33 protein-coding genes (1 of these 33 cut by a window edge) are annotated in these 42,155 nt (G+C 68.0%); 4 read left to right on the top strand and 29 right to left on the bottom strand.

Translation table 11 applies throughout. The features are described 5' to 3' along the window. Positions 1–89: 89 nt before the first annotated feature. The 6 genes from QRN67_RS10445 to QRN67_RS10420 all read right to left on the bottom strand — a co-directional run bounded on the left by QRN67_RS10445 (position 90) and on the right by QRN67_RS10420 (position 6,479). The gene (locus tag QRN67_RS10445) at positions 90–1,592 is read right to left on the bottom strand and encodes an FAD-linked oxidase C-terminal domain-containing protein (protein WP_285411690.1); all 1,503 of its coding nucleotides are present in this window, start codon (positions 1,590–1,592) and stop codon (positions 90–92) included. 119 nt (positions 1,593–1,711) lie between these two features. Beyond that, complete coding sequence (locus QRN67_RS10440; RefSeq protein ID WP_285411688.1) at positions 1,712–2,596, bottom strand: LysR substrate-binding domain-containing protein; 885 nt, start codon at positions 2,594–2,596, stop codon at positions 1,712–1,714. A gap of 26 nt (positions 2,597–2,622) precedes the next feature. Further along, positions 2,623–3,555 carry an SMP-30/gluconolactonase/LRE family protein gene (locus tag QRN67_RS10435; protein ID WP_285411687.1) on the bottom strand — a complete coding sequence of 311 codons (933 nt, stop codon included), beginning with the start codon at positions 3,553–3,555 and terminating at the stop codon, positions 2,623–2,625. 185 nt (positions 3,556–3,740) lie between these two features. Then, positions 3,741–5,177, bottom strand: coding sequence for an ammonium transporter (locus tag QRN67_RS10430; RefSeq protein ID WP_106936121.1), 1,437 nt, complete (start codon positions 5,175–5,177; stop codon positions 3,741–3,743). 29 nt (positions 5,178–5,206) lie between these two features. After that, complete coding sequence (gene glnK / locus QRN67_RS10425) at positions 5,207–5,545, bottom strand: P-II family nitrogen regulator (protein WP_007833403.1); 339 nt, start codon at positions 5,543–5,545, stop codon at positions 5,207–5,209. Positions 5,546–5,612: 67 nt separating this feature from the next. Next, on the bottom strand, positions 5,613–6,479 hold the full coding sequence (locus tag QRN67_RS10420; protein WP_081268199.1) for a TorF family putative porin: 867 nt from the start codon (positions 6,477–6,479) through the stop codon (positions 5,613–5,615). 216 nt (positions 6,480–6,695) lie between these two features. On the opposite strand from QRN67_RS10420, the gene QRN67_RS10415 reads away from it, so the two are divergent. Continuing rightward, complete coding sequence (locus QRN67_RS10415; RefSeq protein WP_106936122.1) at positions 6,696–8,240, top strand: YifB family Mg chelatase-like AAA ATPase; 1,545 nt, start codon at positions 6,696–6,698, stop codon at positions 8,238–8,240. Between the two features lie 25 nt (positions 8,241–8,265). Here the strand turns inward: QRN67_RS10415 and QRN67_RS10410 are convergent, their stop codons facing one another. From QRN67_RS10410 to tssJ, 6 genes are all read right to left on the bottom strand, one after another. Next, the gene (locus tag QRN67_RS10410) at positions 8,266–10,224 is read right to left on the bottom strand and encodes a serine/threonine protein kinase (protein WP_285411686.1); all 1,959 of its coding nucleotides are present in this window, start codon (positions 10,222–10,224) and stop codon (positions 8,266–8,268) included. Positions 10,225–10,255: 31 nt separating this feature from the next. Further along, complete coding sequence (gene tagF, locus QRN67_RS10405) at positions 10,256–10,969, bottom strand: type VI secretion system-associated protein TagF (RefSeq protein WP_285411685.1); 714 nt, start codon at positions 10,967–10,969, stop codon at positions 10,256–10,258. Positions 10,970–11,099: 130 nt separating this feature from the next. Beyond that, positions 11,100–14,768: a type VI secretion system membrane subunit TssM gene (tssM, locus tag QRN67_RS10400; protein WP_285411684.1), complete on the bottom strand. Its 3,669-nt coding sequence runs from the start codon at positions 14,766–14,768 to the stop codon at positions 11,100–11,102. Then, positions 14,768–16,135 (bottom strand): DotU family type VI secretion system protein, encoded by a 1,368-nt coding sequence (locus QRN67_RS10395; RefSeq protein WP_285411683.1) that lies wholly within the window; start codon positions 16,133–16,135, stop codon positions 14,768–14,770. The genes tssM and QRN67_RS10395 overlap by 1 nt, the downstream gene beginning before the upstream one ends. Positions 16,136–16,143: 8 nt before the next feature. Then, the gene (gene tssK, locus QRN67_RS10390; protein WP_234382947.1) at positions 16,144–17,439 is read right to left on the bottom strand and encodes a type VI secretion system baseplate subunit TssK; all 1,296 of its coding nucleotides are present in this window, start codon (positions 17,437–17,439) and stop codon (positions 16,144–16,146) included. A gap of 244 nt (positions 17,440–17,683) precedes the next feature. Beyond that, entirely contained in the window at positions 17,684–18,199 is a 516-nt protein-coding gene (gene tssJ, locus QRN67_RS10385; RefSeq protein ID WP_081268126.1) for a type VI secretion system lipoprotein TssJ, read from the bottom strand. A gap of 130 nt (positions 18,200–18,329) precedes the next feature. Here tssJ and QRN67_RS10380 point away from each other — a divergent pair, with 130 nt between their 5' ends. The 3 genes from QRN67_RS10380 to QRN67_RS10370 all read left to right on the top strand — a co-directional run bounded on the left by QRN67_RS10380 (position 18,330) and on the right by QRN67_RS10370 (position 21,493). Continuing rightward, the gene (locus QRN67_RS10380) at positions 18,330–18,737 is read left to right on the top strand and encodes a TssQ family T6SS-associated lipoprotein (RefSeq protein ID WP_285411682.1); all 408 of its coding nucleotides are present in this window, start codon (positions 18,330–18,332) and stop codon (positions 18,735–18,737) included. 64 nt (positions 18,738–18,801) lie between these two features. Next, on the top strand, positions 18,802–20,697 hold the full coding sequence (gene tagH, locus QRN67_RS10375; protein ID WP_285411681.1) for a type VI secretion system-associated FHA domain protein TagH: 1,896 nt from the start codon (positions 18,802–18,804) through the stop codon (positions 20,695–20,697). Continuing rightward, on the top strand, positions 20,690–21,493 hold the full coding sequence (locus QRN67_RS10370) for a PP2C family protein-serine/threonine phosphatase (RefSeq protein ID WP_106936128.1): 804 nt from the start codon (positions 20,690–20,692) through the stop codon (positions 21,491–21,493). The genes tagH and QRN67_RS10370 overlap by 8 nt, the downstream gene beginning before the upstream one ends. Before the next feature lie 12 nt (positions 21,494–21,505). On the opposite strand, the gene QRN67_RS10365 is transcribed toward QRN67_RS10370, so the two are convergent. The 17 genes from QRN67_RS10365 to QRN67_RS10285 form a co-directional block, all read right to left on the bottom strand. Continuing rightward, on the bottom strand, positions 21,506–21,886 hold the full coding sequence (locus tag QRN67_RS10365; protein ID WP_106936129.1) for a DUF4150 domain-containing protein: 381 nt from the start codon (positions 21,884–21,886) through the stop codon (positions 21,506–21,508). A gap of 15 nt (positions 21,887–21,901) precedes the next feature. Continuing rightward, positions 21,902–22,546, bottom strand: a complete 645-nt coding sequence (locus QRN67_RS10360; RefSeq protein ID WP_285411680.1) for a DUF3540 domain-containing protein — start codon at positions 22,544–22,546, stop codon at positions 21,902–21,904. A 52-nt stretch (positions 22,547–22,598) separates the two neighbouring features. Then, a complete protein-coding gene (locus tag QRN67_RS10355; protein WP_285411679.1) occupies positions 22,599–23,648 on the bottom strand; it encodes a pentapeptide repeat-containing protein in 1,050 nt (349 codons plus the stop codon). Further along, positions 23,645–26,356 carry a DUF2169 family type VI secretion system accessory protein gene (locus QRN67_RS10350; RefSeq protein ID WP_285411678.1) on the bottom strand — a complete coding sequence of 904 codons (2,712 nt, stop codon included), beginning with the start codon at positions 26,354–26,356 and terminating at the stop codon, positions 23,645–23,647. The genes QRN67_RS10355 and QRN67_RS10350 overlap by 4 nt, the downstream gene beginning before the upstream one ends. Positions 26,357–26,374: 18 nt before the next feature. Next, entirely contained in the window at positions 26,375–26,806 is a 432-nt protein-coding gene (locus tag QRN67_RS10345; RefSeq protein WP_285411677.1) for a hypothetical protein, read from the bottom strand. An 11-nt stretch (positions 26,807–26,817) separates the two neighbouring features. Further along, entirely contained in the window at positions 26,818–29,187 is a 2,370-nt protein-coding gene (locus QRN67_RS10340) for a type VI secretion system Vgr family protein (RefSeq protein WP_106936134.1), read from the bottom strand. A gap of 20 nt (positions 29,188–29,207) precedes the next feature. Beyond that, positions 29,208–31,925 carry a type VI secretion system ATPase TssH gene (gene tssH, locus QRN67_RS10335; protein ID WP_285411676.1) on the bottom strand — a complete coding sequence of 906 codons (2,718 nt, stop codon included), beginning with the start codon at positions 31,923–31,925 and terminating at the stop codon, positions 29,208–29,210. After that, the gene (tssG, locus tag QRN67_RS10330) at positions 31,922–33,094 is read right to left on the bottom strand and encodes a type VI secretion system baseplate subunit TssG (RefSeq protein ID WP_285411675.1); all 1,173 of its coding nucleotides are present in this window, start codon (positions 33,092–33,094) and stop codon (positions 31,922–31,924) included. The genes tssH and tssG overlap by 4 nt, the downstream gene beginning before the upstream one ends. Further along, positions 33,091–34,962, bottom strand: a complete 1,872-nt coding sequence (gene tssF, locus QRN67_RS10325; RefSeq protein ID WP_081268114.1) for a type VI secretion system baseplate subunit TssF — start codon at positions 34,960–34,962, stop codon at positions 33,091–33,093. Before tssF ends, tssG begins: the two co-directional genes overlap by 4 nt. Positions 34,963–35,089: 127 nt before the next feature. Then, entirely contained in the window at positions 35,090–35,635 is a 546-nt protein-coding gene (tssE, locus tag QRN67_RS10320; protein ID WP_106936137.1) for a type VI secretion system baseplate subunit TssE, read from the bottom strand. Beyond that, positions 35,632–36,495 carry a type VI secretion system accessory protein TagJ gene (locus tag QRN67_RS10315; protein WP_106936138.1) on the bottom strand — a complete coding sequence of 288 codons (864 nt, stop codon included), beginning with the start codon at positions 36,493–36,495 and terminating at the stop codon, positions 35,632–35,634. The genes tssE and QRN67_RS10315 overlap by 4 nt, the downstream gene beginning before the upstream one ends. Positions 36,496–36,593: 98 nt before the next feature. Then, complete coding sequence (locus QRN67_RS10310) at positions 36,594–37,076, bottom strand: Hcp family type VI secretion system effector (protein ID WP_081268111.1); 483 nt, start codon at positions 37,074–37,076, stop codon at positions 36,594–36,596. 47 nt (positions 37,077–37,123) lie between these two features. Next, positions 37,124–38,632, bottom strand: coding sequence for a type VI secretion system contractile sheath large subunit (gene tssC, locus QRN67_RS10305; protein WP_081268110.1), 1,509 nt, complete (start codon positions 38,630–38,632; stop codon positions 37,124–37,126). Between the two features lie 26 nt (positions 38,633–38,658). Next, positions 38,659–39,234 (bottom strand): type VI secretion system contractile sheath small subunit, encoded by a 576-nt coding sequence (tssB, locus tag QRN67_RS10300; protein ID WP_081268109.1) that lies wholly within the window; start codon positions 39,232–39,234, stop codon positions 38,659–38,661. A gap of 87 nt (positions 39,235–39,321) precedes the next feature. After that, the gene (gene tssA, locus QRN67_RS10295; protein WP_503010888.1) at positions 39,322–40,413 is read right to left on the bottom strand and encodes a type VI secretion system protein TssA; all 1,092 of its coding nucleotides are present in this window, start codon (positions 40,411–40,413) and stop codon (positions 39,322–39,324) included. 132 nt (positions 40,414–40,545) lie between these two features. Beyond that, the gene (locus QRN67_RS10290) at positions 40,546–41,739 is read right to left on the bottom strand and encodes a fumarylacetoacetate hydrolase family protein (RefSeq protein WP_081268107.1); all 1,194 of its coding nucleotides are present in this window, start codon (positions 41,737–41,739) and stop codon (positions 40,546–40,548) included. Positions 41,740–41,813: 74 nt separating this feature from the next. Further along, positions 41,814–42,155, bottom strand: the end of a protein-coding gene (locus QRN67_RS10285) for a molybdopterin cofactor-binding domain-containing protein (RefSeq protein WP_285411673.1). It continues 3,429 nt past the right edge of the window; only the last 342 of its 3,771 coding nucleotides appear in the window; the start codon falls outside the window, past its right edge — the gene reads right to left on this strand; the stop codon is at positions 41,814–41,816.

The following is a 42,155-nucleotide window of genomic DNA, read 5'->3' as shown; positions in this document are numbered from 1 at the left end:
AGGCCGGGGGACATTCGCGGAGCAAGGTACCCCGTCGGCGTGAGCGCGCCCCGAACGAGCCCGACAACAAAAAACAAGACAACCCCTCATCAGAACCTCGGCAGATCCGGATGCGACAACTTCCCCCCTCGCACCACCTGCTTGCCGTACTCGGCACAGCGCTGCAGCGTAGGGATCACCTTGCCGGGGTTCAGCATCCCTTCGGGATCGAACGCGCGCTTCACCCCGAACATCTGCTCGTTCTCCGCCGCAGTGAACTGCACGCACATGCTGTTGAGCTTCTCCACGCCCACGCCATGCTCGCCCGACACCGTGCCGCCCATGGCTACGCTGGTCTCCAGGATGTCCGCGCCGAAGAGCTCGCAGCGGTGCAGCTCGTCGGGGTCATTGGCGTCGAACAGCACCAGCGGGTGCAGGTTGCCGTCGCCCGCGTGGAACACGTTGCAGCAACGCAGGTTGTATCTTTTCTCCATCTCCTGGATAGCCAGAAGGATGTCGGCGAGCCGCTTGCGCGGAATCGTCGAGTCGAGGCACATGTAGTCCGGGCTGATGCGGCCCGAGGCGGGAAACGCGTTCTTGCGCCCGCTCCAGAACTTCATGCGCTCTTCCTCGCTGTTGCTGCAGGCGATGGCGGTGGCGCCGCAGCCGCGCAGCACGGCGGTCATGCGGCCGATTTCTTCTTCCACCTCCTCGGGCGTGCCGTCCGATTCGCACAGCAGGATGGCGGCGGCATCGAGGTCGTAGCCCGCGCGCACGAAGTCTTCGACCGCGGCGGTCATGGGCTTGTCCATCATTTCAAGCCCCGCCGGGATGATGCCCGCCGCGATCACCGCGGCCACCGCGTCGCCGGCCTTTCGCACGTCGTCGAAGCTGGCCATGATGCAGCGCGCGAGCTGCGGCTTGGGCACCAGCTTGACGGTGACCTCGGTGGTCACGGCCAGCATGCCCTCGCTGCCGATGACCAGCGCTAGCAGGTCGAGCCCCGGCGCGTCGAGCGCGTCGCCGCCGAACTCGATGGGCTCGCCCTCGGCCGTGAAGCCGCGCACGCGCAGCACGTTGTGCAGCGTCAGGCCGTACTTGAGGCAGTGCACGCCGCCGGAGTTCTCGGCCACGTTGCCGCCGATGGTGCAGGCGATCTGGCTGGACGGATCGGGCGCGTAATAGAGGTTGAAGGGCGCGGCAGCTTCGCTGATGGCCAGGTTGCGCACGCCGCACTGCACCACCGCCGTGCGGCTCACCGGGTCGATCTTCAGGATGCGGTTGAACTTGGCGAGCGACATCGTCACGCCCATGGTGTGCGGCATGGCGCCGCCCGAGAGCCCGGTGCCCGCGCCGCGCGCCACCACGGGCACGCCGAGCTGGTGGCAGGTCTTGAGCACGGCGGCCACCTGCGCCTCGGTCTCGGGCAGGGCTACCACGAGCGGACGGGCGCGGTAGGCGGTGAGGCCGTCGCACTCGTAGGGCGTGGTGTCTTCGTCGTGCCAGATCAGCGCGTGGGCGGGCAGGTGCGCCTGCAGCGCGTGGACCACCTGGGACTGGCGCTCCGTTTTCTGTAGCGAATCGTGGTGCGTGGGGGTGAGCGGCGCGTTCATCGGCGGGCCTCTTTTCTTCTGTTCGCGGATGTCTCGGGTGTACCGCACTCTACGGACATTCCGGCAGCCCCGGGTTGATGGATTTTTGCCGGGTGCTTGAGAGAACTTTGCCGGCGGCGTCAGCGCAGGCTCTGTTCGAGCCAGTCGGCGAAGGCCGCGCACTCCCAGCGCTCCATCGTGCCCGGCTGCCAGCAGATGTAGTGCCGGTGCGGCGACGCCACCGCCCGGTCGGACAGCGCCACCAGCCGCCCCGACTCGAACCACGCCGCGCCCATCTTCTGGCGCACCAGCGCCACGCCGAACCCGCTGGCGGCGGCGTCGTACACCAGCCCCAGGTCGTTGAACTGCGAGCCGACGTGCGGCTCTGGCTGGTCGAGCCCGCAGCTCGCGAACCAGGTGCCCCAGGGCTCGAGCGGGCTGCGGATCAGCCGCGCGCTTGCGATCTCGGCCGCGCTGCGAAAGCCGTGGAACGGCCCGAACTCGTTGAGGTAGCTCGGGCTGCAGGCGGGCACCACCTGCTCCTCGAGCACGAGGCGGTGCTCGCAGTCGGCATAGCCGCCGGGGCCGTAGCGCACCTCCAGGTCGGCCTGCTCGGCCGTCACGTCGAGCAGCGGAATGGACACCTGCAGCACCAGTTCGATGTCGGGATAGATGTTGCGGAACAGCTCGAGCCGGGGCATGAGGAACTGCCGGCTGAAGGTCGGCGTGACGGCGATGCGAAGGCGCGTCGCGCGCTGGGCCGCGCCTGCGCCCAACGGCGTGGCCTGCAGCGCGGCAAGCCCGGTGCGCACGTTCGCAAGATAGGCCGCGCCGTCGGCCGTGAGGCTGAAGTCGCTGCGCCCGAACAGCTTGAAGCCCACGTGCGCCTCGAGCTGGCGGATGCGGTGGCTCACCGCGCTGGGCGTGACGCACAGCTCGTCGGCCGCGCGGCCCGCATGCCGCAGCCGTGCCACCGCCTCGAAGGTCAGCAGGCACTGGATCGGCGGAATGTGCTGCAGGGCCATGCGCGCCTGAGAACCCTCTTCGGCCTTCAGTCTTCGAAGAAGCTCACCGGCAGGCCCGGCGCGTCGACCCGCATCGCGATCACCATGCCCGAGGCCGGGCGCTGCGCGATCTCGTCGGCCGGCCGGCCCTTGCGGGCGCTGGTGACGAACAGCGTCTTCAGGTCGTCGCCGCCGAAACAGGGCATGGTCGGGCACTGCACCGGCACCGCGACGGAGGCCACGCGCTCGCCCGAGGGCGAAAATCGCAGCAGCTGCGCCCCTTCGAACATGGCCACCCAGTAGTGGCCCTGCGCATCGATGGTGGCGCCGTCGGGGCGGCCGTCGTAGTGCAGCGGCGACGCGGGCGTCCAGCCTTCGGGCTTGGCGCTGAACTGCTGGAACACGCGCGCATGCGAGAGCGAATTGGCCTCGGCGTCCCAGTCCCATGCATGCACCACGTGCGCCGCGGTGTCCGCCCAGTAGAGCGTGCGGGCGTCGGGCGAGAAGGCGAGGCCGTTGGCGGTGGTGGCCTGGTTGGCCATCTGCGTGATGGTGGGCGAGATGCCGGTGTCGCTGCGCGCGTCGAGGCAGTAGAGCGCGGCGTTGGGCCGGTCCTTGGCCTCGTTGAGCGAGCCGCCCCAGAAGCGGCCCAGCGCGTCGCACTTGCCGTCGTTGAAGCGCATGGTGCGCACGTCGTGCTCCACGCGCGCCATCGCGGCCAGCTCGCCGCCCCATTCGCGCGCGCGGTAGATGCCGTCGCGCAGCGCAATGACGAGGCCGCCGCGCCGCGCCGGCGCCATGCAGCCGGGCTCGGTGGGCAGGGCCCAGCGCTCGACCGTGGCACCCGGCGTGCCGATGTCGCCGCGCGTTCGCAGCACGGCGCGGCCGGGAATGTCGAGCCAGTAGAGCGATCGTTCCTGGGGGTGCCAGAACGGCGATTCGCCGAGCTCGCAGAGACTGTCTTCGATGGAGGTCCACATGGTGGGCCGATTGTGCTCCCGCCCATTGCGCAGGCGGGCAAAAAAAAGCCCGCCGGCGCCGGAGCGCTTGCGGGCTGAACATCCAAAGGAGACCTCGCTTGAAAAACTCGTTCTTCAATTCAAGACCACCGCGGAACCGGCTTCGCCGGGCCGCAGGTGCTGCCCCCCTGCAAGGGGGCTTCGGTTTACCTGTTGTATGCGGTTTCGCCGTGGGAAGAAATGTCGAGGCCTTCGCGCTCTTCTTCTTCCGACACACGCAGGCCGAGGGTCAGGTCGGCGATCTTGTAGGCGATGAAGGCCACCACGCCGGACCACACGACCGTGAGCGCCACGCTCTTGATCTGGATCCAGACTTGCGCGCCCATCGAGAAGGTGTCGGGCGTCGCGCCGCCGGTGCCGCCGAGGCCCTTGGCCGCGAACACGCCGGTCAGGATGGCACCCAGGATACCGCCCACGCCATGCACGCCGAACACGTCGAACGCGTCGTCCGCACCCAGCATGCGCTTCAGGCCGCCCACGCCCCACAGGCAGACCAGGCCGGCCAGCAGGCCCAGCACGATCGAACCCATCGGGCCGACGAAACCGGCGGCGGGCGTGACGGCCACGAGGCCGGCGACGGCACCGGATGCTGCACCCAGCATCGAGGCCTTGCCCTTGTGCAGGCTCTCGCCCAGGATCCACGACAGCGCGGCGGCAGCGGTGGCGAGCACCGTGTTGATGAAGGCCAGGCCGGCCAGGGCGTTGGCGGCACCAGCCGAGCCGGCGTTGAAGCCGAACCAGCCGACCCACAGCAGCGAAGCGCCGACCATGGTGAGCGTGAGCGAGTGAGGCGTGAACGCTTCCTTGCCGTAGCCGACGCGCTTGCCGACCATGTAGGCACCCACGAGACCGGCCACACCGGCGTTGATGTGCACCACGGTGCCGCCGGCGAAGTCCAGCGCGCCGTCCTTGCCCAGCAGGCCGCCGCCCCAAACGATGTGGGCGATCGGCACGTAGCTGAAGGTGAACCACAGCACCGAGAACAGCAGCACGGCCGAGAACTTGGCGCGCTCCGCGAAGGCGCCGACGATCAGCGCCACGGTGATGGCCGCGAACGTGCCCTGGAAGGCGACGAACACGTACTCGGGAATGGTGGTCAGCGCACCGAAGGTTTCCTGCGTGATGCCCTTCATGAAGATCTTGTCGAATCCTCCGAAGAAGTTGCCGTCACCCGAGAAGGCCAGGCTGTAGCCGTAGACGGCCCACAGGATGCTGATGAGCGAGAAGATCACGAAGACCTGCATCAGCACCGACAGCATGTTCTTCGAACGGCCCAGGCCGCCGTAGAACAGCGCGAGGCCGGGGATGGTCATCAGGATCACGAGGAGGGTCGAAGTCAGCATCCAGGCGGTGTCGCCGGAGTCGATCTTCGGAGCCGGGGCAGCGGCGGGTGCGGCCGCGGGCGCCGCTGCGGCGGGTGCCGCGGCTGCATCGGCCGGAGCCGCCGCGGCGGGCGCTGCCGCTGCGGGAGCCGTTGCGGCCGGTGCCTCGGCAGCAGGCGCTGCCGGGGTCTGTGCGAAGCCGGAAGTACCGGCGGCAAGCACGCTCAAGCCGAGCGCAAGAGAGACAAGCAGTTTTTTCATAATCGTTGTTCTTTCGGGCCAGGACTCGATCAGAGGGCTTCGCGGCCCGTTTCGCCGGTGCGGATGCGAACGACCTGCTCGAGGTTGTAGACAAAAATCTTGCCGTCGCCGATCTTGCCGGTACGGGCGGCGCCTTCGACGGCTTCGATCACGCGATCCACGAGGTCGTCGGAGACGGCCGCCTCGATCTTCACCTTGGGCAGGAAGTCGACCACGTACTCCGCGCCGCGGTAGAGCTCGGTGTGGCCCTTCTGGCGTCCGAAGCCCTTCACCTCGGTGACGGTGATCCCCTGCACGCCGATGGCCGACAGTGCTTCGCGCACCTCGTCGAGCTTGAACGGTTTGATGATGGCTGTGACCAGCTTCATGAGTTTTCTCCTTTGGATGGAAATGAAACGATGCGGCAGCTTGGGCCGCATCTCGTTGTTCTGCTGCTTACAGCGTCTTCGTCAGCGTGAGGATGAAGCGCGCCTTGTTCGGCGAGTAGGTGGTCTGGCCGATGGGGCCGAAGCCGAGGTCGATGCCCGGGTTGGACACCGCGAGGTACGAGCTCTTCTTGTTGGCGCCCTGCACCGAGCCGGTCAGCGACAGGCCGTTGCCGAAGTCGTAGCTCGCGCCCACGTTGTAGTCCACGTAGCTCTTGTAGCCCAGGCTGCGGATGTCGCTGGACATGTTGGTGTAGCCCACGGCCGCCTTCAGCGTGACCTTGGGCACGATTTCCTTGCTGTACGACAGGTTCAGGTAGCCGGTGTTGGTGCCCTTCAGGCCCGAGCCGGCCTTGTTGCCGGCGTAGCCGAAGTAGTCCTTCGACACGGTGTGCGAGTACTTGGCGGTGAACGAACCGAAGGTTTCGTTGGCATAGGTCGCGCCGACGTACAGCTCGGTGGTGTTGCCCGCCGAGTTGCCCGGGTAGATGTAGGTGAGCGCACCCACGTCCATGTCGAGCGGGCCGGCCTTGAACTTGTAGCCGCCGTAGATGTCGCTCTCGATGCTGTTGCCCTTCTGCCAGTTGACGCTGGAGTTCCAGTTGCCCACGTAGAAGCCGCTGCTGCCGAAGGCGTAGTCGAAGCCGCCCTGGATCGCGGGCTTGAAGCCCTTGGTCTTGGCGTAGTCGTTCTTGCCGATCATGTCCTGGTCCTGGCCGCGAAACTTGTAGTTCGTGGTCAGCGAGACGTTGCCCGTGAAATCCGGGGCGGGCGCGGCGGCCGGGGCATCGGTCGTCGCCTGGGCCAGGGCTGCGCCCGAAGCGGTCAATGCAGCGGCCAGAACGATCATCGCCTTGGCGGCGGTACGGTGCGTCATCGGGAAACTCCTCGCAAGTGTGTTGTTGGACCTGAGAGGCTCAAAGCAGGGAGCGTGCCAAACTGCACAAATACCTGTGCCCCATGCGACTCGCCCGCGTCGTGTTGTGAGCGAAATCGTTACAACGCTTGTTTCGAGCGGTTGCGGCTTTCAACAGGTTCGCACCACCGCGGACACACCACAGATGGACGCACCATCTTGGGGACAGGGAGAAAAATGAGTTTGTCTTTGGTGCAGGGGCGAGCCTTGCTGGGGCTGGAAGCGGCCAGTGTCACGGTCGAGGTGCATCTGGCCAACGGCCTGCCCAGCTTCACGCTGGTCGGCCTGGCGGAAACCGAGGTCAAGGAAGCCCGCGAACGCGTGCGCTCGGCCATCCAGAACGCGGGGCTCGAATACCCCAACAACAAGAAGATAGTGGTGAACCTGGCCCCCGCGGACCTGCCCAAGGACTCCGGGCGCTTCGACCTGCCCATCGCGCTGGGCATCCTCGCGGCCAGCGGGCAGATCGACGGCGCCAGGCTGGCCGGACACGAGTTCGCGGGCGAACTGTCGCTCTCGGGCGAGCTGAGGCCGGTGCGCGGCGCTCTGGCCATGGCGCTGGCCCTGCACACGCGCGGCGTGGCGACGCGGCTGGTGCTGCCCCTGGACAGTGCGCACGAGGCCGCTCTGGTGCCCGACGGCGAGGTCTATGGCGCACGGCATCTGCTGGATGTGGTGCGGCAGTTCGTGGTCGACACCGAGGCCGCCTCGCAATGGCCCGATCCGCCGCCCGACGGCTGGGCGCGGATCCGTGCGGCGCCCGGCGCCAGCGCACCGCGCTACGCCGACCTGGCCGACGTCAAGGGGCACGCGGGCGCCAAGCGCGCGCTGGAAATCGCCGCGGCCGGCGGCCACAGCCTGCTGATGATGGGCGAGCCGGGATCGGGCAAGTCGATGCTCGCGCAGCGCTTCGCGGGGCTGCTGCCGGCCATGAGCATCGAGGAGGCGCTGGAGAGCGCGGCGGTGGCCAGCCTGGGCGGCCGCTTCGCGACGGAGCGCTGGATGCTTCGGCCCACGTCTGCGCCGCATCACACCTCCAGCGCGGTGGCACTCGTAGGTGGCGGTTCTCCGCCCCGGCCCGGAGAGATCTCGCGCGCGCACCACGGCGTTCTCTTCCTGGACGAGTTTCCGGAATTCGCCCGCTCGGCGCTGGAGGCGCTGCGGGAGCCGCTGGAAACCGGCACCATCACCATTGCCCGCGCCGCCCGGAGTGCCGAATTCCCGGCCAGATTCCAGTTGATCGCCGCGATGAACCCCTGCCCTTGCGGCTACCTGGGTTCCGCCTCAAAAGCCTGCCGCTGCACGCCCGACCAGATCTCGCGCTACCAGGGCAAGCTCAGCGGCCCGCTGCTCGACCGCATCGACCTGCACATCGAGGTGCCCGCGGTATCGGCGCAGCAACTTCTAGACGCGCCCCCCGGCGAATCGACGGAGAGCATCCGCGGCCGGGTGATCGCCGCGCGCGAACGTGCAATGCAGCGCCAGGGGTACGCCAACCAGTCACTGCAGGGCAGCGCGATCGACCAGCACGCCGGCCTCGACGATGCGGCCCGCAAGTTCATGTTCAACGCGGCGGCCAAGCTGGGATGGTCCGCGCGCAGCACGCACCGCGCGCTGAAGGTGGCACGCACGATCGCGGACCTGGGGTCGGCGCAGGCGGTGCAGGTGGAGCATCTGGCGGAGGCGGTGCAGTACCGGCGGGCGCTGCGGGGCAGCGCCTGAAGAATCCGGAGGCAGCTGCAGCCCGCTACTTGAACTCGTGACTCACCACGGGCGCCGACTTGCTGTCCTGCACTGTCACCCGTTGCCGATACACCTCGAGGTCGCCGTTGCGCACCTCGATGTTGTAGATGCCGGGACGCAGCGGCAGCGACTTGAGCGGCGGGCTCACGCCGCGGTCGGCGCCGTCGACGAAGACCTGGCCCCAGGGGCGGATGTTGAGCACCACGCGGCCCATGCCCGGTGCGGCGGCGGTCGCGTCGGGCGCGGCCGGCACCGTGGGTGGAGACAGCCGGTTCAGCTCGGCAATGGCGTTGCGGGCGTCGCGGGCGTGCAGCCCTCGGCGGTAGCGGCGCAGGTAGGCCTCGTAGCCTTCGCGTGTGTTCTCGGCCTGGGCCAGGCTCCAGTCTTCCGCCTCGGCGGTCGCGAGGGCCGTATCGGCCGGTGTCGTGGTCGGCGGATTGACCGGCACGTTCTCGATCGGCGTCAGCGGTGCGCCGGCCGGCGTGGCAGGCGTTGCGGCCGGCGCACCGGCGACCGTGGTGCCGGCACTGCCGCCACCAGCGGCCGGGGCCGTCGCCGGGCCTCCATCGGTGACGGGCGGAGTGGCTGCTGCCGGCGTGCCCGATGCGGCACCGGCATCGGTGGCCGGCGGAGGCATCACCGCGGGCGGCGACGTGTTGCTCGACATCGGCGAAGCCGGCGGCGGCACCGGCACCATCGCGGTGGAGGTCTGCTGCGGCTTCATGCCGGAGGTCAGGCGCAGCCCGATCCAGCCACCCACGGCCACGAGCGCGAACACCAGCACACCCACCATGACCCAGGGCGGACGGCGCGACGACGCCGCTTTCTGCGTCCTGGTCTTCTTCACTGCCGGCGCCGGCGCCGGTGCCGGGGCCGGCGCCTCGACGGCAGCCACCGGCAAGGGCTCCAGCGGCACCGGCGCCGACATCGGCGAGAACTGCTGCGGCACGAGCGGCGGAGGCGGAGGTGTCGACGACACGGGCGCCGTGGGAATGATCACCGCCGGCACGCCCATGCCGCTCACATAGATGTCGCCCAGCTTGACCAGCCCCAGTTCCGCGGCGAAGGCGGCCACGGTCTGCGTGCGGTCCTTGCTGTGCACGGCCAGGGTGTGGTCGACCGCGGCGCAGAAGCCCGGGCTCAGGTCGTCGCGGCCCATCGAAGACAGCGGCACGTAGGCGTCCTGCACGCTGCGCACCACGGCCGAGGGCGGCGGATGGCCGGTCACGGCACGGTAGAGCACGGCGCCCAGCGCGTACAGGTCGGTCCAGGGGCCCTGCAGCAGGGTGTTGTCGTCGGCGTACTGCTCGATGGGCGAGTAGCCCGACTTCACCATCACCGCCACCTCGTCGACCAGGTCGGCGATGGACTTGCGCGCCGCGCCGAAATCGAGCAGCACCGGCAGGTCGTCGGGCTGGATGAAGATGTTGTCGGGCGCGATGTCGCGGTGGAAGCACTGGCTGCGGTGCAGCGTCTCCAGTGCCCCCAGCAGCGGCCCCAGCATGCCGAGCAACCAGGCCTCGTTGATTCGGCCGGGTTCGTCTTCGGCGAGGCGCCGCAGGGTGCGGCCCTTGTAGAGCTGGATCGCCATGTAGGCGGTCGAGTTGGCCTCCCAGAAGCGATGCACGCGCACGAGCGCGGGATGGCTGAACTGCGCGAGCGTGCGCGCCTCGTTGATGAAGCTGCGCAGCCCCGCCTGGAAGGTGGCCGCGAGGCGCTCGGAGCGCACGAGCACGCTGTCGTCGCCCACGCGGCGCGCGAGCATCGACGGCATGTATTCCTTGATGGCCACTTCGCGCTGCAGCGAGTGGTCGTACGCGCGGTAGACGATGCCGAAGCCGCCCTCGCCGATCACCTCGAGCAGTTCGAATTCATCGAGCCGGTGGCCCGTCTCCAGCGGATGCGGGCGTTCATCGGCCGGCGTATCGGCCGCCGCGCCTGCGCTGCCCTGCGTGGTGCTCATGCGTCTTCTCCTCCCCCGGGATGTCGGCTTTTCATGCCCATGGCACATGCCCCTGCGAAAACAACTTGGAAAATAGCGGTGTGTTGAGCCCGCCGCCATGGGCCGCGGTGCGCAACGGCGAACCGTCGGCCTGGTTGGTCCACCAGTAGCTGGTGCTGCCGAGCGGGTCGAAACACAGTGGAAGCTCCGGCCAGCCGAGCCGCTGCTGGGCGCTCGCGCCACCCGCTGTAGGCCCGAGGATCGAGAGAATGTCGTCCGAGCCGCCGCTGGCCGTGTGAAAGCCGGCGCGGCCCGCGGCCAGCACCTGGCCGTCGAACTGGTCCGGCGCCACGCCGTGGCGGATGGCCTGCAGCAGCGCGCTGCCGCATTGCCAGTACCACGCTGCCGAGCCCTCCAGCACCGACGGCCGGTAGTTGCGCGCGGCCACCTGCAGGGTGACGCACACCGGGTAGTAGCGGCCCACGCGGTCGCAGCTCGGCGCGAGGCAGCCGAACTGCACGGCCTCGACGCCCTGCGTGGCGGGAATCGCGAAGTTCCACACCGGCGCCACGGCGTAGTGCCGCGTCATGGCGTCGGGCCAGCGCTTGAAGCTGCCCAGGCCGTTCTGCATCCAGCGGTCCCACCACGCCTGCAGTTCGCGCGGCATGCGGCGGTAGAGAAAGTCGCCGGCGGCGGGCAGCTTGCCGTACCAGCCGATCTGTTCGTCGACGGGCACCCAGGCCTGCGGGGGAATGCTGCTGTTCATTGCGTATGCCTCCCGACAACCTCGCGGCATATGCCAGGAACACCGCGGAACCGGCTTTGCCGGGCCGCCGGTGTTGTCCCCTGCACGGAGGGAGGAGAAGCGACACGAAGTGCGCGAAGCCTGGGGGTGTTCATGATTTCCCGGGGCACGAGAAGCTGTTCATCTGCGCAAGGCGAAGCGGGTTGTAGACGCTGTTGGCCGTTACCGCCAGCACCACCTTCTTGCCCTGCAGGTCGAAGGTCGCGGTGAAGGATTCGGGGGATCTGCCCGACGAGATGGAGGCCTTGTCGAACAGGCGGTGCAGCGCCCACGGCCCCTCGGTCACGATGCCGCCGGCGGGCGTGCCGTTGGCGGTGGTCACCTGCAGGCGCACCTGGTTGCTGTTGCGCGGCCCGGGCCACTTGACGGTGCTGGGCGCCTGCGGGCCGTGCGCATAGCGCACCGTCTGGCCGTCGACGTCGAGCGTGAACTGCGTGAGCGCGGCGTCCATGTCCTCGGGACGGATGTCGAGCGTGAACGACGGCGTGCGCCCGCCCGCCATGCCCGAGAAGAACACGTCGCGGATCGCCTGCGCCTTCTGGAACGAATCGAGGTAGGCCGAGCGCCCCGCCGCGCTGCCGTCCACGCCGCGCTTGAAGGCCCACGGGTTGACCGAGGTGTCGACCTGGGTGATGAGGTTCTTCTGGAAGAAGTCGTCCATCATCCCGCCCGGCGCGAACAGCTGCGCGAAGTCGCCCGAGGCCACGTCGCGGCTGGAGCCGCGCGAGAACGGGTAGCGCCCCGCGATGGCCTGGTTGCAGAACGTGCCGATGCTGGCGGCCGCGCTCTGGCCGATGTTCTGCCGCGTCACCGCCGCCGCCTTCGACGACGCGGTGGCCGACAGGTCGTTCAGCATGCCCTGGAACGGCACCGGCAGGCGCCCCGCTTCCGCCTGCACCTTGGTGACGGCGTCGCTCGACGGCGGTATGTTGCCGCTGCGCAGCGCGGTGTCGGTGGCCGTGAGGAAGGTGTAGAGCTCGTTGATGAGCGCGGCAGTCGCGTCGATGGGCGCCTGCCCGCCCTGCTTGGGTGCCGTCACCATGCGGCGCAGCGGCTCGAAGTGGTTGTCGACCAGCGACTCGGGCCTGTCCACCTGCGCATTGCGGCGCTGGCTGCCATCGGGCTGGCCGATGAGCTGCTCGATGCGCTCGCGCGTGCTGGCCACGCGGTTCTGCGCCTGGTCGAGCAGGCTGCGCGCGGCCTCGTCGTGGTTGCGCAGCAGGTCGGTCTCGCGCGCGGCGCCGCGGATGATGCGCGACATCGGCGACTCCGAGGTCGAGAGCACGCGCGTCATCTGGATGCTCTGCAGCAGCGAGCGGCTGTCGGCCAGCCGGATGTCGGTGAGGTACTCGTCCCACACGCGGATGTAGTCGGTCAGATAGAGCCTGCGCACTTCGCGCAACAGCAGCTCGCGCGAGGTGATGTCGGCAATGCCCGGCGCGCGGATCTGCAGCACCCAGCGGTCTTCCTGCTCGAGCGACAGCGTGGTCTCGGCCATGCGCTTGTCGAAGATGTCCCAGTAGCCGCGGTAGGTGAAGAGCGTGGGAATGCCGTCGGTCAGCGGCTTGCCGCTCGCGCGGCGGATCACCAGCGCCGATTCGGCGCCGCCCGCCTCCGCGATGGTGAAGGCGTTGGGCGGGCTGGTCTGCAGCAGGATGCGCCGCAGCCGCGCATAGGAGCGCTGCGCCAGCGGCACGCCGGCCAGGCGCTCGCGCGTCTGGGTGATGAGGCGATCGTCCTTCGCGAAGGGCGAAGTCAGCACGCGGCCCGCGAACAGCGCCTTCAGGTGCGACTCGAGGTTGGTGCGCTGTTCGCGCGTGAGCGACGCGCCGATCTTGCGGTCCACGTCGCTCAGCAGCCAGGCCTGCAGGAAATCAGCGTCGTAGCGCTCGGCGTCGAACAGCATCAGGTAGGCCTTGAGCGCCTCGTAGCTGTATTCGGCGTCGTTCTTCGAGGCCTCGCGCAGCGACTGCTCCACGCGCTGCGCGGCCTGCGGCAGCAGCACGGTTTCCAGGGCACGCTGGTAGACGCCGTCGGTGGCGGCCTGCAGCTTCTCGCCCTGGTAGAGGCCGAAGCGGTACGACAGCGGCGGATCGCCGACGTCGAAGTGGCTCGACTTCGGCAGGTCGCGCAGCCGGTCGAGGATCAGCAGCGAACTCGCGATGTCGCCGCCCGAATCGACCACCGTCGGCAGCTCGCCGCGCGCCGCCGCCTTGTTGAAGGCCTTGGCGTTGCCGTCGACCTCGGCCACGTAGTCCTTGTTGTTGCGCCAGCTGTTCACGCACGCGCCCAGCAGCACCACCAGCAGCACGCCGATCAGGCTGTAGCCCGCGATGTCGATGGCGCGCTTGCGCCGGTACCAGCGAAGGTTGGTGCCGGCCACGCCCGCGTCGCGGAAGATCACCTGCTGCAGCAGTTCCTTCAGGAAGTAGCTCTTGCCCGGGCCCGGCGGCGGCGCGGGCGGCGCGTTGACCTGCAGGTAGCGCTTGATGGCGCCCATCACGCGGTCGAAGGCCGTGCCTTCCTGCGTGCCGCTGGTGAAGTACACGCCGCGCAGCATCGACGCGGCCTCGAACTTCGACGGATTGAACACGTCGGCCAGGAAGGTGCCGAGGATGTCCTCGAAGCTCGCGAACTGCTGCGGCAGCAGGTAGGCCTGCGCGCGCCGCATCGGGTCGGGCTCGGCCGCCAGCAGCTCGGGCAGGCGTTCGTCCAGGCGCTGGTGCAGCAGCCTGTATTCCTGGTGGAAGCGCTCGCGCAGGTCGCCGCCCTTCAGCGGGGCCGCGCCCTTGCCAGACTTCGCGTTCCTGTTGGCGGCATTGCCTTCGATGGGGAAGGTGAAGCCCCACACCTGCTGGCGCTCGGCGCGGCCCAGCGAGCCGAAGTATTCGTTGAAGCCCGCCAGCAGGTCGGTCTTGGTGACCAGAACGTACACCGGAAAGTCGATGCCCAGGTCGTTGCGCAGCTCCAGCAGCCGCTTGCGCAGTGCCATTGCGTGGCGCGCGCGCTGCGCGTCGTCGGCCAGCGGCAGGTCGGCGATGCTGATGGTGAGGATCGCACCGTTGATGGGCTGGCGCGGGCGGAACTTCTTGAGTAGCTCGAGGAAGCCCTTCCACTCGCTCTCGTCGGTCTCGCGGTTGCTTTCGTGCGTGGTGTAGCGCCCGGCGGTGTCGATGAGCACCGCCTCGTTGGTGAACCACCAGTCGCAGTTGCGCGTGCCGCCGATGCCGCGCACGGCCGCCTTGCCGAGCTGGTCGGCCAGCGGGAAGTCGAGGTCGGAGTTGACCAGCGCCGTGGTCTTGCCCGAGCCCGGCGCGCCGATGAAGATGTACCAGGGCAGCTGGTACAGGTACTGCCGGTCGAAAACAGAGAAGCGGCTGGCGGGCTTGCCGTCCGCCCCCTGCCCGAAGCGCATGTTCTTGAGGATGGCCGTGGCGTCAGTGAAGCCGCTCTGCAGCTCCTTGATCTCGGGCGCGTCCTCGGGCTTGGCCTCTTTCTCCTTCTTGGATGGCGTGCGCAGCTGGTTCAGCAGCTGCGCATTGAGGCGGTGCTCGCGCCACTTGCGGTAGACCAGCCGCGCGAGCCACACCACGAACATCAGCGCGATGACGGCGATGCGCACGATCTCGTCTTCGAGCGGGCGGTAGCGGCCCACCGCGATGGCTGGGCCGATGATCCAGATCAGGAACGCGAGCGCGACCAGCCCCAGGAACACCCAGAGGTCGCGGCTGATGAGAAAACGGAAGATGGCGCGCAGCATCAGCGGGCTCCTCCCGGCTGTTGTGCCGCAGGCGCGGGTACGCCTGCCACCGGCGCCACCAGCAGCGTGACCTCGACGCGGCGGTTGCGCGCGCGGTTGGCCGGCGAGTCGTTGGGCGCGATGGGGTCGGCGTCGCCGCGGCCTTCGGCGCGCAGGCGCTCGGGCTTCGAAAGGCGCGTGGCGATCATCTTCTTCACCGCGTCGGCGCGGGCCTGCGAGAGTTGCCAGTTCGACGGAAAGCGCACGCTGCGGATCGGCTGGTCGTCGCTGAAGCCGCTGATGAGCACATTGCCTTCGACGGCGTTGAGCGCATCGGCCACGCGCGCGAGCACCGGCGCATAGCGGTCGAGCACGCGGTCGGAGCCCGATGCGAACAGGCCGTCGCCGCGCAGCACCACCACGCTGCGGTCGGCCTCGTCGCGCACCGTGAGCAGGCCGTCGCGGATTTCGGGCTCCAGGAAGCGCTGCAGGCGCGGCGTGGGCGCGGGCATGACCACGGCGCGCGCGGTCTGCGGCAGCCGCACTGCGTTGACGGCCGCGAAGGCGCCGTCGGACGTGCCAGCCAGGTTGAACGTGAGCAGCGCGAACGCCACGAGCAGCAGCACCGCCGCCACCGCGCCCACGGCCCACACCGGCAGCCAGTTGCGCGCGCGGCGCACCGGCGCGCTCGCGTCCTGCCAGTGCGGCGACAGCGGCACCGCGATCTCGCCGCGCGTCTGCCGGATGATCTGCAGCAGGCGCTGCTTGAGCGTTTCGAGCTGCGAGCGACCGTTGTCGATGACGCGGAAGCGCCCCTCGAAGCCCAGCGCCAGGCAGAAGTAGATGAGCTCAATCAGGTGCAGGTGCTGCTGCGGGTTCTGCACCAGCCGCGACAGCAGCTGGAAGAATTTCTCGCCGCCCCAGGTCTCGTTGTGGAACATCACCAGCAGGCTCTGCGACGACCAGATGCTGCCGCCCCACGGTGTGAGCGCGGCGGCCTCGTCCACCGCCGTGCACAGGCAGTAGCGCGCGCCGATGATCACCTCGGGCGCGATGCCCGCCTGCTGCGCGCGCGTCTCGAAGCGGCGCACCTCGTCGACCAGGTGCTCGCGCAACTGCGCCGGCGCGGGGTGATGGCCGGTCGCGCGGATCTGCGGAATCAGGTCGAGCAATGGATTGGCGGCCGCCACCAGCGGGTTGTTGCCCGCGAGCGCCGTGTCACCCGCATGCGGACGCCGCGCGTCGTGCCATGCGGTGAATGACTCGGGCTGCGCGCCCATGCCGCGTTGCGCCGCGGGCATGCCGCCCGGGTCCGCAGCGCCGCCACCCCCTGGATTCGGCGGCACGAAACCTCCCGCGCCGACGGCCATGTCGTTCACACCGTTCATAGAGTCCCTCACGGACGGATGGCCCAGAACTCCATGGCCAGCCCGGGAAAGTCACCGGCCAGGTGCATGGCCACGCCGCCCGACTTCTCGAGCTGGCGCCACATGTCGCCGCTCTTGTCGAGTTCGAAGTAGTGGTAGCCCGCGTTGTACGGAATCTGCCTGGGCGCCACCGGCAGCGGGCGCACGGTCACGCCCGGCAGCTGCAGCTGCACGAGGTCGCGGATGCGCTCGACCGAGCCGATCTTCACCTGCGTGGGGAAGCGCTGCTGGATGGCGTCGGCCGGCAGGTCGGCATGCACCGCGAGCACGAAGCCCGCGTTGCGCACCAGCACCGGGTCGGGCATGCGGCCCACGCGCACGCCGTGGCTGCGCTCCTCGAGCTCGATGGCGATCGCGCTCTGCTCGAGCACGGCCGACAGCGAACGCCGCAGCTCTTCCATCAGCGGACGAATGCTTTCGTTGAGGTTGTCGTGGTCGTACACCGGCCACAGCACCGGGCGCCGCGTGGGCGAAGTGTGCGTCGCCAGGTGGCAGGCCAGCTTGAGCCAGTCGATGAACAGCTGCTCGGGGTGCACCTGCACCGCCTGCTGTGCATGCCACGTGAGCGCGAGATAGCGATTGACCAGCTCCAGCAGCAGGAAGTCGGACACCTCGCTCACGCCGCCGCGCCCGGGCTGTGACAGCCGCGAGGCCAGTGCCTCGGACCGTTGCGTGAGCAGGCCGTGCAGCTCCGCGATCATGCTGCGCAGCATGGTGTGCGCGGAAGCATCGAGCACAGGCGGAATGTAGTTGGCGTCGACCACCAGCTTGTGGTCGGTGCGGCGTTCGATCACGCGCACCGCGCCGATGGCCTGCCATTCGGCGGTGAGCGAAGACGCGCGCGCAAGGCGCAGGCGCGGCGCGGCAAGCTGCAGCACCGCCGGCCCCAGCGCGACCGCGTTGCCGTCGTTCACCTCGCGCTCGATCACGCCGAAGCGCGCGGCCGAACCTTCGTCCTCCGCGAAGATGATCTCTTCGCTGCCCGGCCTGCGCAGCGGCAGTGCGAGCACGATGAGCTCATCGGTCAGGTCGTTGGGCACTTCATAGGGCAGCGGTGCGTCTTCGGCACCGAAGGAGAACGGCGTGCCATCGGGCAGCACGCCCGCGCCGCCGAGCAGCGACACGCGGCCCAGCGCATAGGCATCGCGATCTATCTCGAGATGCAGCCAACCCCAATAAGCGCCTTGCAGGCCGGCGGTGCGACGCGTCACGTATTGCTCGACGTAACGCTCGAGCTGCTGGAAATGCTGCGGCCGCAGGTACATGCCCTCGGACCACACCACCCTATTCGCCAACGCCTGCGGATGAACGCCGTTTCTTCCAGCGCCCTGATTGCGAACTGTCACCAAAGAACCTCCTGGGAGTGCTCACATGGAAGCGGAAGGCGCATGCACGGACGCCCTCCCATCGAACGATTTTTTTGCTCCGATGCTACACGGCGCGTCTTACGATTTGCACCGCTTTTCAAGCGCGGATTTCTCGCACTTTCGTACTAGGGAGTGCAGAAAATTAACGACTTGGTAGCACCTCGATGCCACTCTTGCGCACCACGACCTGCACGGCCTGCTCGCTAGGCGAGAACTGCCAGACCTTGTACAGGTTCGTCTGCTTCGGCTCCTTGAGCGGCAGCACGATGCGCCAGCGCGCGGCTTCCAGCTTGCGGTAGCCCGCGATGATGCCGATGGCGCGCGAATCGAGACCCGCCTCGCGCTTGAAGACGCGCTCCTCGCCGCTGCGCATGATGGCCTGGTCGGCGTTCACGAGTTCCGTTGCCAGCGTCTCGCGGTCGCGGTCCTGTAGTGCAAAGTAGTCTGCCGTCTCGAAGTTGCCGGAAGATTTCAGCTCGAACACCTTCACCAGGATGGGCGCTGCCTGGCCGCGTCCGTCGGGGTTCACGCCGTCGTCGATGCGCACGGTGACGGCATACGGTGTGGGCAATGACTTTGCCGTGGAAGCGCACCCACTGAGGCCCGCCAACAACGGTGTGGATGCAAGTGCGCCTTGCAGCAGGCTTCGTCGATGCATTGATATCTCCCTGGCTGGTTCGCGGCCTATATTATCGAAGTCATGCGCATTCACCATGCGCATCAGCGTCGCTGTCGCAACACTGCGGCACACTGCCTCGAACATTGCTTTCGCAAAGTAGGAGAGAAGATTGAAGTCATGTCTGCCTGCTCTGGCGTTCACTCTTTGCGTGATCACGGGGTGCACGACCCCGCCGCCGCCCGAGCCCGCACCGCAACCCGAGCGCCTGAGCCAGCAGGTTGCGCGCACCACCCTCGAGCGCGCGCAACAGGCTTATGACGAAGGCGACTACGCCAGGGCCATCAGCACGCTCAAGAGCGGAGGCGTGTCGGTGTTCGACGGCGCGGAGCCGGCCACGCGCCTCGACGCGATGAAGCTCGAGGCCTTCAGCTACTGCGTGGCAAACCAGGTGCCCGAGTGCCGCGCGCAGTTCCGCAAGATCCTCGACGCCTTCCCGAACTTCGACCTCAACGTGGCCGAGCGCAAGCACCCCGTGTGGGGCCCGGCCTTCGAAGCCGCGAAGCGAATGAAGCGTTGACCGGCCACGCCGGTCCCCGCGCCCTGCGCAGCTTGCGCGGGCGCCACAAGAACATGGAGATGCCATGCGTTGGACGGTGATCGAACATGCCGGCAAGCCGGTGGCCTCGGGCCCCTCGGCGCTGCTGGCCGCACCCGGAGGAACGATCGGGCGCAGCCCCGACAACCACCTCGTGCTGCCCGACGAGCAGCGACAGATCTCGCGCCTGCAAGCCACGGTGCGCTTCGACGAAGACGGCTCGGCGGTGCTTCGCAACATGAGCGCGGTGCTGCCCATCAGCGTCAACGGGCAAACACTGGTGCACGAGCAGGAAGCCCGCGTGGCCGACGGCGACCGCGTGGCGATCGGCAGCTACGTCCTGGAGGCCGCGAGCGCGCAGCGCGCAGCCCCGGCCGTGGTGGCCGCGCCACCGCCGCCGCCGCCATCGCCACCGCCCTCTCTCCCTCCTCCTGCTTCGATGCCGGCGCCACAGCCGTTCGCGCCGGCGCCGGCTTCGTCCGCGCCCATCGACGCCTTGCTGCCGGCTTCTTCAGGCTCCGACGTGTTCTCCGACCTGTTCGGCGAAGGCGCCCTGCCCATCGGCGAAACGCAGCCCACCGTGGCAATGCCGCCGCCGATGCCGATGCCGCGCGCGCCGGTGCCGCCGCCTCCCTCGCCTGCCGTTCAGGTGCATGTGCCGGTACCGCCCCCGCCACCCATGCCCGCGCAGGTACCGCCGAAGTCGGCAGCCCCGGCCTCGTCGCAGATTCCTTCCGCCGAAGACTGGGACGCCATCCTCGCGAACGCGCCGCGCCGCATCGACACCACGCCCGCGCCCATGCCAGACCCGATGGCGCACGAGCCCTTCGAGCTGCCGTCGCAGGCGCGCCGCAACCCCATCGACCCGCTCGCGGAAATGAACCCGCAGGCGACCCAGGACATGTCCGACATCGCGCTCAGGCGCGGGGTCGATCCACTCTCTTTCTTCGCGGCCGACGACAGCGCGCATTCGCCGCTCTCCGACCCGCGCCCGACCGCGCTGACGCAACACGACGCAGGGCTGCCCGGCGACGTGCATCCCGCGCTCGACCTGCTGCAGAACAACAAGCCGGCCGTGCCGGGGTACAGCCATTCGAACCATGCGCGAGAGGTGACGGCGCAGTTCCGTCCGCCGTTGCCGGTGGCGCCCGCGCCCGTGCCTGCACCCCCTCCCGCGCCTGCGCCGGCACCTGTCGTCGCCGTGGAGACGATCGAGCAGGCACCTCCTCCTCCACCGCCGCCTCCTCCTCCACCGCCTCCCGCGCCACCGCCAGTGGTCGCCGCACCGGCCACGCCACCACCGCAGCCGCAACCCACTGCGCCCACTGCCGACTCTTCGTCCGAAGCCCTCTTCAAGGCTTTCCTCGAAGGCGCGGGCGTGCCCGAGATCGCCGGCCAGCAGCCGCTCGACATCGAGGCCATGCAGCGCCTGGGTCGCATCATGCGGGCCTTCACCGACGGCACCATCGAGCTGCTGTCATCGCGCGCCATGCTCAAGCGCGAGGTCCGCGCCGAGATCACGATGATCGTGGACGAGGAGAACAACCCGTTCAAGATCCTGCCCAACGGCCGCGCGGTGCTGATGCAGATGTTCGGCGCGCGCATGCCCGGCTTCCTGCCGCCCGAGGCCGCCGTGCACGACGCGCTCGGCGACCTGCAGTCGCACCAGCTCGGCATGGTCGCCGGCATGCGTGCCGCGCTGCTCACGCTGCTGCAGCGCTTCGATCCCGCGGCGCTCAGCCGCGACACGCCGCACGACGGCGGCATCGGCGAGAAGTTGCTGCCCGGCGGCCGCGAGGCGCGCCTGTGGCGCCAGCTGCAGGCGCTGCATGCCGAGACCACGTCGGCCGTGGAGGACGACTTCCAGGCCGTGTTCGGCCGCGCCTTCCAGCAGGCCTACGACAAGGAGATGGAACGGCTGAAGGAGGCGCGCCGTGGTTGAAGCCGCCCGCTCTTCCTCGTCGTCCTTCGCCGTGCCGATCTCGACCTCGCAGTTCTCCTGCGTGGGCGAGCGCAGCGGCAACCAGGACGCCATCGGCTACCACCTCGACGAGCGCAACGGCTGCTTCGTGGTGAGCGACGGCGTGGGCGGCAACGCGGGCGGCGAACTGGCCTCGCGCATTGCGGTCGACACCGCGCTCGACACCTTCGTCGACGACCCTTCTTTGGCCGCCGGCAACATCCAGCGCTGCGTGAAGGCGGCGAACGACGCCATCCTCGCGAAGCAGCGCGAACTTGCCGACCGCAGCCGCATGAGCGCGACCTTCGTTTCGCTGTTCGTCGACCGGGCGAGCAACCAGGCCTGCTGGGCCCACGTGGGCGACAGCCGCCTCTACTGGTTCCGCCGCGGCGCGCTGATGCAGCGCACCGAAGACCACAGCCTGTCGGAACGCTCGGGCGACGCCGCCGCGAGCCAGCACCACGGCGGCGAGCGACTGGTGAAGACCAATCTGCTGTACCGCGCGCTCGGCGCGCGCGCCGCGGCCGAGGCCACTATCACCGCGACGCAGCGCCTGGCCGACGGCGACGCGTTCCTGCTGTGCACCGACGGGCTCTGGCAGCTGATCTCCCAGCAGGTGATGGAGCGCTCGCTGCAACTGGCCGACAGCGCCGAAGAATGGCTCGCGCTGCTGCGCCGCGCGGCCGAGGCCAAGGCCGACGAGACGCAGGACAACTACTCCGCGCTGGCCGTGTGGGTGGGGTTTCCGCAGCAGGTGACGCTGGCGGGGCCGGTCTGAATCGATGCGCCTTCAGGGCGCCAGCATCAGCACCTTGAACTGGCTCGGCACGACGCGCATGCCGACGATGTTGCAACGGTTCTGCACCGTGATGCTGGTGACCCGCGTGGCCGGCGTACCCTTGAGAAGCACGGTGAATGCGCCCGTCACATGCCGCGATTGCTGCATGAACGTCTGGGACACGACCCCGCCCAGCACCCCGGGCTGGTCCCCCAGGGTGATCGGCGTGGTCGTCGCCATGTTGTGCGCCGGCATCGCCATGAAGAGGATGTTCCAGGCATTCGGAATGGCCATCGGCCCCAATGCCATGTTCGGGTATGGAATGGGCACCGGCGACTTGCAGACGTCGGGGAACGCCATGTCCATCCCCATGAGCTGACAGTTGGCAAACATCTGGTACCTCCTTGCCTAGCCCATGTGGATCTGCGCCGCGTCCACTTTCACCAGCTCCTGGCCGGTGACCACCGTGTGGTGGCCGTGGATGCGCACCGTTTCGCCGGCCTTGTAGTCCATGTGGCCGGCTCGCACCTGGTCGACTTCATCCGTCAGGCGCAGCGTCTGGCGCGCCATTTGCACGATGCGGTCGGCCACGGTCTCGAAGACCTTGCCGACCAGCCGGACGCTTCCGGCCGCCGCCTGCACGGAGCGCGTGACCAGCCGCAGTTCGCCGATTTCGCACTCGCCCTCTTCCGTCTTGAGCACGAAGCGTTTTTCCGAGCGAAGCCTGAGCTCCGAAGCGCTCGCGATGGTCACCCGGCCGTTGCCGCTGGGCGCGAAGGTGACATCGCCCGCCGCCTCGATGCAGCTCGATGACGCGTCGGCCTGCTCGATCACCGCGATCAGGTAGGCACGCGCGCTGTCGGGACCGGACACCAGCACGGTGTCGCCGCTGGCGGGCTTGAGCAGGCAGCTGGCCGCGCGACGGCAGATCCAGGCGGCACCGTCCTCGTCGTCGACGGTGACGCGCCCGTCCGGCAGCAATGCGGTGACCACCCCCTGGAAGTGCACCGGAGCCGTCAGCTTCGAGGCTTTGCGCAGTGAGACGACTGGCATGGAGATCTCCTTGTTTGATGGATGAACAGTGGAACGTGCAGGCTTGGCGACGTCAGCCCGGATGCCGGATCTCCTGGGCCTTGAACAGCTCCGGATCGTTTTCGACGATGCCGCCGCTGCCCGAAAAACGCGCACCCGTGCGCTCTGCGCGATGAAAGCGGGTGCGCAGAAAGCGCGCATCGCGCAGATCCGCGCCGTGCAGATCGGCATAGGAAAAATCGGCGTCATGCAGGTCCGCCTCGCGGAAGCCGGCATTGCCTGCCTTTGCGCGATGGAACACGCTCAGTGGCAGGCGCGAGCGGCTGAAATCGGCTCCCTCGAGCTTGGCGTCGGCCCAGATCGACTGATCGAAGACGGCGTCGCTGCAATTCGCTTCACGCAGATCGGCCTCGGGGAACATGGCCTGGGCGGCATCCGCGCCGCTGAAGTTCGCCCTGGTCAGCGTGGCGCCCTTGAAGTTGCTCTGCGTGAGCACTGCACCGCTGAAATCGACGGCTGCCATCGCGCTGTCGGTGAACTGGCAGCGCAGGAAGGCCGTGTGCTGCAGGCGCTGACCTTCGAGATTGCACTCCATCAGGATCGAAGCGTCGCATTGGGCCTGGGCGAACTGCACCGTGCGCAGATCCATGCGGAAGAACATCAGGTGCAACAGCCGTGCCCCACGGCAGTCGAGCTGGTCGACCGTTGATTCGGTGACGACGATCTGATCGCAGATGCTCGGCTTGAGCACAGCATGCCCTAGCTCGCACCGGGTGAAAGCCACGCGCTCCATTTGCGCGTTCCCGAAATCCGCGTGGCCCAGCGAGGATTCGAAGAAGTTGGTGTCCTGCATGAACACGCGCACGAGCTGCGCGGCCTCCAGCCGACACCGGAACACGCGCGCGCCCTTCAGGCTGGCGGCCGACAGGTCGGCCTGGTCGAGCTTGCATTGCGTCAGCGCACTGTCGTCGAGGCTGGCACCGCGCAGATTCGCGCGGCTCAGGTCGACACGCTCCAGCTGGGCGCCCGACAAGTCGATGCCGCCGAGATCCTGGCCCGCGAAGCTCGCCCCGACCACCGGTTCGCCATGCCGGATCTTGTCCAGAAGTTCCTCGACTTTCATCGAACCGGCTCAGTCTTTCTTGCGGGCAAGGTCTTGGCGCCCTGGGTGTAGGCGCCGATGAAGGTGGTCGAGCCGTCGATGGCGGCCTGCGACACGTCGGCTCGGAACAGATTGGCGTCCTGCAGGCTGGCAAAGCGCAGATCGGCCTTCGAAAGATTGGCGTCGATGAGGCTGGCGCCGCGCAGCGAAGCTTCGCGCAGGTCCGCGCGAATGAACAGGCTCTCGCCGGCATGCAATGCCTCCAGCCGCGCGCGCCGCAGGTCGCATTCGGAGAAGTCGCAGCCTTCGAGCCGCGCCCCCGCGAGATCGGCGCCGACCAATATGGCGCCGCGCAGGCCGCACTGCCGCAGCGAAGCGGCGCGGAACACGGCCTGCACCAGGCTGCAGCCATGCACGAAGGAACAGGTAACGAAGCTGGCCTCGGTGAAGTCGACGCCCTCGTGCGCATCGACGGTGACGAAAGCACAGGCGTCCAGCGAGGCTCGCACGAAGGATGCCCCCTTGAAGCGGCACTCGATCCAGCTCACCTGCTTGAACGCGGCGTCGTCGAAAGCGATGTCTTCCAGTGCCAGCTTGACCATCGCCATCTGCTCCCACCGGGAGCCGCGCGCATCGCAGCGCGCCCATTCGCTTTCGAACAGGTCGGCCTGGTCGAACGCGGCACGCGCGAGCAGGCAGGAGCGAAAAACGGTCTTGTTGCATCGCGTGTTCACGAAGCTCGCGCCCGTGAAGTTCACGCCTTCGCATTGCGCCCCACCCAGGTTGGCCTCGTCCAGCCGCGCATCGGTGAGCGAAGCCCGGGCCAGCCGCGCGCGCGCGAGCACCGCGCGCGTGAAGTTGCAGCCATCGAGCCGCGCGTCGCTGAAGTCGACGTCTTCGAGGTTCGCTCCGGTGAAGTCGGCGCCTCGCAGATCCATGCCCGAGAGATTGGCGCCGACGAAGTTCATGCCCGCGAAACGACGCTCGCCGCTGGCCGCGGCCTCGAGGCGCCGCCGCAGCCGCCTGGAACGCAAGCTGCTGGCCGGCGGCGCCGGCTCGAGCAGGTGCGCGCCATGGAGGTGGCCCAGGCGCACGCTGCGCCCGGCCTGTTCGCGCAGACGCGCGCTTTCGGCGGCTTCCTCGGCGGTACGGGGTGTCGGGCGCTCGCGCGCCGCGTCTTCCTCCATGCGCGCGAGGTCGCGCAGCAGGCTGTCCGGGTCGAATCGGCGCTGCAAAGGCTTGCCGGTCCGCGAGGCCACCTCGGCCATGGCCTTGTCGATGCTCGCCTTGATCTCGCCGGACAGCTCGCGCGGATCCATCTGCGACAGCGGCGGGATGTCGACATCGGGATGAGCGGCAGCCGGCATGCCCTGCGCGACGGCCTGGGCGCGGCCCTCGGCGCCGCGGGCGAGTGCCGTCTGGCGCATCTGCTCGAAGGCCCGGTCGGCCTTTTCGGCGAAATCGGGCAGATCGTCGATGGAGGCCGGTGGCTGCAGGTCCGGCTCGGCCAGGGGCGGCAGATAGCGTTCGGGATCCAGGCCCTGTTCCTGCAGACGGGCGCGCAGGCGTTCGCGCTCGCGCAGACGGCCCGCGCGCAGGTTGCGCACCATCGGGAGCGAGGCGATATCGGGCATCTGCTCGCCCGCCCACGGCCCCATGACCTCCTTGGGCACCAGGTCGCTGTCGCGCAGGACCAGCACCGCCTTGGCTGGGTCGATGCGCTGCTGCAGCACCTGCTGGTAGTGGGCGATCGGCCGCGGCTGTCCGCGCAATTCGAGCGCGGGCATGATGTGCTTGACGTCGGCCGCGTCGTCTTCCGCGATGGGCGATGCACCGTGCCAGACCAGGATGACCCGCTCGGCGTGCGGAAAAAACCAGGCCGTGCTCAGGCGCAGCGCGATCTCCGACAGCGCACCGCCGTCTTTCTGGAAGCTGGCGAAACAGCGCGCCTGCCAATCAGGCAGCTGGCCGCGCATCACCGGCTGCCGCGGGTGCATGTTCCACAGTTCGTAGGCGGCGCCCGGCGGCAGTTCGCTCTGGCCGGGCAGGCGCTGGTCGGCGGGCGCGGCATTGAAGTAGCGCCAGTCCATGTCATCGGCGAAACCGGGGTAGTCGTGCTGCAGCCACTGCTGGTCGTAGGCGCGCCCCATCAGCCCGAGCCGCTGCGGCCGATCGGGGGGCACCGCGCCGAAGCCCGCGGCCACTACGCGCCGCCCGGGTGTGTCCTGGCGCGCGCCGGGCAACTCGACATTGGGAAGCCGGCGCGTACGGACGCCGTTGATCACTTCATCGAAGCTGCCGATGCCTTCCGGGTTTTCGGCCTCGCCCGGTCCGCCATAGGCATGTGCCCAATCGAGCTTCAGGCGCTCGAACGGCTGTGCGGCCGTCGCCCGGCCGTCGAGCCAGTAGCGGTCCCCGCTCACCAGCAGCGACTTGGCCTGGCCATGGAAGACGGCCTGGGCCGCGCACAGCGTCTTGTCGTCCTGGTGCGCCGTGTACGCATAGCCGCTGACCAGCCACTCGGGCTCGATCTTCGGCACGCCCATGTCCAGCACGTTGCCCGGCCCGATCTCGTCGGCCGCCAGCTTCCAGAGATCCTGGTCGGGCATCAGCAAAGGCTCCGGCGCCAGGCTGGCCATGGCGAAGACCGATACGCCCAGGAAGTCCCGCCGCTGCCGTCGGAAGGGCCGCGTGATGATGCTCAGTCGGAAGGGCTTGATGGTCTTCATGGCGGCAGCGCACCCGCTTCAGCGCACCGGCTGGTCGATGGCGATCTCGCGCGAGACCGGGTCGAAGCGCAGCTTCACGGAGCGCCCCGGCGCGAAGTCGGCAATCTTCACCGGGCTGATCGGGGCGACCAGTTCGGTCTCGTAGGCGGGCGATCCATCCCCGGGCTGCACCTGCAGCTTGAGCCGCACGAGGATGTAGATGCGCTCGACCCGCGTGGCGGTGTCATGGCTCTCGAGCACCACGCCCACGGCCGGCTGGCCGGTACGAAGCACCCGCTCGGCGCGATCGGTGCCCATCACCTGGCGGTTGACCGTGCTCTGTGTGCTCATCACGCGGGTGACATGGCGCTTGGCCACCGTGGTCAGCACGAACACGATCAGCGCGATGACGGCGATGGGAACGATCAGGTACCAGTACTTGGTGAACCACACGGCGAGAAGATCCAACACGTGCCCCGGTTTCAGAGATAGACGGTGATTCCCCTGGGGTTCACCTTGATCTGCGACAAGTCGATCTTCATCGCCCTGTTGTCCGCCGTGAAAACCGTCTGGGTGGTGGTGAACAGGCCCATCGCACCGCTGGAGGAATACACGTCGAACTTGTTGATGGCGCCCGTGAGCGAGTAGGCGTTGAACCCCAGGTTCAGCCCGGCAATGCTGGTCACCAGGCCGTTCACGAACAGCGAAGTACCGTTGAGGCTCACGTTGATCCCGTTGATCCCCATGTTGAAGCCCTTGAAGGCAATGCCCCAGTCCGTGAAGGTCACCTTCTTGGCCGACTTGTCCTCGACATGGGGCGCATCCAGCACGATCTTGGTCGGCGACTTGACCGTGATGTCCGCCGCGGTGCTCTCCAGGTTCATGGGGCCATCGGTCGTCGCCTTCAGCGAGGTGGTCGCATGCACCTTCTGCGCGCCCTTGACGAGATAGTCCTCGTCGCCGTCGACCGTCACCTTCTTGCCCTTGGTTTCCTCGGTGTACAGGCCGACCACCTTGGTGGTCTGGGGACCGGCGATGTCTTCCTTGAGCGAGGTACCGATGATCCGCTCTTCGCCGCTGTCGACCGTGTCCTTGCGCTTGCCGGTGACATGGATGGTCTGGTTGCCGATGACGTCGACCTGCTGGTCGCCGCCATCCACCTTGATGAACTGGTTGCCGCCGTTGACGGTGATCGTCTGCGGCCCGCCCTTGTTCACCGTCAGCGTGTGCGGCCCGTTGACCGTCTCGTCGAGCGAGGTGTTGGTCGTGTAGGTGTCCGCGCCCTCGATCAGCGTGTCGCGCGTGCCGTCCACGGTGTGGGTTTCGTTGTTCTCCACGCTGAGGCTGAAGTCCTTCTGCGCGTGCATCTTGATCGACTCGCTGCCGGGGTCGTCGTCGATCACGAAATGGTTGGCGAGCTCGCCGTCGCCCTTGATGGTGCGGCTGATGAAGCCGCTGACCGTCGCCTTGGCCGGCAGTTCGAGCGGCGGCATCTGGTCGGCGTTGTAGACACGGCCGATGATGATCGGCCGGTCGGGGCAACCGGCGATGAAATCGACGATCACTTCCTGCCCCACGCGCGGGTGGTTCACCGCGCCGAAGTTCGAACCGGCCCACGCGCTGGACACACGCACCCAGCATGAGCTGTCCTCGTTGCGCTGGCCGTAGCGGTCCCAGCGGAACTGCACCTTCACGCGGCCGTACTTGTCGATCCAGATGTCTTCACCGGGCGGGCCCACGACCGTCGCGGTCTGCGGGCCATGCGTGGTCGGCATCCGCGTGACGCGCGGCGCACGGAACGGAAACGACGTGGGCTGCACGTCAAAGTCGAAGCTGTAGAAACCGTCGGGACTGCCCGTCGCATAGCCGCCCTCGCGCAGGTTGTACGTGACCGAGACGATCAGGTATTCCTTGTTGTCCTCGTCACGCGGCGCGTTCTGCATGTCGAAGCGGTAGCCGGGCGCCATGCCGCGCACGTTGCAGTGGCCGGTGTCGACTTCGGCCTGCGCCTGCGCTTCCTCGAGCCGGATGCGCGCGTAGTGCTCGCCCTGCCCCGCGTCGCTGTAGCCGCCGAGCCACTCGTACATCTCGTAGCGGCCGTGGTCATTCTCGCGCGGCTGGCTGCGCGTGTTGAGCAGGTCGGCCTTGGGCTTCTTGAAGTCGAAGTCGTCGACCACGTAGGTGCCCGGGCGAATCTCCTCGGTCACCTCCCACTGGTCGATGACTTCGCGGCCCGTCTCGCCCGCGCGATCGCTGGCGAGGTAGCCGATGCGCGGATAGCCCGGCAGCGTGTCGTGCGCACCCATGTCGTCGGCCAGAACCAGCGTGTGCTGGTTCTCGTCGTGCCTGAAGTAGTAGTAGATGCCTTCGTGTTCCATCAGCCGGCTCACGAAGGCGAAGTCGGTCTCCTGGTACTGCACCGAATAGTCGCGCTGGCGGTAGGTGGCGCTGAGCTTCTTCTCGAACGCGAACCCGTACTCGCCGAGCACTTCGTCCAGGATGTCGACCACCGACTTGTTCTGGAAGATCTTGCAGTCGCTGGTGCGCGTGAGGTACCAGAGCCACGGCCGCACGAGCGCCCGGTACACCACATAGCGCGACGAACTCTCTTCGCGCCCGATCATCGTGAAGCGCGTGATCTGCCCGTTGAGATAGCGCGGCGTCCCGTCGATGGTGACGATCTCGAGCGTGAGCGGCTTGCCGAGCACCGCCTTCATGTCGACGGATGTGTTGGGGCTCAGCAGGTCGACTTCGAACTCGAAGAGCTCCGACAGCGCTTCCTTGCCGTGCATCGAACGGAACAGCAACTGGTCCGGTGGAAGCGGCGTGTGTGCGGTGACGACTCTGGCCATGCGGTGCTCCCTTTCTTCGCTCAGTGTTCGGAAAATTCGTAGTGGAAGTCGTCTCCCGCCGCGCCCAGCCGCACGGCGGCGAGCTTGCGCGCACTGACCGTGGCGCCGATGACTTCCTCGCTCAGCCGCGGGAGGATCGTGTGCGTGAGGATCGCGTCGATCATCCGGCCACCCGACTCAATGGCCGTGCAGCGCCTTGCGACCAGTTCGACCGCGCTGTCGTCGTAGGCCAATGCAATGCCGTGGTTCGCCTGCAGGCGCGCAGCGATGCGATCGAGCTGAAGCCGGATGATGCGATGCAATGCTTCCGCGTGCAACGGGTAATAAGGCACTACAACCAGGCGGCCGAGCAGCGCGGGCGCGAACACCTTCAGCAGCGGCTCGCGCAGCGCGGCGGCCAGCGGCTCGGGGTCGGGCCGCAGGGCGGGGTCTTCGCACAATTGCATGACCAGGTCGGTGCCGACGTTGGAGGTCATGATGATCACGGTGTTGCGAAAGTCGATGTGCCGGCCTTCGCCGTCTTCCATCCATCCCTTGTCGAACACCTGGAAGAAGATCTCGTGCACGTCGGTGTGCGCCTTCTCGATCTCGTCGAGCAGCACCACGCTGTAGGGCCTGCGCCGCACGGCCTCGGTGAGCACGCCGCCTTCGCCGTAGCCCACGTAGCCCGGAGGCGCGCCCTTGAGCGTGGAGACGGTGTGCGACTCCTGGAACTCGCTCATGTTGATGGTGACGAGGTTCTGCTCGCCGCCGTAGAGCGCCTCCGACAATGCCAACGCGGTCTCGGTCTTGCCCACGCCCGAGGGGCCGCACAGCAGGAACACGCCGACGGGCTTGTTGGGGTTGTCCAGCCGCGCGCGCGCCGTGCGGATGCGCCGCGAGATGGTCTCCAGCGCATCGGGCTGCGCGACCACGCGGGCCGAGAGAATCTCGCCGAGCTTGAGCACCGACTGCGCGTCGTCGCGCACCATGCGGCCGATGGGAATGCCGGTCCAGTCGGCCACCACGGTGGCGATGGCCTGGGCATCGACCGCCGCAAGAATGAGCGGCGACTCGCCCTGCAGCTGCACGAGCCTGTCTTGCGCCTGGGCGAGTTCGGCGCGGATCTCCTGCGCGGTCATCGCGGGCTCGGCATCCGACGTCTGCGCATCTTCCTGGGCATCTCCCGGGGCGTCGTCGGCCTGCGCCGGCACCGCCGCGGGCGAGAGTTGCTTGCGCAGCGCCACGATGCGCTCGACCAACGCACTTTCTTCCACGCGCCGCGTCTCCAGCAGCGCAAGCTCGGCCTGTGCCGCCGCCACCTCCGCCGCGATGTCTTCCACGCGCTGGTGCTCGCCCACGCCGATGGCCGCCTCGCGCCCCGCAATGCCCGACTCGATGCCCAGCACCTCGATGCGGCGTTGCAGGTCTTCGATGGCGGCCGGCAGCGCATGCTGGCTCAGCGCCACCCGCGCGCATGCCGTGTCGAGCAGGCTCACCGCCTTGTCGGGCAGCTGGCGCGCCGGGATGTAGCGGTGCGACAGGCTCACGGCCGCCTCGAGCGCGGCGTCGAGGATGAGCACGCCGTGGTGCTTCTCGAGCTCGGCCGAGATGCCGCGCAGCATGACCACCGCCTTCGGCTCGGTCGGCTCGTGCACCTGGATGGTCTGGAAGCGCCGCGTGAGCGCCGGGTCTTTCTCGATGTACTTCTTGTACTCCGACCAGGTGGTCGCGCCGATGGTGCGCAGCCGCCCGCGCGCGAGCGCCGGCTTGAGCAGGTTGGCCGCGTCGCCGGTACCGGCGGTGCCGCCAGCGCCCACCAGCGTGTGCACTTCGTCGACGAACAGCACGATGGGCTTCGGGCTCTTCTCGACCTCGTCGATCACCTGCCGCAGCCGCTGCTCGAACTCGCCCTTCACGCCCGCGCCCGCCTGCAGCAGCGTGGGGTCGAGCACCCACAGCGACACGTCCTTCAGCGAAGGCGGCACGTCGCCGGCCGCGAGGCGAGAGGCCAGCCCCTCGACCACCGCCGTCTTGCCGACGCCGGCTTCGCCGGTCAACAGCGGATTGTTCTGGCGCCGCCGCATGAGGATGTCGATGATCTGGCGGATCTCGTCGTCGCGGCCGTACACCGGATCGAGCTCGCCCGCGCGGGCCTTGGCCGTGAGGTCGCTCGCGTACTTGGCCAGCGCGGAGCCGCCGGCCTGCGCGCCATCGCCCTGGTGCGCATTCGCCGAAGCCACGGCCGGCACGCCTTGCGCGGCGGCCGCGTCGTAGTCGTCTTCGGGCGAACCTTCGGTCCACGCCGCGAGTTGCGCCACCAGCACGTCGGGCACGATCTTGTCGAATTCGCGCGAAATGCCCGAGAGCACCTGCCGCAGCCCCGGCGTCTTGATGATGCCCGCGAGCAGGTAGGCGCCGCGGATGGATGTGGCCTCGAAGCGCAGGCTCGCATACACCCACGCGCGCTCGACCGCGTTGTCGACGTGCTCCGAGATGTCGCTGATCGAGGTGGCGCCGTGCGGCAGCCGGTCGAGCGCGCGCACCAGGTCGTTCTCCACCGCGTCGAGGTTCAGGCCCGCGCGCTTGATGATGCGCAGCATGTCGCTGTCCTGCAGCTGCAGTATCTGGTGCAGCCAGTGCACCAGCTCGACATAGGCGTTGCCGCGCAGCTTGGCGAAGGCGGTGGCGGTTTCCAATGCCTTGTAGAGCATCGGGTTGAGCTTGGAGAAAAGCGAGACGCGTCGGATATCTGTCATGAACTTGAGTCGGTGGGAGCCGCCGATGCGGAACGGGAAAACAATGCCTCGGGCTGGAACACCATGTCGCCCGCGTCGGTGTCCTGGAGGCGCGTGCCGAGCCAGCTGCCCCAGCCGAGCTGCTGCCTGCCGCCGAGCTGCATGCCGCGGGCGTCCTGCTTGCGCAGCAGGAGCCGAAGCTCCCACGCGAATTCGATGCCCACGTACTGGCGTACCCAGTCGACCACCTGCTGCAGGCGCCTGGTGCCGGGCAGAAGCTCCTGGAACTCCTGGTGCGACAGCGGGCCGAGCTCGACGCGGAACTTGCTCTGCGCATCGCGCACCGCGATGCCGACGGTGGCGCCGCCGCCCAGCCTGTGGTTGCGGCCCGAGTGGCCGAGCGTGCTGAGCTGGCGCTCGTCGATGCGCACCCAGTCGCTCACGAATTCCTCGATGCGCACTGGCACGTCGAAGTACAGCCGCAGGATCTGGATCAGGCCCTCGGGGTTGCGCGTCTGGCGCACGAGGTGGCCGGCCATGAACGTGCGCGCATGGTCGGCGATGCGGTCACGCCCCTTGAGGCCCGGCTGCCCCATGTTCATGAGGCTGGCGACGTAGTCGACGAAGCGGTGGCCGTCGGGGCGGTCGAGGCTGTTGACCGACTGCGCGTCGGCCCAGGCCCGGTAGAACAGCAGGATGAGCCGGTGATGGAACAGGTCGGCGAACGCGCTCAGCGTGTCGTCGGCATGGTGGCGCTTGCGCTCGCGCGCGTACTCGGTCATGTGCAGCGGCAGCGGGCCGTTGGGACCGAACAGGCCGAAGCCGTAGATCGAGATGCGCGGCGGACCGTCCTGCGATGCATCGACGCCCGCCACGTTAGACGGCGCGAAAGCCATCGAGGGCTCCTGCCCCAGGCGCAGCGGCTCGTCGACGGGGCGCGGCGCGCGGCCGAGCAGCGGATGGTCGCTGCGCGCATCGAGCCGGCGCAGCAGCATGAACAGGTCGTGCCCGAAAGGCTGGTCTACCAGCTGCGCCCAGAGCTCGGGGTAGGCCTCGGGCAGGCCGCGCGCCACCGGCGTGGCTTGCAGGGGCTGCGGGACGCTGTAGCAGACATCGGCCGAGTCCTGCCCGGCCTCGCCGTCCCGCACCGGCAAGGCCCCCACGTCGTCGGTGAAGCCCTCTTCGCTCATACGGCGGGGCGGCGTCCGATGCGCGGGGTCCAGCGCGCGATTTCTCCGCGCTGCAGGCTGGACAGCGCGAACTCGGTGAATGCATTGAGCGACACGTGGCGGCTGAAGAACTGCTCCAGCACCGCGCCGAACAGGTACGGGCTCGCGCCGGAGAATGCGACCTCGTCGATCTTCAGCGCGATCTCCACGCCGCGCCCGAACACGATCGGCCCCGGTTCGGGCAGGCGGCGGAAGACCGGCGCCAGCGCCATCGAACGCACGCCCTGGATCTGCCGGCGCACGGCCGGATCGGCCAGGTTGCCATAGAGGTCGAGCATCTCGCGCAGCGCGGCTGCGCCCTGCGTCGCGTCGACGTCGGTCAGGCTCAGGTAGTTGAGGCCGAGATGGCTGATGAGCCGCCAGGTGAGCGCGCCCTCGGCCAGCGCCGGATAGGGCCGCGACGGCCCGCGCAGGATGCGTATCGAGCGCACCGGCGCCGACACGCGCAGCGTGAAATCGGACTCCAGCCCGGTCGGCAGCAGCAGCGGCAGGTCGCGGTTGGTGCACAGCGCGTCGAGCGTGATGTGGCGCAGGCTGTGCGGGAACGGCGCGTCGTGCTGGTCGACCAGCGACACGTACACCTCGCTGCCGGTGTAGCTGGTGCGCGTGCCCTGTGCGCGGGCGCGGTCCGACACCAGGCGCGGCTCGCGGCGCAGCGAGAAGTAGGCGCCGAAGTCGCCGTCGTCCGCCGCGAACGAACCCAGGAAGGGCCGGAACTCGCGCTCTTCCGATCCGTTGGCCATGTGGCCGGTCACGCGCTCGACGGTGAAGATCTCGAAGTCGCGCGGCCGCGTGCGGTCGATGACCGCGTGGTGCTCGTGCTGGCCCGGCCCGACCGGAATACGGTCGCTGCGGCGCGGCACGAGGTTGATGATCGGCGTGCAGAACAGCGAGAAGTGCCTGGCATCGACCAGCCGCTCGAGGTCGGCATCGGCGCGATCGAGCAGGATCACGATTTCCATCGTGTTGCCGCCCATGGCCTGTGCCGCCGCGCGCAGCTTGTTGACGCTGAAGAACAGGTAGCGGTCGGGAAACGCGAAGTACTCGTGCAGCAGGCGGTAGCCCTGGAACGAGCGCGCGTCGTAGGGCAGCAGCGCCTGGTCGGGCGCGAAGCCTTCGTGGCGGATGGCATCGTCGCCGAGCGGCACGATGCGCGCGGTGCTGCCCGGGCCGCTGCGGCATACGGTGCCCACGGCATGGTGCGCCACGAGTTCGAGCACGCGCAGCGCATGCAGCTCGGCGCCCGACAGGAAGAACTCGAGCCGCTCCAGCGGCATCTCGGAAAAGCGCGCGCCGCCCACCGCTTCGAGCCGGATGGTGAGCGCGCTCTTCGCCTGCCGCGCAACCGCCGGCATGGCATGAGCGATTTCCGCCGGCACCGGGCCGATGCCGGCCTCGGCCACGCGCACGGGCCACAGCGTGACGGCGTGGCCGGTGCGGAACTCGCACGCCGTCTGTTCGCCCTTGATCATGCGCCCGCGCAGGATGGTGTGGCGCGGCAGCTCGTAGCCGGCCTTCAGCGAGCCTTCGTTGAGGTTGCCGTCGATCTGCACCACGGCCATCGCGGGCAGCGGCGCGAGGAAGTTGGGGTACACCACCTCCAGCAGCCGCTGCGAGAAGCGCGGAAACTCCGCGTCCATCTTGAGCTGGATGCGCGCGGTGAGGAAGCTGAAGCCTTCGAGCAGGCGCTCGACGTACGGATCGCTGACCTCGATGCCGCGCATGCCCAGGCGGCCCGCGATCTTGGGATAGCGCTGCGCGAACTCGGCACCGAGTTCGTGCATGTAGGTGAGCTCGCGGTTGTAATAGTCGAGCAGCCGCGCATCCATCAGTAGCTCACCCCCAGGCTTCGCGCACTTCGTGTCGCTACGCCTCCCCCCTCACCGGGGGCAACACCAGTGGCCCGGCAAAGCCGGTTCCACGGTGTTTCTTGAACAGAAGGCAAGAGCCACTGCATCACAACCCTCCCGTGGGCCGCAGCACCATGTGGCCGCTCTCCAGGTCCAGTTCGGAACGCAGGATGAATTCGATCGGATAGGGCACCGACCACAGCGTGCCGCGGATCTCCAGCGCGAGCAGGTTGTGGTGCTCGAGGTCGGTCGCGTCGGTCACGCAGCGCACGTCGATGCTGTCCTTCATGATGCGCGGCTCGAAGTCGATGATGGCGGCGCGGATGGCGGCCTCGACATCGGCGAAGTCGACTTCCGACATGCGCCCGCCGGCCCAGCCGCGCACGCCGTAGTTCACCACCGAGCGGCGCGCGCGCGGCATGGCGTTGATGTCGTGGTCGGCACCGAAGTTGGTGGTGTTGAGCAGCCACTGCAGGTCGCGCAGAACCGAGTCGCGCAGCAGCTTGCCGCTCATGAGGAACGCGCCGGCGCGCTCCTGCCGGCTCTGCGGCGCCTTGTCGGTCAGGCGGTCCAGCAGCACGGGCTGGAGACGGTCGCGCGCAACGCTTTCCTGCGACTCGCCGTCGATGCTGTTGTCCATCAATGCGCTCATGCGGTGGCGTCCTCGCGCGTGATCTCGATCAGCCGCAGGTCGAGCAGCGAATGGTCGCCGGCCTCGCTGATCAGCGTGCGCTGGCCGACGCCCGCGTATTGTTCTTCGCCGGCCAGCGGCAGCCAGTCGGTGCGGCGGCCCAGCGTGGTCTCGTCGTCGAGCCCTTCGAGGCTGCCCGGGTAGCGCACGGGCACCAGCCCGTTGAGCGCGCGGCCGTCCTGCAGTTCGATCTCGGCCGGCGCCCACAGCAGGTCGACCAGGTGCTGGGGACGCGAGAACTTGATGCGGCGTACCTCGGGAAGCGGCAGCCATGCGTAGCCCGAAGGCGTGAGCAGTTCCAGCACGGGGCCGATGCGGACGTCGCCGTCGCACAGCCATTCGAAATCGCTGCGCTGCACGGGCTCGCCGTCGAGCGCCTGTACGGCGCGGGCGTCGGAGCGGTCGACGCCGGTCAGCGCGCCGCGCAATGCGGGCGCGTCCTGGCGCGCGCTCTCGCGCAGGGCTGCGGCCTCCTCGGCGCGCTCGGCCGGCAGGGCGGCGGCGGCAACGAGCTGCTCCACCCATTCCGCGTTGCCGCCGACGATGGCCGGCGCGCGTCCGCCGGCCCAGAATTCGGCGCGATGCCGTTCCCCCGCGAGCGCCATCGAACATGTGACGCTGGCGGGCGTGAACGTGGGATCGAGCTTGGTGGCGAGCTTGAGCTGGTCTTCGGCCCGCTGCCACTCACCGCGCAGCGCAAGAAAGTGGCACAGGGCGAGCCGCAGGCTGGCGTTCTGGGGATCGGCGCGGATCTGCCGCTGTACCCATTCGGTGTGCTCGGCCACGGAACGTTCGCCAAGCACTGCAAACCCATCGCCCATGAAGTGTCCTCATTGACTGACCGGCACCACGGCGCAGGGCCGTGGCGCGAGAAAGAGGGAAAGGGAAAAAAGGCGGCCGCGCGGGCCGCCGAAGGAAATCAGGCTTCCTTGTTTTCCTTGATGTTCCAGCCCAGCACCGTCTCGGCGCCCTTGCCGCCCTTGTCGGTCTGTTCCCAGTACTGCTGCTTCACCTTCGCGGCCTGGAAGGCGTACTGCACGAACACCGCGTCGGAGCCCTGCTCGGCCGTGTACTGCACCGAGGTGACGAGCACTTCTTCGAGCGTGACGCGCGTGTATTCGATCTGCGAGCCGCCGGCCTTGCACACCGACACCTCGACCTTGCTCAGGTGCTTGCCGCTGGCGCAGTTCTTCATGACCGAAGGCGCCGCCTTGTCGATGCGCGCGAGCACCTGCAGGTCGTTGAAGCTCGCCTTGCCCACGCCACCGCCACCGCCGCTGACCATGTTTCCAGGCTGCGTCGCTCCCCATGCAAACGACTTGATGTCGGTCCAGTCCTTATGGTTCGAATCCTTCGATTCGCCGTTTGCACCTTCGACGCGCATGAACATGTCTACTGCCATGATTAACCCCCAAAGTTATTTGCGCCCGGATTCGGGACGCTGTTGAATTAGCTGCTGTCCTTCTTGTTGGATGGCAGCTTCGAAACCAGCCGCAACGACACCGTCAGCCCTTCGAGCTGATAGTGCGGCCGGAGAAAAAACTTGGCAGCGTAGTAGCCGGGGTTGTCCTCGATGGCTTCCACCTGGACCTCGGCCGCCGCCAGCGGCTTCATTGCCTTCGTGTCCTGCGACGAGGTGCCGGGACTGCCGTCGACGTAGTTCATGATCCAGTCGTTGAGCCAGCGCTCCATGTCCTCGCGCTCGCGGAACGAACCGATCTTGTCGCGCACGATGCACTTCAGGTAGTGCGCGAAGCGGCAGCAAGCGAACAGGTACGGCAGTCGCGCCGCAAGGTTGGCGTTGGCCGTGGCGTCGGCGTCGTAGTACTCGGCCGGCAGCTGCAATGACTGCGCGCCGATGAAGGCCGCGAAGTCGGAGTTCTTGCGGTGCACCAGCGGCATGAAGCCGTTCTTGGCCAGCTCGGCTTCGCGACGGTCGCTGATGGCGATCTCGGTCGGGCACTTCATGTCCACGCCGCCGTCGTCGGTCGGGAAGGTGTGGGTGGGAAGGTTCTCGACCGCGCCACCCGATTCGACGCCGCGGATGGACGTGCACCAGCCGTACTGCTTGAACGAGCGGTTGATGTTCACGCCCATCGCATAGGCCGAGTTGGCCCAGGTGTAGCGGTTGTGCGCGGCGGAGTCGGTCTCTTCCTCGAACTCGAATTCATCGACCGGGTTGGTGCGCGCACCGTACGGCAGGCGCGCCAGGAAGCGCGGCATGGCCAGGCCGATGTAGCGCGCGTCTTCCGAATCGCGCAGCGAGCGCCAGGCCGTGTGCTCGGTGTTCTGGAAGATCTTGGTCAGGTCGCGCGGGTTGGAGAGTTCCTGCCAGGAATCCATCTGCATCACCGTGGGCGATGCGCCCGCGATGAACGGGCAATGCGCGGCGGCGGCAATCTTGGCCATTTCGCCGAGCATCTCGACGTCGGGCGGGCTGTGGTCGAAGTGAAAGTCGCCGATCAGCGCACCGAAGGGCTCGCCGCCGAACTGGCCGTACTCGGCCTCGTAGATCTTCTTGAACAGCGGGCTCTGGTCCCAGCCGATGCCCTTGTGGCGCTTGAGCGAGCGCGCGACTTCCCGCTTGGAGGCGCACATCACGCGGATCTTCAGCTGCTCGTCGGTCTCGGTGTTGTTGACGAGGTAGTGCAGCCCGCGCCATGCGCCTTCGAGCTGCTGGAAGTCTTCGTGGTGCAGGATCTGGTTGATCTGCTCGGAGAGCTTGCGGTCGATCTCGGTGATGATGGCCTGCACCGAGCGGTAGGCGTCGTTGGAGATGGTGACCGTGTTCTCCAGCGCCTGCACGGCGAGCGTCTTGACGGCGTTTTCCACCGCCTCGCGGGCCTGGTCGGTCTTGGGCTTGAACTCGCGCTGCAGCAGGTCGGAGAACTCGTTCGGCTCGAGCGCCTCGACGGTGGCCTGTGCGCGCGCGGCGCCTTGCTTGGGTGCGGTACTCATGGTGGCGATGTCCTTGCTGCGAGCGCTTATTCGGAAGAGTTGCCGGGCGTGGCGGTGCCGACCTTTTCATTGGCAGCTTCCACGGCCTTGGCCACCGCGGGGTTGGGCGCGGAAGCCAGCGACTTCAGCAGCGCCGGGTTCTGCAGCGCCTGCGCGATGAGCTGCTCGGCACCGTTCTTGCCGTCCATGTACGACAGCAGGTTGGACAGCTCCGTGCGTGCTTCGAGCAGTTGCTGCAGCGCGTCCACCTGCCGCGCGATGCGCGCGGGCGAGAAGTCGTCCATGCTGTCGAAGGTGATGTCGACGTTCATCTGGCCCTCGCCGGTGAGCGTGTTGGGCACCTGGAAGGCGACGCGCGGCTTGATGGACTTCATGCGGTCGTCGAAGTTGTCGATGTCCACCGGCATGAACTCGCGCTCAGCGAGATCCGGCATCGGGTCGATCTGCTTGCCCGCGAGATCGGCGATGACGCCCATCACGAACGGCAGCTGGATCTTGCGCTCGCTGCCATAGATCTCGACGTCGTACTCGATCTGCACACGCGGCGCGCGATTGCGCGCGATGAACTTCTGACCACTGTTCCTGACACGGTTGTCTGCCATAAGCGTCCTCTTGAATCTGAAATGCGTGCGGATCTCACCCTGCCGCGCGCCGGCACACAGCCGCGCGGCACCCTTGCCTTTTTCCTCTTACTGCGTGCCGCTCCCGCCGTTGAGCGGACGCCCCGCGAGGCTTTCTATTTTTTGCAGTCCCTCGGGCACGAGTTCTTCGATGATCTGGAAGAAGTTGAGCTCCAGCAGCCGCTGTGCGCGACGTATTAGCATGGGCGACGGATGGCTTGGCTCCGTTCGCTCCAGATACTGGCAGGCTTTCTCCAACAGCACTTGCACATCATCACGGCTGGATATTTCAATATCTTTAATGCGGACGGCGCGTAGTCCTATGCCGACATTTTCGGCAGTACCGTTCGGCATCGGCTGCAACTGCTCATTCGGCTGCGTACCCGCTGTGGAGTGGGACGCAATGGGGTCGGCCTGGTCTGGCTGCGACTGTTCAGGCAACAGCTGGACCACGGTACGCAGCGATCGTTCGAGCCGCGAGAAGTCGGGCGCCCAGCTCTGGCCGAGCGCACGTTCGGATGTCTCCCGAATGCGCTGCAGCAGTTCGAGCGCCTCGCGCAATGCCACCACGGGCGGCGCCGCCTTCTCGTGCGCGCGGCGTGCGGCGTCGCGCAGGCGGCCGATGCCGCCGGGGTAGTCGATCTGATCGGTCTTGCTCGAATCGAGCAGCGCTTCGACCTGCCGCAAGGTCATGGATGCGCCACCGTCGTCGAGCAGCCGTGCATCGCGCACGCTACGCCCGAGCCCTTCGGCCTCGGTCAGCGCGGCCAATGCGTTCATGCGCGGCAGAGGATCTTCGAAGCCATCGTCGATCACGCGCGGATGCACTTCGTCCCAGAATTTCTGCAGTACCGCATCGACGAGCTGCAGGCCTTCGACATAGCCGGGCAGGCCGCGGCTCTCGGTCCAGGCCAGCGTGAGCGGCACCAGCACGCGAAGGTCTCGCGTCCGCGTGCACAGCTGCCTCGCGATGCGCTCCACGCGCGCCCAGTCGGGCGGCTCGGCAGGAATGATGGTCGTGCCGAACTGCTGCTCGCGCTTGCCTGTCGTTGCCTGTTGCAACGCCATGAAGTCGGGGTCGTACTCCAGATCTTCACCGCACGGATGCGGGCCTTCCACAGGCGACTGCAATAGTTCGATCTCGCTTTGCGACAACCTCAACTCCCTGTTCAACCATTCTTAAGGCTCGGTATCTTGAGGGGAAGCCAACGCGTGGTCAACAACAACGGAGTGCAACGTACTGTCTCTGAATCACAAAGGAGTACAACTTCTCGAAAACATCAAACAGAACGCCTACAACTCCGAAGACAGCAACCCACGCGCACCCAGATTGCGCATCAACGCACTGATACCGAAAGTCCACATCGGCGCCTGGTCCGCATGAACCACGCGATTGACCAGTGCACCCAGCTCCGGCGCGGCAATGCGCACACGGTCGCCTACGACATGGGTGAATCCTTGCCCGGGCCCGTGACGATCTTGTGTCGGAGCGAACATGGTTCCCAGAAACAACATGAATCCGTCGGGGTAACCGTGATTTTTTCCCGTTGTTTGCGAGACAAGATCCAGCGGGTCTCGGCTGATCTTCGACAAGGAACTCGATCCCTGGAGCGTGAAGCCTTCGGGCCCCGTCACTTCCAGCGCAACGGTGATGCGCCGCACGTCGTCGATGCCGAAGTGCGCATCGAACAGCCGGATGAAAGGACCGATGGCGCACGACGCGTTGTTGTCCTTCGCCTTGCCGAGCAGCAGCGCGCTGCGGCCTTCGAAGTCGCGCAGGTTGACGTCGTTGCCCAGTGCGGCACCGAGCGTTTCGCCGCGGCTGTTCACCGCGAGCACGACCTCGGGCTCGGGGTTGTTCCACACCGAGCCCGAATGGATGCCGACGTCGGCGCCGGTGCCCACGGCCGCAAGCACCGGCGCCTTGGTGAAGATCTCCGCATCGGGGCCGATACCGACCTCGAGGTACTGCGACCACACGCCCTGCGCGATCAGTACTTCCTTGACCTTCATCGCTTCGGGCGAACCGGGCACGATGTCGGCAAGGTTGTCGCCGAGCACGCCGCCGATGGCCGCGCGCGTGGCCTCGGCCTTCGACGCATCGCCGCGCGCCTGTTCCTCGATCACGCGTTCCAGAAGGCTGGCAACAAAGGTCACGCCGCTGGCCTTGATGGCCTGCAGGTCGCAGGGCGCGAGCAGCCAGGGCTTGGCCGCGTCGCGCACGCTCTCGTCGCTGTTGGCAATGGCTTCGTCGAGCGATGCGATGCGCGGCGCGCCCTGCAACGCACGGCGAACGGCCTCTGCAGGCGATCCCTTGGCTTCGAGCAGGTCGCTCATGGTCGGCGCGAGCTTCGACAGGTCGTACAGGCTGCCGTCGTGCACGCCCACGAGCACGGGGCCGACGCCCGGTTGCCACAGGCGCCCGACGAGGGTGGCGCGCTCGGCGTCGCTGGGGAGGCTGGAAGAAGCGGAGAGGTTCAGTGGCATGGCGTGATGTCTCTTTGGATGGTGCTACGTGGCATCGTAGCGGCGCATCCGGGAAACGGCAGCCAAAGCCCCTGTCAGTGCCCCGCGCGGTGTGCCGGGGCGGCGCGCACGCGTGCCACCTGCGCTGGCAGGTCGGTCCACGCGGGCTCCTGCGGCGCGAAGCGCGCGCGCATGTAGCCGGCCAGCTCGGCGATCTGCCGGTCGTCGAGCGCTTCGCGGAACGCCGGCATGAAGCCGATGTCGCGCGTGGCGGGCTCGCGCACGCCGTCGAGGATGGTGCGCAGCAGGTTGTCGGGCCGCACGCTCGTGAGGTTGCTGTTGAGCGCGAGCGGCGTGTTCACGCCGAGCAGCGTGGGGCCGTTGCCGTCGTGGTGGCATGAAGCGCAGGCGCTGTCGAACATGCGCTGCGCGGGGCC

Origin of the sequence: Variovorax sp. efr-133-TYG-130 (genome assembly GCF_030208835.1) — a bacterium.
Taxonomy (GTDB): domain Bacteria; phylum Pseudomonadota; class Gammaproteobacteria; order Burkholderiales; family Burkholderiaceae_C; genus Variovorax.
The sequence above is the reverse complement of the archived record's forward strand: the minus strand, read 5'-3'. Positions and strand labels throughout refer to the sequence as shown.

What these genes read in the sequence shown, in the direction of transcription:
- QRN67_RS10355 (WP_285411679.1), bottom strand. Translation starts at nt 23,648, where the DNA reads ATGAAAGTCGAGGAACTTCTGGACAAGATCCGGCATGGCGAACCGGTG.
- tssG (WP_285411675.1), bottom strand. Translation starts at nt 33,094, where the DNA reads ATGAGCGAAGAGGGCTTCACCGACGACGTGGGGGCCTTGCCGGTGCGG.
- QRN67_RS10410 (WP_285411686.1), bottom strand. Translation starts at nt 10,224, where the DNA reads ATGAGCACCACGCAGGGCAGCGCAGGCGCGGCGGCCGATACGCCGGCC.
- QRN67_RS10395 (WP_285411683.1), bottom strand. Translation starts at nt 16,135, where the DNA reads ATGAACGGTGTGAACGACATGGCCGTCGGCGCGGGAGGTTTCGTGCCG.
- tagH (WP_285411681.1), top strand. Translation starts at nt 18,802, where the DNA reads ATGCGTTGGACGGTGATCGAACATGCCGGCAAGCCGGTGGCCTCGGGC.
- QRN67_RS10365 (WP_106936129.1), bottom strand. Translation starts at nt 21,886, where the DNA reads ATGTTTGCCAACTGTCAGCTCATGGGGATGGACATGGCGTTCCCCGAC.
- tssE (WP_106936137.1), bottom strand. Translation starts at nt 35,635, where the DNA reads ATGAGCGCATTGATGGACAACAGCATCGACGGCGAGTCGCAGGAAAGC.
- tssF (WP_081268114.1), bottom strand. Translation starts at nt 34,962, where the DNA reads ATGGATGCGCGGCTGCTCGACTATTACAACCGCGAGCTCACCTACATG.
- QRN67_RS10420 (WP_081268199.1), bottom strand. Translation starts at nt 6,479, where the DNA reads ATGACGCACCGTACCGCCGCCAAGGCGATGATCGTTCTGGCCGCTGCA.
- tssK (WP_234382947.1), bottom strand. Translation starts at nt 17,439, where the DNA reads ATGTACCTGCGGCCGCAGCATTTCCAGCAGCTCGAGCGTTACGTCGAG.
- QRN67_RS10360 (WP_285411680.1), bottom strand. Translation starts at nt 22,546, where the DNA reads ATGCCAGTCGTCTCACTGCGCAAAGCCTCGAAGCTGACGGCTCCGGTG.
- tagF (WP_285411685.1), bottom strand. Translation starts at nt 10,969, where the DNA reads ATGAACAGCAGCATTCCCCCGCAGGCCTGGGTGCCCGTCGACGAACAG.
- QRN67_RS10445 (WP_285411690.1), bottom strand. Translation starts at nt 1,592, where the DNA reads ATGAACGCGCCGCTCACCCCCACGCACCACGATTCGCTACAGAAAACG.
- QRN67_RS10440 (WP_285411688.1), bottom strand. Translation starts at nt 2,596, where the DNA reads ATGGCCCTGCAGCACATTCCGCCGATCCAGTGCCTGCTGACCTTCGAG.
- QRN67_RS10310 (WP_081268111.1), bottom strand. Translation starts at nt 37,076, where the DNA reads ATGGCAGTAGACATGTTCATGCGCGTCGAAGGTGCAAACGGCGAATCG.
- QRN67_RS10290 (WP_081268107.1), bottom strand. Translation starts at nt 41,739, where the DNA reads ATGCCACTGAACCTCTCCGCTTCTTCCAGCCTCCCCAGCGACGCCGAG.
- tssC (WP_081268110.1), bottom strand. Translation starts at nt 38,632, where the DNA reads ATGAGTACCGCACCCAAGCAAGGCGCCGCGCGCGCACAGGCCACCGTC.
- QRN67_RS10430 (WP_106936121.1), bottom strand. Translation starts at nt 5,177, where the DNA reads ATGAAAAAACTGCTTGTCTCTCTTGCGCTCGGCTTGAGCGTGCTTGCC.
- QRN67_RS10315 (WP_106936138.1), bottom strand. Translation starts at nt 36,495, where the DNA reads ATGGGCGATGGGTTTGCAGTGCTTGGCGAACGTTCCGTGGCCGAGCAC.
- glnK (WP_007833403.1), bottom strand. Translation starts at nt 5,545, where the DNA reads ATGAAGCTGGTCACAGCCATCATCAAACCGTTCAAGCTCGACGAGGTG.
- tssB (WP_081268109.1), bottom strand. Translation starts at nt 39,234, where the DNA reads ATGGCAGACAACCGTGTCAGGAACAGTGGTCAGAAGTTCATCGCGCGC.
- QRN67_RS10350 (WP_285411678.1), bottom strand. Translation starts at nt 26,356, where the DNA reads ATGAAGACCATCAAGCCCTTCCGACTGAGCATCATCACGCGGCCCTTC.
- tssH (WP_285411676.1), bottom strand. Translation starts at nt 31,925, where the DNA reads ATGACAGATATCCGACGCGTCTCGCTTTTCTCCAAGCTCAACCCGATG.
- QRN67_RS10415 (WP_106936122.1), top strand. Translation starts at nt 6,696, where the DNA reads ATGAGTTTGTCTTTGGTGCAGGGGCGAGCCTTGCTGGGGCTGGAAGCG.
- QRN67_RS10340 (WP_106936134.1), bottom strand. Translation starts at nt 29,187, where the DNA reads ATGGCCAGAGTCGTCACCGCACACACGCCGCTTCCACCGGACCAGTTG.
- tssM (WP_285411684.1), bottom strand. Translation starts at nt 14,768, where the DNA reads ATGCTGCGCGCCATCTTCCGTTTTCTCATCAGCCGCGACCTCTGGGTG.
- QRN67_RS10435 (WP_285411687.1), bottom strand. Translation starts at nt 3,555, where the DNA reads ATGTGGACCTCCATCGAAGACAGTCTCTGCGAGCTCGGCGAATCGCCG.
- tssJ (WP_081268126.1), bottom strand. Translation starts at nt 18,199, where the DNA reads ATGCATCGACGAAGCCTGCTGCAAGGCGCACTTGCATCCACACCGTTG.